Origin of the sequence: Streptococcus mitis (assembly GCF_005844455.1) — a bacterium.
Taxonomy (GTDB): domain Bacteria; phylum Bacillota; class Bacilli; order Lactobacillales; family Streptococcaceae; genus Streptococcus; species Streptococcus mitis_BF.
On record NZ_SPGF01000011.1, the window covers coordinates 1 to 45,313 of the forward strand.

Sequence of the window (45,313 nt, forward strand, 5' to 3'; positions counted from 1 at the left end):
CCAAGAAAGATAAAGGCCCAATCGGTAGTTGATTTCATCTATAGAGTAACATAAATCTCAAAAAATAGGGTGAAAAAACTTTATTTGTCATGCAAAAAAATAGAAGATGTGATAGAGAATCACTTTGATGTTCTCAATCACACCTCCTATTCAAGTAGTTAGATCACTAACTTAATGACATTGTTTCGTACTCGTCTTCTCTTTTATAAACTACTGATTAAAGTGAGTTTACGTCAACTTTGATACCAACACCTTGAGTAGTTGTGATAGTCAAGTTTGTTACATAAGTTCCTTTAGCTGTAGCTGGTTTTGATTTTTGGATTGTTTCGTTGAAAGCTTTGAAGTTTTCAACCAATTTTTCAGCTTCAAATGATACTTTACCGATGATTGCTTGAACGTTACCTGCACGGTCAGCACGGTAAGTGATTTTACCACCTTTAGACTCTTCAACTGCTTTAGCAACATCCATTGTTACAGTACCAGTTTTAGGGTTTGGCATCAAGTTACGTGGTCCAAGGACACGTCCAAGACGTCCAACAAGAGCCATCATGTCAGGTGTAGCGATAACTACGTCGAAGTCCAACCAACCGTCGTTGATTTTCGCAACAAGGTCATCTTCACCAACAAAGTCTGCACCAGCAGCTTTTGCTTCCTCAGCTTTTGCACCACGTGCGAAAACAAGAACGCGTGAAGTTTTACCAGTTCCGTTTGGCAATACCATTGCTCCACGGATTTGTTGGTCAGCTTTTTTTACGTCGATGTTCAAGTTGTAAGCAACTTCTACAGTTGCGTCAAATTTTGCAAAGTTAGTTTCTTTTGCAAGTGCTACAGCTTCTTCTACACTGTATGCTTTTGTGCTGTCGATTTTCTCAAGAGCAGCACGAAGTTGTTTGCTTTTTTTAGCCATTTTCTATTCTCCTTGTAAGTGGTTCAATCGATTTTCATCTCCCACGTCACTCCTCGAAATGATGAAGTCTTGCGGGTTTTCAGTCTATTATTTTCCTTTTCCTACTTCGTTAAGTTCCTTTGCTGTACCTAACCTAAGTACAAGCCTCAGCCACTTGCCTAGTATGAAAAGCAACCAATAGACTGCTGTGAGATTTTCTACTGTGTTATTGATTAGTCAACAACAGTGAATCCCATAGAACGAGCAGTACCTTCGATCATACGCATTGCAGACTCAATGTTTGCTGCGTTCAAATCTGGCATCTTAGTTTCTGCAATTTCTTGTACTTGTGCACGAGTAACTGTAGCAACTTTAGTTTTGTTAGGTGTACCTGATCCTTTTTCAACACCTGCAGCTTTTTTCAAAAGAACAGCAGCTGGTGGTGTTTTAGTGATGAAAGTAAATGATTTATCTTCGTAAACTGAGATAACAACTGGAATGATCATACCAGCTTGGTCAGCTGTACGAGCGTTGAACTCTTTTGTGAATCCCATGATGTTGATACCAGCTTGACCAAGAGCAGGTCCAACCGGTGGAGCTGGTGTAGCTTTACCAGCAGGGATTTGCAATTTTACAAGTTTTTCGACTTTTTTAGCCATTTTTAAATCCTCCTTTGTGGTTTTGGCGGTAATGTAAGATTTTTACCTCCCACAAGTATGCTTTTCACATACCCATCTATTATACACTATTTATCTGAAATTGCAAGAGAAAAGTTTATTTTTTAATCGACGTAATCTCCGCCTTCAAAGCCGTAATACTCTTCCAAACTGAGACCACTTTCAGCTATTTCTTTTGCTTCTTTTCCGACATAACGAAGGTGCCATTCTTCAGCCATATAGCCTGTTTCCTTTTCCTTGCCTTTGAGATAACGGACAACAAAGCCATAATCAGCCGCATGGTTCAAGAGCCATTGGCCGCCTTCTCTTCTGTCACCAAATCACCATTTGTCCCAATCACATCAAAGGCCAAGCCTGTCTGGTGTTCGCTATAGCCAGGACGAGCAGAATAACGGTCGGCAGCTTCTTTCCCATCTTGATTGACATAATCTTGATAGAGCTTTGTCTGGGTTTCATAACTTCTAAAGCCACTGTAATGGTCGCTGATTGGGAAACCTGCCTCTTGCATAGCTTTGATGAGTTTGACCAACTCTGCCTTGGCTGTTGGATTTTCCCCTGGATTATAGTCTTTAGACAATGGATAGTGTTTGTTGGCTACGATGATTTCATCGTATTTCCCTTGGATGCTGTAGTAGTCTCCTTTGTTAGCCACTTCTGCTTTTTTCTGGGCAGCTCCTTGAGATTTACTGCCGGCTGTTCCATCAGCTCTAGCTGTTTGTTCTATTTTAGCTGCGCCATCTTCATTTTTTGATTTTTCCTGTGAACAAGCTGCTAGACTCAAGGCTAGCAAGGCTGTCAAGACAAGGTATCTTTTTTTCATTTTTACTCCTTTATTTCTAATAGTTTATCTAGTTCTGACGATAAACATTTGACTAATCTTTTAATCTCATCCGGTTTTGCTTGGCAATCTTCTGCCGCCATTTCTTCCCAGGGCACCCACCAGACTGGACCACGGCCATTCAATCCACGTCCCCTCATATCACCTGATTGTCTTGGAAAGAGGTGCCAGTGAACGTGGGCATCTCCATTTCCTAGAAGTTCAATGTTCATCTTTTCAGCTTTAAACGCTTTGGCGACTGCTTCTTGAACCAAACTCATTTCCTCTAGAAAACGAAGTTTTTTAGAAGTCTCCATCTGATGGAGTTCTGTGACATGCTCCTTTGCTAGAAATAAGGTATAGCCCTTAAAGTATTGATGGTCTCCAATGACAACATAGCCTGTTTCTAGTTCTTTTACAAAGTAGGGATTCTTCCCTGTCTTGATCTATTCAATTCTTTGACAAATCAAGCACATATCAGTCTACCAATGCACTCTTGAGATAAGCGTCGACCATACGCTCAGTCGCCACGACCGAATCAATGTGTGTTCGTTCGTAAGAGTGACTGGATTCAATACCAGCTCCAAGGAGGGCGTGTTTGACCTCTGCTCCTGCAGACATGGCCGCTGAAGCGTCAGAACCATAAAATGGATAGATATCTAGCTTAAATGGAATATCTTGCTCTTTCGCCAAAGCCACTAAATGTTGACGGAAGTCATAGTGATAGGGACCTGAAGCGTCCTTGACACAGATAGATACTGTGTACTCATCCGTCTGCTGGTCATCTCCCATTGCCCCCATATCGACAGCTAGATATTCAACCACTTGAGTTGGAATATTGGAGTTGGCACCGTGACCCACCTCTTCAAAGACTGAAAAGGCAAAATGAGTTGTTATTGGTAATTCAATCCCCTCTTCCTTATAAACACGAAGAAGATTGAGCAAAATCGCTGCGCTGACTTTGTCATCCAAGTGACGTGACTTGATAAAACCAGTATCTGTCACGACAGTTCGCGGGTCAAAACTGATAAAGTCGCCAACCTCGATGCCCAAGGCGCAGGTTTCTTTTTCATTACTTACTTTTGCATCCAAACGCACTTCCATATTGTCCTGTGTGCGTTCTGCAGTTCCTGCATCCTTGTAGACATGGCAAGAAGTTTGGTGGATGAGGATGGTTCCAGATACCTTTTTACCTGTGCTAGCCACATGAACCGTACAGTTTTCCCCTTCGATCATGTTCCAAGGAAAACCACCGATACGGTCCAATTTGAGACGGCCATCCGGTTTGACTGCACGAACAATAGCACCCAGCGTATCCACATGGGCAGTCACATAGCGGTGTTGTTCATCATTTTGACCTTTAATGGTCACATTGACACCACCCTTGGCTGTACGAACTGGCTGGTAACCAAGCTCTTCTAAAGTATGGACCAAGTAGTCTGAAATCTCACGAGTAAATCCCGTCGGAGATGCAATTGCGGTTAGTTCTTTGATATATTCTACTGTTCGATTCATTTCTTCACCTCTTTTGCTACCTATTATAACACATTTATCATCGGATAAAAAAAGAAAATCACCTCTGTAGACTTAGCTACAAAAGTGATTTTAGTGATTATTCCATTTCAAAAACATCGCTTTCTTGCTTGTTTGGTAAAACCAATGAGAGCAAGATTCCGACAACGGCTGGTACCAACCATGGGAGTGAGGCCTTTGCAAAAGGAAGAACATTGACAAGATTTGCAAGAAACTCAACTTTAAATGAGCTTCCTAGTACGCTTGCAATGGCAATGGCTGTAACGACTGCAATTGTCAACTGCATACCCGGTTTTGAAAGAGCCACAAATTTGTTGACAATGACAATCATGACGATAGCAATCGTGATTGGGTACAAGATAACCAGTACTGGAATTGAATACTTGATAATCGCATCAAGACCCAAATTAGCAATAGCAAATCCAATCAAGGTAAAGGCTGTCGCATAAACCTTGTAGCTGATTTGTGGGAAACGCTCATTAAAGAACTCAGCTGTTGACACAATCAAACCAACTGTTGTTGTGAAGCAGGTTACGGTAACCATAGCTGCAAGGAAGAGTTGAGCTGTTGAACCAAAGATTTCTTGAGTAGCTTGTGACAAGATGTAAACGCCTGGTGTTCCACCCTTCATCGCTTCGGCTGGTACTGGGAAATGATTGCCAAGGAAACCTAAACCAATGTAAAGGGCACTGAAAGCAAGGGCAACAACGATACCAACAACCCAAATAGTTGAAATGTATTCTTTCTTACTTGAAAATCCAAGTTGTTTCAAGGTTTGAACTGCAATTACACTAAAGGCAACTGAGGCAAGGGCATCCAAGGTATTGTAACCTTCTAGGAAACCTGTACCAAAGGCAGAAGCTTGATAAGCAGCTGAAGCAGCTTGAGGACTTGTTCCACCGTATTTGAAAGCTCCTAGAACAACCAAGATGACAATCAAGATTGCAAAGACTGGCGTTAAAATACGGCCGATACGGTCCAAGATTTTGGATGGATTAAGCGAAATCAAATAGGCTGTCGCAAAATACAGAACCGTAAAGACAATCAAACCAAGACCTTTATTTGCATCCGACAAAAGAGGGCTAATCCCTACCTCGTAAGCTGTTGTCGCAGTACGTGGGATAGCAAAGAATGGACCAATTGACAAGTACAGAACTGAGAGGTAAAGAGTCGCAAACCAAGGTGCTATCTTTGTTGAAATCTCATAGATATATCCTTTAGGATTTAGCGTTCCAATAATAAGAGTCAAGACGGCGATACCGACACCTGAAAAGACAAAACCTGCGATGGCAGGAAGAAAATGTTCTCCAGATAGAGCACCTAGAGAAGGCGGAAAAATCAAGTTCCCCGCACCAAAAAATATTCCAAACAGGAGCAAGCCTGTTAGGGCACCTTTTTTAGCCATGAAAATCTCCTTCATATTTATAAAATACTGACTTAGTATATCATGAATACGAGTATGAAAAAAGCTTCACGAAGTAAATATTGAATGTTTTCAAGATTCTAAAAAATGAGAATTATCTAAAAATAGCATTCTCCCACCCAGTCCACACCAAGTAGGAGAAATGCAAAATTTTAAAGTTCTTCAAAGGCTAACATGCCACCCTGAACATTGATAACTTCATAACATTGTTCAGCTAGAAATTGACAAGCACGCGGCGATCTCATTCCAGATTTGCAAATAACATAATACAACTGGTCCTTGTCCAACTGATCAAAGGTATCAGGCAATTGACTAAGCGGTAGGTTGTGGGCACCTTCTAAATGAAGTGTTTCAAACTCATCCACTTCTCGCACGTCCACTAGAGAAAGTTGGTCGTTTTGATAAAGCTGGTAAAATGCGTCAAAGGTAATTTCTTTCATTCTTTTTCTCCTAATACTCTTCGAAAATCTCTTCAAACCACGTCAGCGTCGCCTTACCGTAGGTATATGTAACTGACTTCGTCAGTTCTATCCACAACCTCAAAACAGTGTTTTGAGCTGACTTCGTCAGTTTTATCTGCAACCTCAAAGATGTACTTTAAGCAGACTGCGGCTAGCTTCCTAGTTTGCTCTTTGATTTTCATTGACTATAAAATGGTTTTAATTCTTTTTTTCAAATCTGGCACCACTTTTGCCTCAAACCAAGGATTTTTGGCCATCCAGATTTGATTTCGCGGTGAGGGGTGAACTAGCGGAAAATAGGTTGGCAAATAGTTCTGGTAATGTTTTACCCTCTCTGTCACCTTGCCACTGACTTCCTCCTGTAAATAGTAGGCTTGGGCGTATTGCCCAATCAAGAGGGTTAACTGAATATCTGGTAATTCTTGCAAGAGCTGAGGATGCCATTTTTCTGCAAAACCAGTCCGCGGCGGAAGATCACCCGACTTTCCATGCCCTGGAAAGTAGAAATCCATAGGCAAAACAGCAAAATAACCTGAATTGTAAAAGGTATCTTCATCCACACCTAGCCACTCCCGCAAGCGGTCACCACTCTTATCTTTCCAGTAAAGGCCTGCTTCTTGAGTTTTAAGTCCCGGTGCCTGACCAATGATATTGATGCGAGCAGTTTTTGGCGCCGCAAAGAGAGGTTCAATTCCGCGTTCTGTATAGCTAGCATTCTGCGGATCCACCATAATAGCCTGCTTGATTCTTTCGATTTGAGACATCTGTTTTCCCTCCAAAAAGAAGTCCAAGCATTACATCTCAGACTTCTAAGGCTTTATTTGATCAATTCATAAATAGCTTCGGCATAGATTGCTGCTGCTCGGAAGAGATCGTCCAAGGCGATAAATTCATTGGCTTGGTGCATGGTGTCAATTGAGTCTGGGAACATGGCACCGTAGGCAACCCCACGTTCCAGCAAGCGACCAAAGGTACCACCACCAATGACTTGTTCGTGACCTTGAAGACCAGTTTGTTTTTCATAGACATTCAACAAGGTTTGCACAAGCGGATCTTCCATTGGCACATAGTGAGGCGTGTGGCCGTGTTCAGAAAGGCTAACAGAAGCAACTGGCAAGTTTTCAAGGATTGACTTGATTTGTTCTGGGCTTGTCCCTTTTGGATAGCGGATGTTGAGGGCAATCGTATTGTCAGCACTTGTTTCATCGAAGCGGAAGACACCGGCATTCATAGAAAGGGCACCCATCTTTTCATCCACATGAGCAATCTTGAGATTTTCACCCTCATGGTCGTTCAAGAGAATTTTTCCAGCGATGTCAAGGTAGTCTTTTGCAGGACCTGCAAAATCAAACTGACTAAGGAAGAGGGCGAGATAAGTCGCACCATTAACACCTGAAGCAGGCATAGCACCATGGGCTGATTTACCAATGATGGTCACCTTGTATTGGCCAGCTTCTTCTTGAATTTCTCCTCTGAGTTTGTGCTCTGCAACAAAGGCATCTAGTTTAGCTTGCAAGTCAGCCAAGTCACCTGAAACGACTGCTGTTGCTGATTCAGGTACCATGTTTTCACGCAAACCACCTGTGAAGCTGTGAAGACGGGCAGCACCTGTATTTTCACCTGCAAAGTGGAGGTATTCTGTGATGTTTCCTTTTTCACCATTGATAATTGGGAATTCAGCGTCTGGAGAGAAACCGAAGTCTGGTTTTGCAAGTCCTACGTGCTCGAAGTAGTAGTCCATGTCTGCCCAGCCTGATTCTTCGTCTGTTCCGACGATGAAACGAACCTTCTTAGAAGTTGGAAGGCCCAATTCTTTGATGATTTTCAAACCATAGTAACAAGCTGTTGTAGGCCCCTTGTCGTCCGAAGCTCCACGCGCATAAAGACGACCGTCTTTGATAGTTGGTGTGTAAGGATCTGTGTCCCAACCGCTACCAGCTGGCACCACGTCCATGTGGGCAAAGATTCCGAGAACTTCTTCTCCATCACCAAACTCGAAGTGTCCTGCGTAGTTATCGACATTCTTAGTTGGATAGCCATCGCGGTCTGCGATTTCAAGGAATTTCTCCAAGGCTTTTACTGGCCCAGGTCCAAATGGATGCTCAGCATCAGCCTTGCTATCATCACGTTCTGAGTTAATTTCCAAAAGGCTAAACAAGTCAGCCAAGAGGTCTTCTTTACGTTTTTCTACTTCTGCTGTAAAATCAATTACTGTCATTTTTTTCTTCTTTCTATCTTTTCTCGATGATTTCATCTACTGGCAAGCGGTAGCTTGGTTCCAATTTTTCGTCTGTGTAACCCACTGTAATCAAGAGTTCTGGGCGGAAACGGTCCTCAATATCCAAAACTTCATTGACTTTTGATTTGTCAAAACCAAGGATCAAATTTGATCCAATTCCTTGGTCCGTCAATGCAAGAACCAAATTCATGGCAACTAATCCTGCATTGAGGGCTAGGTAGTCGCTGACCTGTTGTTCATTGTAACGTGCAAATTCAGCTGGCAAATTTTTCATGAAGTATTGAAGTTGCTCTTCAGAAAAGTTATTAGCACCACCAACACGGGCAATCTTACGGGCACATTTAGCAAGGTCTGTGTCTGTAAACAAGGCAATGGTTACAGGCGCTGATGATACCTGTTCAAAGTTCGAACCGTAAGCCAATTTTGCTAGTTCGGCATTTTTCTCACGTACCACCACAAATTTCCAAGGCTGGCTGTTGTGGGCACTTGGTGCCAAGGTTGCAATTTCGATAGCCGTACGCACATCTTTTGGATCAACAGGCTTGTCAGTGAAATGCTTAGTCGCATGACGTTTTTTATTCAATTCAAGAAATTTCATAATCGATTTCCTTTTCTAATTCTATTGCTTCCATTCTACCATAATTTGAAAGAGCTTGCAGATATTTTCTATGATTAAGTTTTTTTATCACAACCATAAAAAATATATATTGGTTCATCAGGACAGTTTCTGATAAACTAGCAGATAACTTATACTCTCCGAAAATCAAATTCAAACCACGTCAGCGTCGCCTTACCGTACTCAAGTACAGCTTGCGGCTAGCTTCCTAGTTTGCTCTTTGATTTTCATTGAGCATTACATCTGAATGGAGACATTATGAAAAAATTTAGCCTATTACTAGCCATCCTACCATTTTTGGTTGCCTGTGGGAATCAAGCCACACCTAAAGAGACTAGTCCTCAAAAGACAATCGTCGTTGCTACAGCTGGTGATGTGCCACCATTTGACTACGAAGACAAGGGCAAGCTGACAGGCTTCGATATCGAAGTTCTAAAGGCAGTGGATGAAAAGCTCAGCGACTACGAGATTCAATTCCAAAGAACTGCATGGGAGAGCATCTTCCCAGGACTTGATTCCGGTCACTATCAGGCTGCAGCCAATAACTTAAGTTACACAAAAGAGCGTGCTGAAAAATACCTCTACTCACTTCCAATTTCAAACAATCCCCTCGTCCTCGTCAGCAACAAGAAAAATCCTTTGACTTCTCTTGACCAAATCGCTGGCAAAACAACACAAGAAGATACTGGAACTTCAAACGCTCAATTCATCAATAACTGGAATCAGAAACACTCTGACAATCCTGCTACTATCGATTTTTCTGGTGAGGATATTGGAAAACGCATCCTTGACCTTGCGAACGGTGAGTTTGATTTCCTAGTTTTTGACAAGGTATCCGTTCAAAAGATTATCAAGGATCGCGGTTTGGACCTTTCTCTTGTTGATTTACCTTCTGCTGATAGCCCCAGCAACTATATCGTTTTCTCAAGCGACCAAAAAGAGTTTAAAGAGCAATTTGATAAAGCACTCAAAGAACTCTATCAAGATGGAACCCTTGAAAAACTCAGCAACACTTATCTAGGTGGCTCTTATCTCCCAGATCAATCTCAGTTACAATAAGATATATAAAAGCGATTGGACTAGCCAATCGTTTTTAGTTTGCATTGGTTATCTTAGGGAACTCTTACAAAAAATCAAAAAATTCTTCACATCCTCTACATACCCATGCTTTTCTATTAAGCTTGCTAATAATTCCAGATTGTGTCCCTGATAGTTATCTTCACGACGTAATTCTTCATACATTTCGATAAAGGGAAGCCCCTTGGACTTGGCCAATTCTAACTCAGCCTCGTAATCATAAGCAACTTTACGAAATTGTATATTGACCAATTCCCCATCTTCAACCTCTATCACGGCATACTGGGCACGGTGATTTTTTAACGCCTCCCAATTAAAATAGGGCATACCAATCGAACCTGGATTGATGATTTGTTGCCCTTGACTGCCATAACGAAGCAACTGCTTGTGAACATGACCATAGACTGCCACGTCCGTTTCCGCATCTAGCAGTTGGTCAAATTTTTCTGTATCATTCCCAACCAACAAGTCACCTCCATAATTTTTGTCAGGTAAATTATGAGAGAGAGAAAAGCGCAGTCCCTCAATTTCTTTCTTTTCCAGCAAAGGCAAGCTTCGTAGCCAGACAATCGTTGCAGGATCCATTCGCTCCATCAAAAACTGGGTCATGCGCATTGACTGGATTTCTTTCGGATGTTCCAAACCATATTCGCCATCCAAGGCCTCAAGGACACGATCATCCCAATTGCCTCGAACACTGGCTGTGATAGGAAGGTCCTTTAGTAGGGCTACCAAGTCATTTGCACCTGGACCAGGAAGAAAAATATCTCCCAGAAGCCAGTATTCACTGACTCCTTGATTTTTAGCATCTGCAATCACTGCTTCTAGCGCCGTCGCATTGCCATGAATATCTGATAAAATTGCGATTTTATGATTCATTGTGGTTTCCTTCCGTTTGATAATCTACTCTTTCTTCCGCCACTTGAGGCAAGACTTCTGCCTCCTGCGGGTTCAACTTCCTCTGCACTGCTTCTGCGACCGCTCTAGGCACTCCAACTTCAACAATATCATCCACACTGGCTTCCTTGATTTTGGTCAGAGACTTGAAATGCTTCATGAGATTTTGCTTGCGTTTAGGTCCCAAACCTTCAATTCCATCCAGTTGTGAAGAAAAGGAGTTTTTCGAGCGCAGTTGGCGGTGAAAGGTGATGGCAAAGCGGTGGACCTCATCTTGGATGCGTTGAAGGAGGAAAAATTCTTGAGAATTGCGAGACAACTCCACCACCTCAAGAGGATCTCCAAAGAGCAATTCATGGGTTTGGTGCTTATCATTCTTTTGCAAACCTGCAATTGGAATATCCAAGCCTAGCTCCTCTTGGATGACTTGCTTAGCAATATTGACCTGACCTTGCCCCCCATCAATGACAATCAAATCTGGAGGAGTCAAACCCTCACGCTGAACTCGACCATAGCGTCTGCGGATAACTTCTCTCATACTGGCATAATCATCTGGACCGACAACCGTTTTTATCTTGTACTTACGATAATCTTTTTTACTTGGTTTGCCATTAACAAAGACCACCATGGCTGAAACAGGACTGGTTCCCATGATATTGGAGTTATCAAAGGATTCGATACGGACTGGAGTCGGGATTTGGAGCAAGCGTCCTAGATTTTCAATAGCTCCTTGTGTCTTTTCGACAGATTTCTCCAGCAGGTTGAATTTCTGCTCTAAGCTGACACGGGCATTTTTTATGGCTAGATTGACCAGCTGTTTTTTCTCTCCACGTTGGGGTTTGAGAATCTTGGTATCCACCAAAGCCTTAACTGCTTCTTCATCAATATCCTGCGGAATCAGTACCTCATTGGGAACCAGGTGAGATTTTTCTTGATAAAATTGTCCCACATAGGTCAAAAAATCCTCATCCGGATCATTATAGTAAGGGAAAAGATTGACATCACGTTCAATCAGTTTCCCCTGACGAACGAAGAAAACCTGAACACACATCCAGCCCTTGTCCACATAGTAGCCAAAGACATCGCGATTTTGGAGATCTTTAGACATGACCAGTTGCTTGGTCCGAAGCGTTCCAATAGCCTGAATCAGGTCACGATATTCCGCCGCACGTTCAAATTCCATAGTCTGAGCTGCTGCAGCCATTTTCACCTTGAGCTCATCGATGATTTTGTCATCCTGTCCCTTTAGGAAATCAGAAACCTCCTGAGCCATAGACTTGAAATAGTCCTCATCCTTCTTACAGATGGTATGGGCCATACATTGACCGATATGGTAGTAAAAACAGACCTTAGAAGGTGGATTGGTACACTTGCGAAAAGGGAAAATCCGATCCAGTAGTCGCTTAATTTCATTGGCTGCCCCCACATCTGGATAAGGGCCAAAATAAAGACCACCGTCCTTTTTGACCTGACGAGTGATAATCAAACGAGGATAGCGCTCATTGGTGATTTTGATGAAGGGATAGGACTTATCATCCTTGAGCATGATATTGTATTTAGGCTTATTTTCCTTGATGAGGTTGATTTCTAGGAGAAGTGCCTCAATATTAGACTCCGTAACAATAAATTCAAAATCTACAATCTCAGACACCAAGGCCTCTGTCTTGGTATCATGACTCCCACGGAAATAGGATCGCACGCGGTTGCGCAGATTTTTTGCCTTTCCTACATAGATAATGGTGCCGTTTTTATCCTTGTGAATGTAACAACCAGGGCTGGTCGGCAAGAGCTCTAGTTTTGATTTAATCAAGTTATTCATAGTTCAATTATAGCAAAAAAGTAGGGAAAGATTGTTCCCTACTCACTAGTCTCATATATTTTTCGGAGGTTTGCGACATCCTCTTCCTGGATACCATAAAAAGAACCTGCCGGTTGCATCACAGACTTCTCATCTGTATGGTCCAAGCCAATAGCATGCCCCAACTCATGTTCTGCCGTATGGACAATGCGCTCATAGGAATAGCCATGTCTGGATTGGACAAATAATAGTGATTCAGACGCACCGTTACAGACAAGAATTGCCCTGTTAAGAGATTGGTCAATGCTTTGTTGACCAATCTTTACCGACCGCTCTGCCTGCTTCAGCGCTCCTTGGAAATCCCCGTTCAGATACCAAAGAAATCCAAAAGCAAGAGTGCATAAAAACAAAACAATCCAAACCAAGCGCCAAAACAAACGCCAAACAAAAGAAAGCCCCTATCAAACGAAAAAGCCAGCGCATGCCTCTCCACCTTTCTAGCAAATAAAGACTATTTTACTAAAATAAGCTGAAAGAAAGCTAAATACTGGCTTTTTCATCTTAACGTCCTAATATTTTTTTGAATAACTGAATAGCTTTGTATTTTAAAGGCGATGGATGATAACGGAAAGTTCCTGCTTTACGTACAATATAGCCATTAAAATTTTGTTTAAAACGCAAAACGCCATCACTACCATCAAAAATCCCTTGAATCCCTAGGAAGTTGTATTGATGGATGTTTCGTTGCATTGTCTGCTTCATCGCATGATATTGAAGTAAAAATGGAGCTGAGAACTTCTGATACTCTGCGTACGACCCTCCAAACAAGTAGGTTGCCTCTGTATTTGTGTAGATTATTAAAGCACAAGCTAGAGCAACATTGCCAGACTCACTATCCAAGCTAGTTAGAAAATCTTTTTTCTTTTGCAAGGCTTGATATTGCTGATGAAATTGTTTCGACTTCTTGTCAAGACTAGCCATCTTCACATTTAAAGCATCTATGGACTGTTGCGGATTGACTTCAGCAATTAGGAAATCCGCCTTATCTCCAAACATATCATACAATTTAAAGTAATAATCTAAATTCTTATCCTCAAAACCTTGTCTTTTACCTGTTTCTTCAATAATTTTTTTGAACGTTGGAATTTCTTCCCGTTCTGCATTTCGAATAAGAAGATTAAAATCAAAGGCTGAATGAATGTTGCGAATACTATTTTTATTAAAGGATTTCAATAAGGAAACAGCATCATAATCTTGCAAATCTTTGATGTAATGCCAGCTGACTTCTCCACCTGGATAACCTGTTGTCAATCCATCAAATTGATAACCTAAATCAGTCAAACCTTGAATAATACTTTTTTTCTCAGTATCTATTGGATTACCTTCACTATCAAAAGTTTGATAAGTTTCATAAGGTTTTACAAGCAACTCTAATACACCATTTTGCTTGGCATATTCTTTTAACTCTTCATAAAAAACTGGAAGAGCATCTTGTTGGGTATAAATCGGCCCCGAATTGATCTCCATATGCAGGCCACCCAGCATGGGCAAGCTATAAACCAGAGCTGCAACTTGAATTTCTCCTTCTTGTTTCAAAGCAAGATAAACAATTCGAGCCCCTCTTTTTTCTAACAAGTCCCCCATTTGGACAGATTGCATAAAGGAACGAGAAGAAACCTGGTCAGAATAAGTACGAAACTCTTCTTTCGTGAGTGTAGTTAGTGCCATATACTTACTTTCTATGTTTTTTTCTTAATGTTTTACGGCAATCAAGAGCCAGCCTTAACAGAGGATAGAGAGGATGGGTAGGCATTGTAAATTCACCCAAATATTCTTCAATCGTTGGATTAAATTTTTCCTTAAAATGATAAAGTCCACCATTGAGAGAGTTTTCAACACCACCTAAATTTTGCCACAACATACCTCGCTCAAAGGCATAGTGAGCCGTTTCATACCAAGTTAAAATCGGTGCATTATAACGTTTAAAAGCATCATCCATACCAGCATATAGATTGACAGAGGTATTACCAAATTCCAAACTCAAAGCAGCTGCTAAGGGAACTCTTGCTTGACCTGCATCCATATATTCCTGCAGGAAAGTCAATTCCTCTAACAAACGTTCTTTTTCCTTCTTCTGCGCTTCTACTTTTGAAGTTCGAGTAGACTCAGTAAAGGTCTCTTCTAAGGCTCTATTTTTCGCTAACTGTTCTTCTAATTCTTGCGAACGTTTAGAGACATCCAAGGTTGCCAACGTGATGTAAGCCTTGTCCTTAAAATTATCTAACAACTTTTTATAATAGGCTTCATTCCTCAGATGAATCTCTTTCCGCTTCTCGGTTTTTTTCATCAAAAAGGAAAAAGGATCTAATAATTCAGTTCCACCAAATTGAATCTCTACTCCCTTATTTCGCGCTGTTCGAATAGCCTGTTTTGTTGACTTAGAAAGTTTATCTTCTTCAAAATTTTCCTTGTATATTTTCGCCTGAATACGAGGTTGAATGGTGTCTCCCATTTCCTCCGTTTTTCCTGACCACCTTACCCCCATTTGTTGCAAACTATCAATAATAACCAGATTTTCAGGAAATTCTGTTTTTTCCTGATTAATTAAACTTTGAGACAGGCAAATACTTGGGTCAAAAGTCACAAAAATAGCTCTCTTGCTACGAGCATAAGACTTAATGGACTGAATGACAAAACTCAAGAGTTCCGTATCCCCATAATCCAATATAGGTCCTCTTGGGATGTAAAACATTTTATAGCCTAGCGGAAGAGTTCTAATCAAAATACTAGCTGTCGCCAGTAATTTTTCTTCCCTGTAGACACCAAACCTCTCATGTTGCCAATCAGACTTAACTTCTTCCCAAGCACTACTTTGTAATACATTAGCTAATTCATGTTCTTTAACAAACTGATCATACTCTAATGTGGGAATGCCAATTTGATAACGGTACATTTCCTACTCTCTTTCTTCCAGTATCTTATTACTATTTTACTACTTTCGTTTGAAAAGTCTAGTGAAAACATATTTTATTTTAGTTCTACCCCCTATGCTGAAGTTCAAACTAAGTCAATCTCTCTTCTAATTTGAAAACAATTGGCAAGGTTGCTAAAAAGCCTTCCAATTGTTTTTCCCAATAGTACCATTCGTGAGTTCCAGCACTATGGCTATAGGTCACATCAAAACCTAATTTTTTGAGATTTTTCACTGCTAGATTATTGGCTTCATACAAGAAATCCTGCTCGCCACACCAAGCCCAAAGCTTGGTCTTTTTATCCGATTTTTTAGCCAGACTTTCAAGAGAATAGGGGCTAGCTGTCCAATCTTTAATCTCCCCAAAAACACCTCTCCAATAAGCCGGTGTTCCCAAATTTTGGCTCTCAGGAGAAAAATCTTGAAAACTAAGGGCGCCTGAAAAACTAGCTGCATGAGAAAAACGATTTGTAGCAAGAGCCAATTTGAAACAGCCATAGCCTCCCATAGAGAGACCAGCGATAAAGGTCTTTTCACGCTTACTAGTCATATTAGAGAAGAAGCGTTTCAAAACCTGTGGCAATTCCTCTGCTAGAGCCGTGTAATAGTCAAAACCATATTGGGTATCGGTGTACCAACCATTGCTAGTATTAGGCATAACAACGATGAGATTGGTTCCTCGAAGCAAGCGTTCTACATTGGTCCGCTTGAGCCAGCTATTATGATTACCAGACATCCCGTGCAAGAGGTACAAGACGGGAATATCTTTACAATCTGGATTTTCCACTCGATTGGCATCAGGGTAGAGGACATTCACCCCCCACTCCATATCCAAAACTTGTGAGTAATACTCAATTTTCATTACTGCCATAATTTTTTCCTTCTATTTTCCGATAAGAAAAAGCCGAAATTCGACTTTCCCTCTGTTTATTTCAACGATTATTTTGCTTCCATGACTACTGGTAAAATAGCTGGGCGACGTTTGGTTTGATCAAAGAGGTACTTGGTCAAATTGTCACGAACCTTCCCTTTGAGATCTGCCCAGTCAAAGTCATCCCCTTGAAGATACTCTTCTACCGTTTGGTTAATCAATTCGGAACTTTCACGGAGAATGTCGCGACTTTTCTTAAGGTAGATAAATCCACGCGTATGAACACGAGCCTTAGCCACAATCTTCTTCTCACGACGGTTAACAGTGATAGCCACGATAAAGATTCCATCCTCTGACAAGACCTTACGGTCGCGAAGAACGACATTCCCAACATCACCAATGGCATTTCCATCAATCATGACATCGCCTGCAGAAACTGCTCCAGCTGGGACGAAGTCTCCATGTTCATAGGACATGATCGTTCCCTTTTTAGGGATGAAAATGCGCTCTGGCAACATTCCAACTGCCATGGCAGCCTTGGCATGCGCATCCAACTCACGATACTCCCCTTGTACAGGGAAAAGATATTTCGGTTGCAAAAGATTGATCATCAACTGCAAATCACGCGCATTTCCGTGCCCTGATACTCGCAAACTCTGGGTAATGAGTTTTACCACACCACCAGCTTGGTAAATCATATTTTCAACGCGAGCCACAACTGCTTCTTTGGCGGTGGATGGAGTTGTTACAATATAAACCAAGTCCCCATCCTTGATTTCTACATAACGGTGGCGCCCAACGGACATCTTGCGAAGTCCATTGATGGGTTCACCCATACGACCAGTCTCTAAGATAATCAACTCATGGTCTTCGAAACGAGACATTTCTTTTGGTTTGATCAAGAGACTTTCATTAGCTAGAGATAATTTTTTGAGACGAATCGCTGTACGGACGATATTTTCAACATCAAATCCAGTCAAAACGACTCGGCGGCCAGTCTCCGCAGCTGCATCAAAAACCTGCTGGATACGAGAAAGGTTGCTGGCAACCGCTGCAACGATGATACGACCGTCCCAGTCAGCGATAGTTTGGGTAATTTCATCCCCAACTTCACTCTCGCTCGCCACCTGGATATTGCTGTCTGCATTTGCAGAATCACTGAGAAGTGCCAAGACACCATCACGGCCGATTTCGGCTAAACGCGCAAAATCCGTCGCATAGGATTCACTAGCCGTCTGGTCAAATTTGAAGTCGCCTGTGTAAACAATGTTCCCTTTTGGTGTTTTTAACACAACTCCCAGACTTTCTGGGATAGAGTGGGTCGTACGGAAGAAGGAAACTACAGTCCCTCCAAAATCAATCTCCGTATTCTCATCAATGACATGGAAATCATTGAATTTCTTAACCGTATCATTTCCTTTGACAAAGAGTTTGGCCAACTCAATGGTCAACTCAGACCCAAATACAGGTACCTTGGCTTCAGCCAAGAGATAAGGAAGAGCACCAATGGCATCCGCATGGCCGTGGGTCAAGAAAACCCCAGCGATACGGTCGCTATTTTCAAAAAGGTAGTCCATATTTGGAATAACGACATCCACCCCTAGTTGTTCATTTTCAGGATATTTCAGACCTGCATCCAAAACGAAAATAGATCCATCGATTTCAGCGATATACATATTTTTCCCATTTTCACGTACACCACCAAGTGTTGTTAAACTGATATTACTCATTTTTCCTCCGAAAGCTTAGTTTATCTTGATTATAGGGTTTCTTACCCTTTTATTCTAAAAGCACTATTACTTTTATACTCTTCGAAAATCAAATTCAAACCACGTCAGCTTCGCCTTGCCGTACTCAAGTACAGCCTGCGGCTAGCTTCCTAGTTTGCTCTCTGATTTTCATTGAGTATTAGCCGAATCTTTTCCTACCATTATACCATTTTTTTGATGATTTTCAAAATGAAGATTTGTTTTCAAAAAAGAGCTGGTTGCCCAACTCTTTCCAATCTGCTATTCTTTTTCCATCAAAAAGTCATAGATTTCTTGCACGGTACCCAGGGCCATCATTTCTTGGTCTTTAACGGTTTGTTTGAGATTTTGGTAAATCTGACTTTCTCCTATTTCTCGCTTTGGTGCCTCTTTATTGACTGTCATAACACCATCTGTGATCGTCACAAAACCTAGTTCTTCAAATACTTGAATCATCTTGACCAGCAAGATTTGTTGGATATTGAGATAAGCCGCTAAATCTTTGAGCTTATAACGAATATCAAACTCTGGAAACTGATAAATGGTCTTGTACAATTTGGCAAACTGCTCTCTAGTTCCATAACCTGTCAGATAATAGGCCTTGTCAATGTCATTTTTGAAATAGACAGCAGAGAAATGCTGTTCCTGAAAAATGGTTTTCAGCAGGGGGATATCCTCAGGAACGGTTTTTACGACAACAGCTTCACTAGTCGCTAAATCTGGCACTTCTCCAGCAAAATCCAAGACTGGAACTCCCTCTGGCAAGGTGGCATTCTTCCCACGAATATTAAAGAGTTGAACACCCTCCACACGCGCATCCACCATCATCAACTGAAGGGCAGTTTGGCCATTCCATTGGTTGACAGACAATTTGACTGCTAACTCTAGATTCTTGGTTTGAGCAAACTCCGTTGCCCATCTGCCTTTTCCAAATGCCACCACTTCAAAACTGGCTTCACCCTTAGAGATTTTCAGCTTGAGATGGGCATTGCCTGCCCCCATAGTACGAGCACTTTCGACCTGAAAATCCTTGATATAAAAGACTGGTTTCTGATTGTCCATTCCAAAGGGAGCTAAACGTTCAAAGTTCTTGACTGTTTCAAGACTCAAAGTCTCCAAATCCAGCTCTTCATCTAGGTTTAACTTATTCTTGCCACCAGCATCTGCACCTTTTTCACGGACATAGTCTTCTAAAACCTGAGATAAATCTGGGAGTTTCTCAATTTCCAGCGTCATTCCTGCTGCGCCAGCATGACCACCAAATGCAATGAAGAGGTCACGATGAGGATCCAAGGCTTCAAAAATATCGACCGCTTCAACACTACGAGCGCTACCCTTGGCACGACCTTCTTCTATATTAAGAACAATGACTGTCTGCCCTAGTTCTTCCAACAAACGACCAGCCACGATACCTAGAACTCCAGGATTCCAGCCTTCCTTGGCCAAAACCTGGACCTTCTTCTCAGGATCCACCATGGTCTTAGCTTCTTCATAGATTGACTGAACGATTTCCTTGCGCTCTTCGTTTTTCTGGTGAATCATGAGGGCAATCTCATGAGCTTCCTCGTCGTCAAATCCAGTCAACAAATCAATGGCCGGATTAGGATCATCCAAGCGTCCCAAGGCATTTAAACGAGGGGCAATCTGGAAACCAACCGTTTCTTCTGTCACTTCATTAGCAGCAATCCCAGCCATATCCAGCATTTCTTGTAGGCCAATACGCTGAGTATGCCCCAGCATTTCCAGACCATATTGAACCAAGATACGGTTTTCATCTGTCAAGCTCACCATATCTGCAATGGTACCAATAGCGACCAAATCAAGTAGTTCCACTTGCACTTCTTCTAAAAGGGCGCAAGCCAGCTTGAAAGCCACTCCACAACCAGCCAAATATTTGAAGGGATAGTCCGCATCCGGATGTTCAGGATGGATGATGGCGTAAGCATCTGGCAGGGTTTCAGGCATGGAATGGTGGTCAGTCACAATGACATCCACTCCCATAGACTGAGCCAGTTCAATGGCCTCGTGACCAGCAACCCCATTATCCACTGTCACAATCAGGGAAATTCCCTTTTGCTCGATAAAGTATTTATAGGCACTGGCATTTGGTCCATAGCCATCGGTAAAACGATTTGGCAGGTAAACACAACACTCGGCACCAAGTTGTTCCAAACTTTCCTTCACAATTGAAGCCGAAGTCATACCATCTGCATCGTAGTCTCCATAAACGAGAATATTTTCCCCCTCTTCAATGGCCTGACGAATCCGCTCCACTGCCTTGTCCATATCATGGAGCAAGTAGGGATCGTGCAAGTCCTCCAAGGAAGATTCTAAAAACTTCTTTAGACTTTCTTCATCCTGAATCCCTCTTTCAAATAATAACCGAGCCACTTCAGGACCTAGCCCAGCCTTCTTGGCTATTTTTATAAAATCCGCATCTTCTACCTGCGGGGCAAACTGCCATTCATAAGTAGGAGTTATCAAAAAAACATCCACTCTTTCTAAGAATTCTATCGTTTCATTATAACATGATTTAGGCATTTTCTCTATCCAGATTGCTTTTTTATAAAATTTTAGTGAATTTTTTCAGATATGATTTGACAAGGCAATTCTTTTGGTGTAAAATCGTGTTATAAAATCTAACACAAAGGAGATTCCTTATGGCTTTAGTAGAATTTGAACACGTCGAAAAATATTACGGAGACTATCACGCACTCCGCGACATCAATCTCCGTTTTGAAAAAGGACAAGTCGTTGTCCTACTCGGACCATCTGGTTCTGGGAAATCCACTCTGATCCGTACCATCAATGGTTTAGAGGCTGTTGACAAGGGAATCCTTCTAGTAAATGGTCACCAAGTTGCTGGTGCCAGCCAGAAAGATTTGGTACCTCTTCGCAAGGAAGTCGGCATGGTTTTCCAACATTTTAATCTCTATCCACACAAAACAGTGTTAGAAAACGTAACACTTGCTCCTATAAAAGTTCTAGGGATTGATAAAAAAGAAGCTGAAAAAACAGCCAAAAAATATCTGGAATTTGTAAATATGTGGGACAAGAAAGATTCTTATCCAGCCATGCTTTCTGGTGGACAAAAACAACGAATCGCCATTGCTCGTGGACTCGCTATGCATCCGGAACTCCTCCTCTTCGATGAACCAACATCTGCCCTTGACCCTGAAACTATCGGTGATGTTCTGGCAGTTATGCAAAAATTGGCCCACGATGGTATGAATATGATTGTCGTTACCCATGAAATGGGCTTCGCCCGTGAAGTTGCCGACCGCATCATCTTTATGGCTGACGGAGAAGTTTTGGTAGATACGACAGATGTTGATGACTTTTTCGACAATCCAAGCGAACCTCGCGCCCAACAATTCCTCAGCAAAATCATCAACCACGAAAGTGACAAAGTAAAATAAGGAGGCGTCTATGAAAAAGAAATTCTTTTTATCAGCATTACTGATTAGCCTTTTCGGCCTTGCTGCTACAAAACCAGTGCAGGCTGATACCAGTGTCGCAGATATTCAAAAAAGAGGCGAGCTAGTTGTCGGTGTCAAACAAGACGTTCCCAATTTCGGTTACAAGGATCCCAAGACAGGGACCTATTCTGGTATCGAAACTGACTTGGCCAGGATGGTAGCTGATGAGCTCAAGGTCAAGGTTCGCTATGTGCCTGTTACCGCACAAACCCGTGGACCCCTTCTAGACAATGAACAGGTCGATATGGATATCGCGACCTTTACCATCACAGACGAACGCAAAAAACTCTACAACTTTACCAGCCCTTACTACACAGATGCTTCTGGCTTTTTGGTCAATAAATCTGCCAAAATCAAAAGTATTGAGGACCTAAACGGCAAAACCATCGGAGTCGCCCAAGGTTCCATCACCCAACGCCTGATTACCGAACTGGGTAAAAAGAAAGGTCTGAAGTTTAAATTCGTCGAACTTGGTTCCTACCCAGAATTGATTACTTCCCTGCACGCTCATCGTATCGATGCCTTTTCCGTTGACCGCTCTATTCTATCTGGCTACACTAGTAAACGGACAGCACTACTAGATGATAGTTTCAAGCCATCTGACTACGGTATTGTTACCAAGAAATCAAATACCGAGCTCAACGACTATCTTGATAACTTGGTCACTAAATGGAGTAAGGATGGTAGTTTACAGAAACTTTATGACCGTTACAAGCTCAAACCATCTAGCCATACCGCAGATTAAGGAGGACACCCTATGACAGATTTATCATCTTGGACAGCCTATTTTCAGGATTTTGGACAATTTTTCAATGGTTTCCTCTTCACCCTTGCCCTAGCAATTGGATCCTTTATCCTCGCTATGGTTTTGGGTATCTTCTTTGGAGCTATGTCAACTAGCAAACGTCCAATTTTACGCATTTTAGCTCGCATCTTTGTCGAATTTTACCAAAACACTCCCCTCTTGGTGCAGTTTGTTATCGTTTTTTATGGCCTACCTCTTATCAGTGACCATATCATCATGATTCCGATTTATTGGACAGCTGTTCTCTGCGTGGGACTCTATCACGGTGCCTACATCGCTGAGGTGATTCGCTCAGGGATTCAATCTATCCCTAGCGGTCAAATGGAGGCCGCCTTGTCGCAAGGTTTTACTTATATCAGTGCTATGCGCTTGATTATCTTGCCTCAGGCCTTTCGTATCATTCTCCCTCCTTTGACCAACCAAATCGTCAACCTCATCAAGAATACCTCTACAGTTGCTATCATCTCTGGAGTAGACTTGATGTTTGTGACCAAGTCTTGGTCAGCCCTCAACGGAAATTACATCCCAGCCTTTTTAGGTGCTGCCCTACTCTACTTTGCCCTTTGCTTCCCTGTTGCCCAGTTTGGTCGCAAGATGGAGCAAGCCAACAAAAAATCCTATTCACTTTAGGAGGTTACTATGGAATCCATTTTAGAAGTTTTAACCCCAGATAACCTAATCTTTATCTTTAAAGGATTTGGCTTGACCCTCTATATTTCTCTGATCGCCATCGTCCTCTCTACACTTATCGGTACAGTTCTAGCAGCCATGAGAAATGGGAAAAATCCTATCTTGCGTATCATCTCCAGCATTTACATCGAATTTGTACGTAATGTTCCCAACCTTCTCTGGATTTTCACCATCTTTTTGGTGTTCAAGATAAAGTCCACACCAGCAGGAATTACAGCCTTTACCCTCTTTACCTCAGCAGCCTTAGCTGAGATTATCCGAGGTGGCCTCAATGCCGTAGACAAGGGCCAGTACGAAGCAGGAATGTCCCAAGGATTTACCTCTATGCAAATCCTCTACCACATCATTCTCCCACAAGCAATCCGTAAAATGCTTCCAGCCATCATTTCTCAGTTTGTAACCGTAATTAAGGATACCAGTCTTCTCTACTCTGTTATCGCCCTACAAGAACTCTTTGGAGCTAGCCAAATTCTCATGGGCCGTTATTTCGAACCAGAGCAAGTCTTTAGCCTTTATATCCTGATTGCCCTCATCTACTTCAGCTTTAACCTAGCAATCTCTAGCCTGTCACACATGCTAGCAAAACGTTGGCAACAAGCAGCAGAATAAACAGCTACTCTCCAGTTCAATTGGAGAGTTTTTTCTACTCAATCTCAAAAAGCACTGCCAGATTTCTCTAGCAGTGCTTTGAGTTTCATTTATCTTAGTAAACTGTTCTTTCAGTTTCTACATCGAAGAAGTGTGCTTTATTCAAGTCAAATCCAAGTTCAACTGTTGCACCTGTTTGCAAGTAGTCACGAACATCAACTTTAGCAACAAATTCATCTTTACCAACTTGGCAGTAAAGGTGAGATTCTGAACCAAGCAATTCTGATACAGAGATAGTAGCTTTGACAACTGATTCTGGGAATGTTTCAAGGAAAGCAGGTTCTGCATTCACGTCTTCTGGACGGATACCGAAGATCAATTCTTTACCTTCGTAGCCTTTTTCACGAAGAACTTTCAATGCTCCTTCTGGCACTTTCAAGCGGAAACCGTCTGAAACAATTTCGCTACCAACCAATTTCACGTTGATGAAGTTCATTGCTGGGCTTCCGATGAATCCTGCAACGAATTTATTAACTGGGTTTTTGTAAACTTCTTGAGGAGTACCAATTTGTTCTACACGTCCGATAGTACCTGTACCAGCAGGGTTCTTAGTTGCTGACATGATAACGATACGGTCCGCAAGTGTCATCGCTTCTGTTTGGTCGTGAGTTACGTAGATAGTTGTAGCTCCGATACGACGGTGGATTTTCGCAATTTCAGCACGCATAGATACACGAAGTTTGGCATCCAAGTTTGACAAAGGCTCGTCCATCAAGAATACTTTTGCATCACGGACAATCGCACGACCCATGGCAACACGTTGACGTTGACCACCTGAAAGGTCAGCTGGTTTACGTTCCAAGAACTCTTTCAATCCAAGGATTTCAGCTGCTTCTTGTACACGTTTGTCGATATCTTCCTTGCCGTATTTACGCAATTTCAAACCGAAAGCCATGTTGTCATAAACAGTCATGTGTGGGTAAAGAGCGTAGTTTTGGAATACCATGGCGATGTCACGGTCTTTTGGAGCCACGTCGTTGACAACCACGCCGTCGATAGATGCAGTACCTTCTGTGATATCTTCAAGACCAGCAATCATACGAAGAGTTGTTGATTTACCACATCCTGAAGGACCTACGAAAACGATAAATTCTTTGTCTTTGATGTCCAAGTTGAAGTCTTCAACTGAATAGTGTTCGCTGTTTGGATATTTCTTGTAAATATTTTTAAGATTCAATTCTACCATGAGGTGAACTCCTTTTGTCTTTTGATAGTTTTATTATAGATGAAAACGCTTTACATTTCTATGGCAAGGTGACCAAAAAAATAAAAAAGTTCTGTGCAACTTGCACAAAACTTTAGAGAATATCTGGTAAAATCAATTGATAACACAGGGTCAGGTCAGTCAATTCCTTCAACTGTAGCCCTGTCAATTCTTCCCATTTATCAATCTTGTATTGGAGAGAATTGCGGTGCAGGTAGAGTTGCTGGGCTGTTTTAGTCAGAACAGCACTATTTTCCCAAAGAGAAAGAATGATTTCCTGAATCTGTTCTTGATCCAAAATCATCTGATGCAGGCATTCTTTAATGACTCTCAGGTCCACAATTCTTTCCCCCATACTCCAAAGATAGAGTTGTGAAAAGGTGTGAACACCTTGATGACCCTGACGCCACCAAGTCTTGAACAAATCCCGCTCCGCTTTGATCAAGTCGGATAGGGCTTGATGACCTGTTTGAGACCAGACCTGGCCTAATATGATTGACAGACGAAGACCAAAGTCATACTCAACCGCTTCAATCGTATCAGATAAGATTGAACGTACAGAGGTGTACTTATCTTGTTGGAGAACAAAAATGTAATCCTGCGCTCCGACCTGAAGCACCGTCTGACAGTTAGGAAAAAGAGTCCGCATCATATCCAGCCAAGAGGCCAGATTTTCCTGTTGAAAATAGGAAAGATGGCAATAAACCAGCTGAATCTTTTTGAAAGCTTGCGGTGCCTGCCCCTTCCCCTCAATCAGATAGGGATACCAAGGATTAAGCGAACTAGCCTGCTCCTGCTGGGTCAAAAGAGCAATCAACTGCTTTTCACGCTCGCTAAGCCCAGCTTCATCCAGCAAAATCCACTGCTGAGAAGATAAAGGGAGAGTTAAGTAACCCTCTTTCTCTACTGGTTGGTCTGAAATCTGAGCTTCAGGAAACCAGTCTTGTAGTTCCTTTGCAATCATGTCCTAGCCCTCCACTTTTTGTATGCACCAAGAAATCAAGCTCTCAAGACGTTCCAGATTTTCAGTCATATGGAGATAGCCCATCACAGCTTCAAAACCTGTGGACATACGATAAGTCACCACATCGGCATTTTTAGCCTTGGTATGACTATTGGTATTACGACCACGTTTATAGATTTCTTCTTCTTTTTCGGTTAAGACTTGCTCCTCCAACATAAGAGAAATCAGGCGAGCCTGAGCCTTGGCTGAGACATACTTGGTCGCCTCTTGGTGGAGTTTATTGGGCTTGGTCATGCCTTTGAGGATAAGATGACGGCGAATATACATGGAATAAACCGCATCCCCTTCAAAGGCTAGCGCAATCCCGTTAATGAGATTGACATCAATCACGTGTCCACCTCACTCCATCCTTGGTGTCGAGGAGCTTAATTCCTTGAGCAGCCAATTGGTCACGGATTTGGTCCGCTGTCGCAAAGTCACGATTGGCACGCGCCTCTTGGCGTTTTTGAATCAAAACTTCAATCTCTGTATCCAAAACTTCCTCAACAAAGACAATTCCAAAGACTTCTAACATATCCGCAAGAGCTTCCTTCACACTTGCATCATAGTTGCCTGAGTTGATCCATTTGGCCATTTCAAAGACAACTGTGATACCGTTGGCAGAGTTGAAATCCTCATCCATAGCAGCTACAAACTTGTCTTTAAAGGCTTGTAACTCTTGGGTATCCACGTTTCCTGTAAATGGTTGTTCGTAAGTGTTCTTCAGATATTTGAGATTAGTCTCGGCGTCTCGCACTGCTTTTTCGGTAAAGTTGATAGGCTTACGGTAATGCTGAGTCGCAAAGAAGAAACGCAACACTTGACCATCGAGGGTTTTGAGGGCATCATGGACGGTGATAAAGTTGCCCAAGGACTTAGACATCTTGACATTATCGATATTGACAAAGCCATTATGCATCCAGTAGTTGGCAAAAGTCTTGCCTGTTTTTGCTTCTGACTGGGCAATTTCGTTGGTATGGTGAGGAAACTCCAAATCAGCTCCACCACCGTGGATATCAATGGTATCTCCCAAAATCTCTGTCGACATGACTGAACATTCGATATGCCAACCCGGACGACCAGGTCCCCAAGGACTGTCCCAAGAAATCTCGCCTGGTTTTGCAGCTTTCCAAAGGGCAAAGTCTACAGGATTTTCCTTGCGAGCCGTTTCTTCATCGGTACGACCTGAAGCACCTAGCTCCAAATCTTCCAAGGTTTTATTGGCCAACTTAGCATAGTTGTGAGATTTTTCCACGCGGAAGTAAACATCTCCTTGACTCTCGTAAGCATAACCTTTTTCAATCAAGACAGCGACAAAACGAATGATGTCCGCCATAAACTCTACTACACGCGGATGACGAGTCGCAGGTTTCACGCCCAAAGCCGTCACATCCTCACGAAAGGCAGCGATGTACTTGTCCGCAACCTCCTGAGGCGTGATACCTTCTTCCTTAGCTCGGTTGATAATCTTATCATCCACATCCGTGAAATTGGAAATATAGGCAACCTCGTAACCACGGTATTCGAAATAACGACGAATGGTATCAAAAGCCACCGTTGAACGGGCATTCCCCACGTGGATATAGTTATACACGGTTGGCCCACAAACATACATCTTGACTTTGCCGTCCTCAATCGGGACAAATTCTCGCAAATCACGAGACATGGTGTCATAGATTTTAATCACTCACTGTCTCCTTTCTGTTTCTTGTTTATCGTAAAGAGTCATTTCAATCCAACTCTCTAGCAATTACTAATGCTATCTCAAAGAAAGTCATAGCATCTGCTTTTCTTTCTTCATGTCTTGCATCCCACTCATGATTGTGATGGTCAACATAATCAGCCGTATAAAAAAATTGATAAACTTTTGCTTGTCGAAATTGTGCCCAAGCCATGATTGCTGAGGCTTCCATATCCACAACAGTCGCACCTGCTGCTAATCTGCGTTTGACCTTATCGGCTGTTTCACGATAGAAAGCATCTGTGGTCCAAGCCTTTGTTCGAATGTGCTCAATGCAAGATTTATTCAAAGCTTCTTCCATGGTTAAAAGCAAAGTTTCGTCATAAGCTATCTCATCACTTGCAGGAGCGTAATGATAACTTGTACCTTCATCACGTAGAGCTGAACTTGGTAGAATAATCTTATCTGCCTGAATAGACTGATCTAGAACTCCGCAAGAACCCAAAACAATAAAGTTCTTAAATCCTCTTGCTTTGAGTTCTTCTAAGAGTCCAACAAACATCGGGGCTCCAATCGTAGCTACAGCAACGGCTACCTTACTCCCATCTTTTTCATAGATATACCATGGAAGTCTGCCATTTAGATTGGTTAGATAGCCACCTTCATAAACATCTTCAAACTTCTTTACTCGTTCAACGATTTCTCCATTAAAAGATAAAATAATCGTGTCACAGATTTCTCCACCACCACGAATACTTCGATCAGTTGGTTCGATAACAGCAGGTACATTTTCGAATTCTTCTAATAGCATTTTTCTACTCTTTCTCATTCAAATAAACTACCTGTGTCTGTTTGACAAAGCCGATTTTTTCATACAAGCGTTTGGCACCTACGTTGCAGTCCTCTACTGCAATCTGAAATTCCTTATCATTTTGCTCGATCAGTTGGTTGACAAGGGATTTAGCTAAGTAGCTTCCATAGCCTTTTCCACGTTCAAGTTCCGATATTGCTAAACCGTAGAAATAATTCGTATCAGTCGATAAATCTACCGTGCAAGTTCCAATAACCTGACCGTCTTTTAATAAAATATATAGGCGACTTTCTGGATTCTTCAGAGCTTCAGCGACATATCTATCCACAACTTCTCTCGATTCATGTTCCTCTGAAAATGCCTGAAATTTTAACTGGCTAATTTGCTCCTGATACGAACTATCTGCTAACAAAACTTCAAGATTGGAAAGTTTTGCTAACGGATAAGGTCTTCTATCCTTACCTAACCAGGTTTCTGTCTCTTCTTCCTCGACCAATCCCCAGTTGCTGACAAAATCAGGATGACGCTCTAGAAAAATACGTTCTGTCTGAAAAGTCACTGAACGAATAGGGAAAGGAGCCGTTTCTTTCTCAAAACTCGTAAACAAAGCACGCGCAATTCCCTGACGGCGATGATTTGGATGAACCAGTATCGTCACTTCCACATCTTGGTCATCAGCATAGACAGTTAATAGACCAACAAGTTCGCCTTTTTCATAATAAAGGAAAAAGGCGGGCATGTTGGGGTCAAAATTAAGCATATTAGAGAGATAAGGATCACGATAAGTTCCATCATAGGCTTGACAACAGTCAATTAATTTTTTCGCCTCAGATAACTCTTCTTGGCTCAACTTATTTCTTGCTTGAATCATATAGGTATCCTCTACAGCCCAGACGATCTGTGACTGGCTTCTTTAGCCTGCTCGAGTTTATTGACGTAATACTCTCGTTTTTCTTCGACTTCGTGAATGACTGGCTCATCTTTCTTTCCATGAACTCGGACGATCTTAGCCGGAATACCGACAACTGTCACATCACTAGGTACATCTGCTACGACAACTGCTGCAGCACCGACCTTGGCATTTGCACCAATTTCTACAGGACCAATAACTTGGGCATGGGCTGATATGAGAGCTCCCTTTCGAACGGTCGGATGGCGTTTGCCAACATCCTTACCAGTTCCACCAAGAGTCACCCCGTGATAAAGAAGAACACCTTTTTCAACGACCGCTGTTTCCCCAATCACCAGACCAGAACCATGGTCGATAAAGACACCTGAATCAATCTGGGCACCTGGATGAATCTCAATCTGAGTCCAAAAGCGCCAAAACTGACTGTGCATACGAGCCAAGAGTTTGAAGCCATGCTTCCAGAGAAAATGCGAAAGACGGTGGGCCGCCAAGGCCTTGACACCTGGATAAGTCAGCAAAACCTCCAAAGTGGTGCGGGCCGCTGGATCATTTTCTTTTACGATATCAATGGTTTCGCGCCACCATCCCATACATTTCTCCTTTTCTTATTCTGAATCTTTTGGTGTTTCTGTAAATTCTTTCTTAGGTTTGTGGTCCTTGTGATGACGTGGGCGGTGAGGACGCTCAGACTTTTCACCTTTTTCATCACGTTCAGGTTTTGGAGGACGAGGAAGAAGGGCTTTCATAGAAGCATCCACACGTCCTTTTTCATCAATCTTGATAACCTTAACATCAACTTCATCACCGATTGCTACCAAGTCTTCGACATTATTGGTACGCGTCCAAGCCATCTCAGAGATATGAACAAGGGCATCTGTCTTATCAAAGAGGTTAACAAAGGCACCAAATTTCTCGATACGAACAACCTTAGCATGGTAAACTTCATCCACTTTTGCTTCACGAACCAAACCAGCAATGATTTCTTTGGTACGGTTAATGGCATCTTGGTCGCTAGAGTAGATGGACACATTACCTTCTTCGTCGATATCAATCTTAACGCCTGTCTCAGCAATAATCTTGTCGATAGTTTCTCCACCCTTACCGATGACAATCTTGATCTTGTCGACATCAATCTTGATGGTATCAATTTTCGGAGCAGTTGGAGCCAATTCTGGACGCACTTCTGGGATGGTTGCTTCAATCACATCAAGGATTTCAAAACGCGCTTTCTTGGCTTGAGCAAGGGCCTCAGTCAAGATTTCTGCAGTGATCCCTTGAATCTTGATATCCATTTGAAGGGCTGTAATCCCCTCACGAGTACCGGCAACCTTAAAGTCCATGTCTCCAAAGTGATCTTCCAAACCTTGGATATCTGTCAATACTGTGTAGTTATTTCCATCTGAGATGAGACCCATAGCAATCCCTGCTACTGGCGCCTTGATTGGCACACCACCAGCCATAAGGGCAAGAGTTCCCGCACAGATAGAGGCTTGAGAAGATGAACCGTTTGATTCTAATACTTCAGCTACCAAGCGGATCGCGTATGGAAATTCTTCCAAACTAGGCAAGACTTGAGCAAGGGCACGCTCACCGAGAGCACCGTGACCAATTTCACGACGACCAGGCGCACCGTAACGACCAGTTTCCCCTACAGAGTATTGTGGGAAGTTATAGTGGTGCATAAAGCGTTTCTTGTACTCCGAATCCAAACCATCGATGATTTGAGTTTCTCCCATCGGAGCCAAAGTCAAAACTGAAAGAGCTTGAGTTTGTCCACGAGTGAAAAGACCGGAACCATGTACACGAGGAAGATAGTCAACCTGCGCATCTAAAGGGCGGATTTCATCAACCTTACGACCGTCAGGACGCACCTTGTCTTCTGTAATCAAACGGCGCACTTCAGCATGTTCCATTTGTTCCAAGATTTCAGCCACATCACGCATGATGCGTTCAAATTCTTCATGGTCTGCATATTTTTCTTCGTAAACTGCTGTTACTTGGTCTTTAACTGCTTGAGTTGCAGCTTCACGAGCCAATTTTTCTTCCACTTGAACTGCTTTTTGGAGGTCGCTGTTGTAGGCTGCGATGATTTCAGCCTGTAATTCAGTGTCCACATGAAGCAATTCTACTTCTGCTTTTTCCTTACCGACAGCAGCAACGATTTCTTCTTGGAAGGCAATCAATTCTTTGACTGCTTCATGCCCTTTGAGAAGAGCTTCCAACATGATTTCTTCTGACAATTCTTTGGCACCAGACTCAACCATGTTGATAGCATGCTTGGTCCCAGCTACTGTCAATTCAAGAAGCGATTGCTCTGCCTGTTCTTGAGTCGGGTTGATAATGATTTGGCCATCAACATAACCCACTTGTACCCCAGCGATTGGTCCGTCAAACGGAATGTCTGAGATAGAAAGTGCCAATGATGATCCAAACATAGCCGCCATTGGAGCAGAGGCATTTTCATCATAAGAAAGAACCGTATTGATGACTTGCACTTCGTTACGGAAACCTTCCGCAAACATTGGACGGATTGGACGGTCAATCAAACGCGCTGTCAAAGTCGCATCTGTTGAAGGACGTCCTTCACGTTTCATAAAGCCGCCAGGAAATTTCCCAGCCGCATACATTTTTTCTTCATAGTTGACTTGAAGAGGGAAGAAATCCCCAGTCGCCATTTTCTTAGACATAACGGCAGCAGTCAAGACCGTTGACTCACCGTAACGTACGACAACTGCGCCATTTGCTTGCTTAGCAACCTGACCAGTCTCTACAATCAACTCACGACCCGCAAAAGTCGTTTGAAACACTTGTTTTGTCATTTTAATCCCCTTTGGATTGATGAAATTATACGCCTTGCCTACAAAAATCAGGATACAAAGGGCGTAAAGAATCCCGTATGAAAATAGAAGATTGACGCAGTGTGCGATGCACACCTGGAAATCTATCTTTTTCACTAGGGATTTAGCCCGTGTTCAACTACCTAAATACCTTGAAAAGTTTAAAAATATTATTCTTTAGCATTTGTATCTTTTATAGCATAGCAGATTTGAATAGCTAAGAATCTGTTTATACCCTCATCTTTGTATCAAGTACGTACAGAGTCTATTTTATCATACTTTTCTTAAAAAGTGCGGTCTTTACTATTAAAAAGGAACCATTCCCCTCACCTGAGAAGAATGGTTTGCTTTTTATTATCCTAGAGACTGATGATTAAACAAGGCATGGGTTGCTTGGTGGATGTATTTTGCTGTTTCAGCATTGTTCATGGTGTAGAGATGCACACCAGCAACATCCTGAGTCACCAAGTCCACGATTTGGTCCACTGCGTAGGCAAGTCCTGCTGCTCTGAGCGACTCAGGGTCATGCTCATACTTGTCTAAGATGGCTTTAAATTTGCGTGGAAGATGAATATTCTCACAAGTCTTCAAGAGGCGGAGAGCCTGATTTCGATTCAGAATTGGCATAATCCCTGCATGAATAGGAACATCAATCCCAGCCAAGATGCACTTGTCTTGGAAATCATAGAAGCGCTCATTGTCAAAGAAAAGCTGAGTTACGAGACTAGAACAACCTGCATCCACTTTCTTCTTGAGATTTTGGATATCTGAAATCTGATTTGGTGAATCTGGGTGTCCTTCTGGATAACAAGCACCAACAATATCAAAGTGAGGGGCTTGTTCCTTGATGAACTCGATCAAGTCAGTTGCGTAGCGGAAATCCTTTTGTGGTTCCACATCTGGAATAATATCCCCACGAAGAGCCAAGATTTTCTGCACTCCAACCTTGTCCAAGTCAGCAATGGTTTCAGCAACCTTGTCCTTAGTCAAATAGATAGCTGGCAAGTGAGCAATAGTCGGAATCGCCAAGTCATTTTGGATAAAGTCAGCCAAACGAACCGTCGTTTCCTTGATATTAAATTTATTATTGCTGGCAGTTACACTGATAAAGTGCGGTGTCAGCTCCCGCATATCCTGCAAGGCTGAGATAATTTTATCATTACCCACAGCTGGGGTTGGAGGGAACACTTCAAATGAAAGTGACGGCGTTTGGCGTGACATAGTCATTATCCCTTTCTTTTTGATTTCATGATCGCTGAGCCAGCTAAGGCCAAGCAGTTCCTTGATCAGTCAGTGTCAAGAGAGAAATCTTATCTTACAATTTCTCACGCGCAGCTTTTGCTGCTTCAACAAGGCGGATCAAGCTTTCTTTTGTTTCTGGAATACCACGTGTTTTCAAACCACAGTCAGGGTTGATCCAAACTTTCTTGCTTGGCACTTTGGCAAGGATGGCTTCGATTGTGTTGTCGATTTCGCCTTCATTTGGCACACGAGGTGAGTGGATATCGTAAACCCCAGGTCCCACTTCTGTTTGGAAGTTTTTCGCTTTGAGTTCGTCCAAGATTTCAAGGTTTGAACGGCTTGCTTCAAAGGAAATAACGTCCGCATCCATGTTGTCGATAGCTGGGATGATATCTGTAAATTCTGAGTAACACATGTGAGTGTGGATTTGAGTATCTGGCGCTACTGTTGAGTGTACCAAGCGGAAGGCTGGAATAGCCCAGTCAAGGTAGTCTTCATACCAGTCGCTACGACGGAGTGGCAATTTCTCACGAAGAGCAGCCTCGTCGATTTGGATGATTTTCACACCTGCAGCTTCAAGGTCAAGAACTTCATCCTTGATGGCAAGAGCGATTTGAAGAGTTGAGTCCTTGATAGAAATGTCTTCACGTGGGAATGACCAGTTAAGGATGGTAACAGGTCCAGTCAACATACCTTTGACAGGTTTGTCTGTACGGCTTTGTGCGTAGCTAGACCATTTGACAGTGATTGGGTTGAGACGAGTGACATCACCCCAGATGATTGGTGGTTTCACCCCACGCATACCGTAAGATTGTACCCAACCATTTTTAGAGAAGAGGTATCCTGACAAGTTTTGGCCGAAGTACTCAACCATGTCGTTACGCTCGAACTCACCGTGTACAAGCACGTCAAATCCAACTTCTTCTTGCCATTTGATCCATTCGTCGATAGTTTCAGCAAGGAAGGCGTCGTATTCTTCTTGTGACAATTCACCCTTACGGTAAGCCAAACGTTTGGCACGGACTTCCTTAGTTTGAGGAAATGAACCGATGGTTGTTGTTGGAAGAGCTGGAAGTTTAAAGGCTTCTTCTTGGATGGCTTCACGTTCTGCAAAGGCTGGCAAACGAGTGTAGTCAGCGTCTGTCAATCCAGCGATACGCGCACGAAGTTCTGCATTTTCACCCACACGCTCAGTCGCAAAGAGTTCTTTGTTAGCTGCAAGAGCTTCTGCACCTTGACCATTGCGGATAGCATCCAAGTCACGAAGTTCTTCCAATTTTTCTACTGCAAAGGCAAAGTGGTTCAAGATTGCTGGTTCAAATTCTTCATTAGCAGTTGTAAATGGCACATGAAGAAGTGAGCATGAGCTTGTCAAAACAATGTTTTCAGCTGGGATTTGCTCAAGAACAGCCAAGCTCTTTTCGTAGTTGTTACGCCAGATGTTTTTGCCATTGACAATCCCTGCATAGAGTGTCTTATCAGCTGGGAAACCACCTTTAACGAGGTCAAGAGTTTTCTTACCTTCAACGAAGTCAAGACCGATGGCATCTACTGGCAAGTTCACAAGGTCAGCGTAAACGTCACGGACATCTCCGAAGTAAGTTTGAAGCAAGACTTCAAGACCTTTTTTGTCAGCCAAGAGTTTGTTGCAGAGGTTCAAGAAAAGAGCTTTTTCTTCAGCTGTCAAATCTTTGACAAGAGCCGCTTCGTCCAGTTGAATACGAGTCGCACCAAGTTCAGCCAATTTTGCAAAAACTTCTTGGTAAGCAGCCACTAAGCTGTCTACGAAGTCTTCTGCTTTCACGCCTTCTTCAAAGTCTGACAATTGAAGGAAAGTGAATGGTCCTACAAGGACTGGACGAGTGTTCAATCCAAGTTCTTTGGCTTCTTGGAACTCATCAAAGATCTTGTGACCAGCAAGTTTGACTTGAGTGTCTTTTTCAAACTTAGGAACGATGTAGTGGTAGTTGGTGTTGAACCATTTCTTCATTGGAAGGGCGCGAACATCCCCTTTTTCTCCTTGGTAACCACGCGCCAAAGCAAAGTAGCGCTCAAGCTCAGACAAGTCCAAGTTTTGAACGGATGCAGGCACCACGTTGAAAAGGAAAGCTGCATCTAGAAAGTTGTCATAGTGAGAAAAGTCATTTGATGGAATTTCAGTGATACCTTTTTCTTTGACAATGTTCCAGTGTTTAGCACGCAACTCTTTTGCTGCGGCAAGGAGTTCTTCTTCTGAGATTTCTTTTCTAAAGTATTTTTCAGTTGTAAATTTTAATTCGCGGAATTCGCCCAAACGAGGGAAACCGATGATCGTAGTTGACATGATGTGTCCTCCAAAATTTGTTGTTGAAACTATCTTAACAGAAAAGAAACTGTCTGTATAATTGTAAATAATTAGGCTTTGATATAGTTTGAAACTATATCACTCTTTTGGGTAACAAAAAAAGACTTGAGACCAGTGTCCCAAATCCTTTGTATGGCTTGCTTTGTGTTGTCTTTTAGTTAAAATGCTCAAACGAGCTATTGACGATTCTCATCAGTGACTATGGCTTGCTATTAGAAAAGACTATAGGTTAGGTTTCTTTTGTAATTCTGATATTTCCCTGAAAAAGTTCGGACGGGAGGTAAAATTATCCAGTGGATGATTTTAGCCAACCAAGTAATTTCATCCCTATCAACTCTTTCTCTGTTCGAGTGGGACAACTGCTAGTGTCTTTCCTAGACTTGCTAAGACTTTTAAGACTGTGTCCAACTGAGGGCTTGTCTTGCCTGTTTCCATCCTAGCTATGACAGGCTGGCTTACTCCACTAAGTTCTTCTAGCTTTTTCTGACTGATTCACTTGAAAAATATAGAACCTACCACCTTCCAAGTATATTTTGAGATTCGCAAAAATGATAAAAACAATTTCCTAAAAGCAGAAAATACAGTAGATTGAAATAAGATGTGAACAAATTGATTGGGAAATTCAAATTAATGTATAGAAATATAGTAGATTGAATCTAGAATAATAAAAAAGTAGCTATTAAGTGCATTTGATAGCTACTTTTTTATTGTTTAGGCAGAATTATTTCGTTACTCAATCAAATAATTCTTAAATATCTCCACCAATTCCCTTGAATTTTTCAACAAAACGACTGATCTTTTGAAAAACGGTTTGTTTTTTTGTACGATATTGTGGATTTAGTGGGCTCATTTTCGGCAGAGCTTCATTCAAATCATTCCCATTTTCACTAGCATACTCACGCTTCAACGAAGCTTGTATGTAGCGCTTAGCACTTTGTTCATTTAATCCCTCAATCCGTATCAACTCATCCGCTTCCCTTTTCTGCTCACCTTGCGCAAAAATAAAGAACTGTTCAATGATATCTGATTTATCATCAAAACTATCTAAATCAAAGTCATGGATGAAAGCGACTATCAAATCTTCCTTAGCTCGATTGCCAAGACTTGCTCGAATCGTCCGAGTAATTTCTGTAACAAGTTCATCCTTATCTGAAACCTTTTTATTAGTCTCAAAAATTAGCTCTAAGATATAGTCTAGATTGATTTCTTGAGATTTTAGTAATTCAACTTCAAAAACAATCGAATCCCAATCAACTTTAGATTCGTTATCTTCCCGATTACGGCGTTCATTCTCATACCATGACTTAATGTCATTATAGGTTGAACGGTAGTCTTGAATTTCCCTAGTACTTGGGATGTCTAACCTAGATAACTCCTCTAAAGTTTCATCGTCCACATGGAAACGTTCCTTGAAAGCCTCTACAGCCTTATCATCTGAGATATCAAGTTCTTGTAAAGCTCGTAGGCTCATGAAATCATCGTAGTTTTGTAAGATATTATCTAAACGAAGAAATTGACCAAACAACGAGACAAATTCTTTCTTATCACGCTCTTTAATGATAGCTTGCGGGTCCGGAAACTTTTCTTGTAACTCTTGAACAACGTCCATATAACCCTTTTGCTCTTCACCGGCCTCCATAAAGCCTGTCATATACTCTTGATAAGAACGTTCGAGCAAGACTTCTGCTGTCTCAGTCTTTCCAAATAGCTTAATAGCATCAGTTGTAGCCTTCTCTAAATCCCGGAAGGTTACAATATTCCCAAATGACTTGGTAGCATCATAAATTCGATTGGTGCGTGAAAAAGCTTGGATTAAACCATGATATCTCAGATTTTTATCCACAAATAAAGTGTTTAAAGTCGGTGCATCAAAGCCAGTCAAGAACATCCCAACTACAATTAAGAGATCCACTTCCCGATTTTTGACGCGTTTAGCCAAATCACGATAGTAATTCTGGAAATCATTACCGTTAATCGTAAAATTAGTGCCAAATAACTGATTATAATCAGCTATACAGCTACTCAAAAATTCTTTACTACTAATATCCGCTAAATCTGTCGGTGAAAAGCTCTCATCATCAATTTCACCAATAGCCACCTGAGACTCATTCGCAGCATAGGAAAAGATAGTCGCAATCTTCAATGGTTTTTCAGAATCTTTTTGCTGATTTTGCAACTCTTGATAGTAGGCTTTTGCTGCATCAACACTTGAAACAGCAAACATAGCATTGAAACCTTTACCAGTTAATCGATGCGTTTTTTGATCAAAATGATCTAAGACATACCTAGATATTTCATCGATTCGAGTCGGATGAAGCAGCACTTTTTTATTTTCAGCTGCAGACAACTTGGCCAAGTCCTGCTCGCTTTCAATTGACTTAAACTTCGGACGAACATCATTATAATCCACCATGAACTTCAAGACTTTTTGATCTCGAATCGCATCAGTTAATACATAAGCATGTAATTCACGCCCGAAAACAGATGCCGTTGTCTCGGAACCAAGCGCATTCTCTACCTTAATTGGTGTACCCGTAAAACCAAACTGGCAATATTTCTTAAATTTCTGTCTGAGACGCTTTTGCGCTTCACCAAACTGTGATCGATGGCATTCATCAAAAATGAAAACCACTTGCTTTTGATAAATTTCATGATGACTCTCACTGCTCATAAAGTTGTTAAGCTTCTGAATGGTCGTCACGACAATTTTATTATCATCCTTCTCGATATTGCGTTTGAGTCCTGCAGTGCTATTTGAACCGTTGACTGAGTCAGGTGAAAATCGCTGGTACTCCTTCATTGTCTGATAATCCAAGTCCTTGCGGTCCACCACAAAGAAAACCTTATCCACTTCTTCCATCTCAGTAGCAAGTCTAGCAGCTTTAAAACTTGTCAGGGTCTTCCCTGAACCGGTAGTATGCCAAATATAGCCACCTGTATCAGGACCGCTTTTGATTTTTGAAGCAATAGCTGAACGTATCTTCCAGATGATTCGTTCAGTTGCCGCAATCTGATAAGGACGCATGATGAGAAGAGTGTCATTAGTATCAAAGACAGAATAATTTATCAAAACATTTAACAAGGTCTGTTGACTTAAGAAAGTTGCTGTAAAGTCCTTCAAGTCCTTAATAGGATTATTATTTTTCAAAGCCCAGTTCATGGTGAACTCATAAGAATTCTTATCTCGCTTGGTCGTATTAGCAAAATACCGAGTATCCGTTCCGTTTGAGATGATAAAAATCTGAAGGTACTTAAAGAGAGAATTCTCCTCATTGAAACTCTCTTTACTATATCTGTGCACCTGATTAAAGGCCTCTCGAACCGCGACTCCGCGTTTTTTGAGCTCAATTTGTACCAGAGGCAATCCATTTACCAGCAAGGTCACATCATAACGATTGCTACTGGTGCCAACTTGCTTCATTTGATTAATGACTTGCAGTTTGTTTCGACTAATATTTTTCTTATCCCATAAATATATATTCTGGATATGCCCATCATCAAAGATAAAATCATAAATATAGTTGTCATGAAGTTTTCTGGTACGATCAATCAAACTGTCACTGGGTTTATTGAGGTACTCATCCAAGAAGCGCAACCACTCAGCATCTGTAAAAACCACATTATTCAGAACTTCCATCTGGGTCTTGAGATTAGCCAAAAGCGCCTCTGGGGTCGTCAAATAAGTAAGATACTCGTATCCTTGCTGGCGCAAGTCAGCAATCAGCTCCTTCTCCAAGTCTGCCTCTGTCTGATACTGACTAGGCTGTTCTAGCTTGGTATACTTTTCTAAAATGATAAAATTATCTGACTCAACAATAGCTGTAGTGAATGTACTTTCAGACATAATTACTCCTTATAATTGCAAGTGCTCTCTAAATGCTGTAACAGGTTTTTTAAAAGCGCAGTTTCTGGGAGGGTTACTAGTTCATCTTCCTCGGTTGATACTTTAGAATGACTAGAAATATTTAATATCCTTGACTCATAGTTACTAAAACTTCCTTCATTATCACGTGGCAATAAATCCTGCCAATTTTGATACCCTAGGAAAGTTGCTGTTTTCTCGTAAAGATTTCTTAAAAAATTAAAATGATATTTATAAACCAAATTGTCTTCTATAGCTTTATGTAATGACTTTCTTAAAAAATTATGATAAGCAAAAGGAGAGTCATCTGGTTGTTTTATCAGCTCGTATGACCCAACTCCTAATTTTTCAAATCTAAATCTACTACTATCAGGAACCTTTCGGGTGTCAATATAGGTTCTATTCTCTCCAGTTTCTTCGTCAATAGCTCGCTTACTATATCTCTCATTCCTTTTAATATTTTTTAACTCATTATATAAGACGTTATAGAATAAAGGATTGTGAGTTGTTATTATAAATTTAAGATCAGACTTACTCGTTCTAATTAATTTACCTAAATTTGATGCAACCTCTATCAAGTGGTTTTCATCTAATGATGAAACCGGGTCATCAATAAATACATACTCTAAATCATCAAACTCTCTAGTACTACGTTCATCAGGTTCTAGTATATCAAGCTCACTAATAACTAGCTCTAGCAATGTATAAAAAATAGACCAAATAAAATTGCTCTCTTCACCTTTGGATAACTTAATTTGTTCGTTTAGTCTATCCTCACCATCACCACTTTAAATAGTGAAAAGAATATGACCATCTGACAAAAGAAATGAAGGTGTCATTTTATCATTTGTATAATGCTGAAAATGCGAAATAATATTCTAATCCTGTCCCTGCTCTTGAATAATCCAAGATATAAAAGAATTTGGCTGAATTTTCAGTTTAAAATCCCGATTGCCGTCAAGATCATTATCCCAATAGAACAAGTCCTCAGTAAAAGCATTATAATAAAGAATCTTATCTCTCGTAAGACCACCTTCTTCAGCTTGAAACAACTTAGCAAACTCTTTAGAGAGTCTGGTCTTTCCTGTCCCATTAAAGGCGTAGATCAGCTGAACTTTCTGTTTCGAATCTTTTAACTCTTGTGCAATATCACTTAGCGCTTTTGCCATATCCCTTTCCTATTCTTTTCTATAAATCAAAATTTAGCAATTGTTCCCGCCAGTATTCATACTGTTTCTGCCTCTGTTCTACCTCTTTAGGAAGACCTTCTGAAAGAGAGTTGGTTAAGGTATCAAGCTTATCCAAAATAGACACTATCTGTGACTGTACAGATAAAGGCGGTAAAATAATAATTAATTGTCGAACAATATCTGCATTTAAATTTTGAACTGTTCCATTAGATGCATTCTTCCTCATCATATATTGCATAGTATTTGTTAATAGATAATGATACAGATAATCAGGTAAACATACATCATCAAAACCATTCATTGATAGCCAACCATCATGAATACAACCGTCAATATTTAAAATATAAGGGCGACCAAAACTCATCGAATTTGACATTATAAAATCACCTTTATGTACCAAACGAGATTTCTCCCTTCCAGCTTGAGTAATTCTTTCTTTTGTTTTTGAAACATATTTTGAGTCTTTTTCAACATCACCAATCTTTATCCAAGGTACACCTTTCTCAGATTCAGTAATAAATTTTGAAATCGGCCTTGGAGAAGCACCACGAACAATCTTAGCCATAGCTCCCAACTCCACTCGAATTGGTCCAAATACCCAGTTCAAGAGCCTAATGAGGTCTTGTCTGTACTGTACTGTTAGTGTACACGCCTTCGGCGACGAATGTCAAGAGTTTTTCTCTAAAATATTCATACTGTTTTTGACGAAGTTCAATCTCCTTGGGAAGTCCGATGTTGAGGTCATGACAAACAGTATCAAAGTTATCTAGAACTTGAACAATACGAGATTGGATTTCGAGGGAGGGGACTGGGATTTTGAATTTTTCAGTATCATTACTAGAAATTTGTGGCATCTGCATATTATTAGCGATGTTTTGAAAATGTTCTTTATTATGAACTAAGTAATGATAGATATATCTTAAGTTGATATTTTCATTGCCTGAACTGTATGACCAAAATTCATTTTTAAAACTAAATGGTTCTGTACAGTATTCAAAATCAATAATTCCACGAGATTTTACAACAATTGCCTCTTCTGTATGAATATCTTTATCGGGAATATCTCCATAGTTCACATCAGCGTAAGTCTTTCCTCCTGCAAAGATACGGATTGGCGCACCTTCTTTGTGAAGTAATTTCATCTGACTAGCTGTAATTTTAGTTCCTTTCCCTTTTTTAAGAAACTCATTTAACGTCTTCCACTCAACCTGATAAACTTCCTCCTCAAAAGATAACAATTTATCTCGATAATAAGAATATTGCTTTTTACGTGAGGTCAATTCTGAGGTCAATTCTGAGGTCAATTCTGTAACATAATCGGTAAATTTGTCAAGTATTTGCACGATTTTTTCTTGAATTTCTAGTGGAGGAATTGGGATTTTAATTTTTGATAGATTTTTAGGATAAAGCTCTATAACTTTAGTGCCAATGACTTGCTTTTCTTTCTGTTTTTGAAAGAAAATAGATTGCATATAATAGTTTATATATTTTGGATTTTCTTTCGTTCTCATTATACAAGAATGGCCTCCAATGCATACATCACCATCTCCCAACCAAACAATAGATTTTCCCACATCTTCTATATTTTCACTAGTTGTCGCTACAATAATATCGCCAGTTTGTGCTTTTTTCAACTTTTCAGATAAAGAAAAAGAGATAAATGATTTCGTTTTATATACATAACTACTGTAATATGTATATATTTGTCCATAATGAATACAAGGCACGCCTTCATCTACAAAATCTTTTTTCTGTAACCCATTTCCTCTGACAATTTCACACACTTTCCCCAACTCTTTCCATTCAACAGGACAGTTTTGTATTTCTTCTAGGATGTTCATCACTTACCTCCTTCCTTGGCTAGATTTTCAATGCTTTTAATTTCCTTGAGGTAATCTTTTTCAACTTGACTAAGGGTCTTGGCTTGGTAGCTCTTATATTCCTTATCCACCTTCTGCTTCATCTGTTCACGAGAGATCGAACCACTATTATCCAGCAAGTCTTCCCCCGTAGCCTGAAGAATACGATCTACGTGAGCCACCCAGTCCGCCATGGTCATGACTTCCTCTCGCTCTGCCTGTCTCTCAGCAAAGTCCAGATATCCTGATACAAGCTGGTTAAGCCCACGGAGTTCCTTTTCTGTCAGATAGTTCTTGGCAACTTTTGCTTCAGATAGAGTCGGGAAGTCTCCCTTAAAAGTGGTCAAGCCCATAAATTCCTTTTCGCTATCGACACGGTTATAAATGAGTTCACTCGCAGTATTGTGGTGAATGGCATAATGCATCTTGTTTTGAACCGTCGCAAAGAATTTCTTTGCCTCTGGTGCATTTGCATTGTAGTCACTTGATGTCGCAAAAAGATCTAAAACCTGACGGTAAAAGACTTTCTCACTTGAGCGAATGTCTCGGATTCTTTCCAGGAGTTCTTTAAAGTAAGAGCCTCCACCCAAGTTTTTCAAGCGCTCATCATCCATAGCAAAGCCCTTGATCAGATACTCTTTCAAAACTGTCGAAGCATAGTGTCTGAACTGGATTCCACGAGGAGATCGAACTCGATAACCAATCGCCAAAATCATATCGAGATTATAGTAGGCAACATTTCGCTGAACACTTCTATTCCCCTCATTTTGAACTGTCAACTTATAGTTGACAGTTGCCTCTTCCGATAATTCACCATCATCAAAGATAGCCTTGATATGTTTACTAATATTTTGCTTGGAAGTCTGAAAGAGTTCAGCTAGTTCTTGTTGGGTCAGCCAGACTGTTCCATTATCTAAGTGAAGCTCAATAGCGGACTCTCCGTCATCTGTTCTATAGAGAATCACATCATTTGCCATGGCTAAGCTCCTCTACAATCTTATCTATCTCTGCACGAAAGTGGTCAATCTTTGTCACGGTCTCAGCGATTTCTTTATTGAGCACATCAATATCAATCTTCTCACGTGTATCTTCTTTTTCTACATAAGTGGACACTGAAAGATTATAATCTGCTTCTGCTACTTTTTCTTGTGCCACCATAGAAGAAAAGTAATCTTCATTTTCTTTCTTTTCAACACTCGCTAAGATTTTTTCGATATTCTCTTCTGTTAAGACGTTATTATTAGTTTCTTTCTTGAACTGCTTACTTGCATCAATAAAGAGGATATCTGTCGTTGGCTTATTCTTTGCCAAAATCAGAATACAGGTCGCAATGGAGGTCCCAAAAAAGAGATTGTCTGGTAGCTGAATAACCGCTTCAACAAAGTTATTGTCTACTAGATATTGACGGATCTTTTGCTCAGCACCTCCACGATAGAAAATACCTGGGAAAGTTACGATTGCAGCTCGCCCCTTATTAGACAAGTATGACAAGCTATGCATAATAAAAGCAAAATCAGCCTTAGATTTAGGCGCCAATACACTCGCAGGTGCAAAGCGATCATCATTGATGAGCGTCGGATCATCGCTTCCTATCCATTTGATAGAGTATGGTGGATTTGACACAATAGCATCAAAAGGCTTATCGTTTACATGCTTAGGATCAAGTAAGGTATTGCCACGCTCAATGCTAAACTTATCATAATTGATATTGTGTAAAAACATATTCATCCGAGCTAGATTATAGGTGGTCATATTAATTTCCTGACCATAAAATCCATCTTCAATTATGTGCTCATTAAACTGCTTTTTAGCTTGCAGAAGCAACGAACCCGAACCACAGGCAGGATCGTAAATTTTATTGATTTTATTTTTTTCATTCTTACCCAGCATAACAATCCGCGCCAAGAGTCTCGATACACTTTGCGGTGTAAAAAATTCTCCACCAGATTTCCCAGCGTTAGAAGCATAATTAGAGATTAGATACTCATAAGCATCCCCAAAGAGATCAATATGGTTATCTTCAAAGTTTCCAAAATCAAGACTTGCGATTCCTTCAAGAATCAGAGTCAAGCGCTGATTCCTCTCCGGAACCGTACTACCCAGTTTGTTACTTCTGGTATCTACATCATCAAAAAGACCCTTAATGTCATGTTCACTCGCATAACCAATCGCACTAGACTCAATATCATCAAAGATATCTTTTAAATCTGTATTTAAGTGCTCATTTTGACGAGCAGTTTTGACAACATTGGAAAACAACTGCGAAGGCATAATAAAATAACCCTTGGTTTTAATGGCATCATCTCGAACTTCAGGCGTAATTAAATCTTCAGAAATCTCTTCATAGTTAATTGATTCATCGCCACCTTCAATATAGGTTTTGAAATTTTCACTAATAAAGCGATAAAATAGAATTCCCAAAATATACTGCTTGAAGTCCCAACCATCTACTGCACCACGAACATCGTCCGCAATCGCCCAAATTTTACGATGCAGCTCCTTGCGTTCTGCATTTTCTTTACTTGCCATTTTTACTTCCCTTATTTAATGTATTATCTCTTCTATTTTATCATATTTTCACTACTAAAAAATTCTCTAGCATTCAATAAATGAATATTATTATTTTTTGCTAACTTCTCAAAGTAACTTCCACTTGCCTGGTCAAAGTGGAAATTAGTCTAAAACGGATTTTTATGGTGGAATTAAGTGTGAGACGTTTAAGTTAGAAATGAGG

General features: G+C 41.2%; 36 protein-coding genes and 4 pseudogenes. 5 read left to right on the forward strand and 35 right to left on the reverse strand.

Annotated elements, in window-relative coordinates:
• Nucleotides 1–217 precede the first annotated feature (217 nt).
• The 10 genes and pseudogenes from rplA to FGQ53_RS03530 all read right to left on the reverse strand — a co-directional run bounded on the left by rplA (nt 218) and on the right by FGQ53_RS03530 (nt 8,634).
• Nucleotides 218–907, reverse strand: a complete 690-nt coding sequence (rplA, locus tag FGQ53_RS03475; protein WP_001085676.1) for a 50S ribosomal protein L1 — start codon at nt 905–907, stop codon at nt 218–220.
• A 212-nt stretch (nt 908–1,119) separates the two neighbouring features.
• Complete coding sequence (rplK, locus tag FGQ53_RS03485) at nt 1,120–1,545, reverse strand: 50S ribosomal protein L11 (protein ID WP_001085806.1); 426 nt, start codon at nt 1,543–1,545, stop codon at nt 1,120–1,122.
• 122 nt (nt 1,546–1,667) lie between these two features.
• Nucleotides 1,668–2,383, reverse strand: a pseudogene (gene ldcB / locus FGQ53_RS12120) (LD-carboxypeptidase LdcB/DacB).
• 2 nt (nt 2,384–2,385) lie between these two features.
• Nucleotides 2,386–2,826: an HIT family protein gene (locus FGQ53_RS03495; RefSeq protein WP_249339643.1), complete on the reverse strand. Its 441-nt coding sequence runs from the start codon at nt 2,824–2,826 to the stop codon at nt 2,386–2,388.
• Between the two features lie 31 nt (nt 2,827–2,857).
• Nucleotides 2,858–3,895, reverse strand: coding sequence for a M42 family metallopeptidase (locus FGQ53_RS03500; protein WP_138335803.1), 1,038 nt, complete (start codon nt 3,893–3,895; stop codon nt 2,858–2,860).
• A gap of 97 nt (nt 3,896–3,992) precedes the next feature.
• The gene (gene brnQ / locus FGQ53_RS03505) at nt 3,993–5,318 is read right to left on the reverse strand and encodes a branched-chain amino acid transport system II carrier protein (RefSeq protein ID WP_171019069.1); all 1,326 of its coding nucleotides are present in this window, start codon (nt 5,316–5,318) and stop codon (nt 3,993–3,995) included.
• Between the two features lie 170 nt (nt 5,319–5,488).
• Entirely contained in the window at nt 5,489–5,776 is a 288-nt protein-coding gene (locus FGQ53_RS03510) for a rhodanese-like domain-containing protein (RefSeq protein ID WP_138335807.1), read from the reverse strand.
• A gap of 206 nt (nt 5,777–5,982) precedes the next feature.
• Nucleotides 5,983–6,561 carry a uracil-DNA glycosylase family protein gene (locus tag FGQ53_RS03520; protein WP_138335809.1) on the reverse strand — a complete coding sequence of 193 codons (579 nt, stop codon included), beginning with the start codon at nt 6,559–6,561 and terminating at the stop codon, nt 5,983–5,985.
• A gap of 53 nt (nt 6,562–6,614) precedes the next feature.
• On the reverse strand, nt 6,615–8,015 hold the full coding sequence (gene pepV / locus FGQ53_RS03525) for a dipeptidase PepV (RefSeq protein ID WP_138335811.1): 1,401 nt from the start codon (nt 8,013–8,015) through the stop codon (nt 6,615–6,617).
• A gap of 13 nt (nt 8,016–8,028) precedes the next feature.
• Nucleotides 8,029–8,634 carry a nitroreductase family protein gene (locus FGQ53_RS03530; protein ID WP_138335813.1) on the reverse strand — a complete coding sequence of 202 codons (606 nt, stop codon included), beginning with the start codon at nt 8,632–8,634 and terminating at the stop codon, nt 8,029–8,031.
• 276 nt (nt 8,635–8,910) lie between these two features.
• Here FGQ53_RS03530 and FGQ53_RS03545 point away from each other — a divergent pair, with 276 nt between their 5' ends.
• Nucleotides 8,911–9,711: an amino acid ABC transporter substrate-binding protein gene (locus FGQ53_RS03545; protein WP_138335817.1), complete on the forward strand. Its 801-nt coding sequence runs from the start codon at nt 8,911–8,913 to the stop codon at nt 9,709–9,711.
• A gap of 48 nt (nt 9,712–9,759) precedes the next feature.
• Here FGQ53_RS03545 and FGQ53_RS03550 read toward each other — a convergent pair whose 3' ends face one another.
• The 8 genes and pseudogenes from FGQ53_RS03550 to recJ all read right to left on the reverse strand — a co-directional run bounded on the left by FGQ53_RS03550 (nt 9,760) and on the right by recJ (nt 20,498).
• The gene (locus FGQ53_RS03550; protein WP_138335819.1) at nt 9,760–10,608 is read right to left on the reverse strand and encodes a metallophosphoesterase family protein; all 849 of its coding nucleotides are present in this window, start codon (nt 10,606–10,608) and stop codon (nt 9,760–9,762) included.
• On the reverse strand, nt 10,598–12,445 hold the full coding sequence (gene uvrC / locus FGQ53_RS03555; RefSeq protein WP_138335821.1) for an excinuclease ABC subunit UvrC: 1,848 nt from the start codon (nt 12,443–12,445) through the stop codon (nt 10,598–10,600). The genes FGQ53_RS03550 and uvrC overlap by 11 nt, the downstream gene beginning before the upstream one ends.
• 38 nt (nt 12,446–12,483) lie before the next feature.
• Nucleotides 12,484–12,907 (reverse strand): annotated as a pseudogene (locus FGQ53_RS03560) (matrixin family metalloprotease).
• Nucleotides 12,908–12,985: 78 nt separating this feature from the next.
• Nucleotides 12,986–14,152 carry an aminoacyltransferase gene (locus FGQ53_RS03565; protein WP_138335823.1) on the reverse strand — a complete coding sequence of 389 codons (1,167 nt, stop codon included), beginning with the start codon at nt 14,150–14,152 and terminating at the stop codon, nt 12,986–12,988.
• 4 nt (nt 14,153–14,156) lie between these two features.
• Entirely contained in the window at nt 14,157–15,377 is a 1,221-nt protein-coding gene (gene murM, locus FGQ53_RS03570; RefSeq protein WP_138335825.1) for a peptidoglycan bridge formation alanyltransferase MurM, read from the reverse strand.
• A gap of 109 nt (nt 15,378–15,486) precedes the next feature.
• The gene (locus tag FGQ53_RS03575) at nt 15,487–16,266 is read right to left on the reverse strand and encodes an alpha/beta hydrolase (protein ID WP_138335827.1); all 780 of its coding nucleotides are present in this window, start codon (nt 16,264–16,266) and stop codon (nt 15,487–15,489) included.
• Between the two features lie 68 nt (nt 16,267–16,334).
• A complete protein-coding gene (locus tag FGQ53_RS03580; protein ID WP_138335829.1) occupies nt 16,335–17,996 on the reverse strand; it encodes a ribonuclease J in 1,662 nt (553 codons plus the stop codon).
• Between the two features lie 279 nt (nt 17,997–18,275).
• A complete protein-coding gene (recJ, locus tag FGQ53_RS03590) occupies nt 18,276–20,498 on the reverse strand; it encodes a single-stranded-DNA-specific exonuclease RecJ (protein ID WP_171019070.1) in 2,223 nt (740 codons plus the stop codon).
• 176 nt (nt 20,499–20,674) lie between these two features.
• On the opposite strand from recJ, the gene FGQ53_RS03595 reads away from it, so the two are divergent.
• From FGQ53_RS03595 to FGQ53_RS03610, 4 genes are read left to right on the forward strand one after another with little or no spacing between them, the layout of a single operon-like run.
• Nucleotides 20,675–21,433: an amino acid ABC transporter ATP-binding protein gene (locus FGQ53_RS03595; RefSeq protein WP_138335830.1), complete on the forward strand. Its 759-nt coding sequence runs from the start codon at nt 20,675–20,677 to the stop codon at nt 21,431–21,433.
• Nucleotides 21,434–21,443: 10 nt separating this feature from the next.
• A complete protein-coding gene (locus FGQ53_RS03600; protein ID WP_138335832.1) occupies nt 21,444–22,238 on the forward strand; it encodes a transporter substrate-binding domain-containing protein in 795 nt (264 codons plus the stop codon).
• 12 nt (nt 22,239–22,250) lie between these two features.
• Nucleotides 22,251–22,928 carry an amino acid ABC transporter permease gene (locus FGQ53_RS03605; protein WP_024478130.1) on the forward strand — a complete coding sequence of 226 codons (678 nt, stop codon included), beginning with the start codon at nt 22,251–22,253 and terminating at the stop codon, nt 22,926–22,928.
• A 9-nt stretch (nt 22,929–22,937) separates the two neighbouring features.
• Nucleotides 22,938–23,597 (forward strand): amino acid ABC transporter permease, encoded by a 660-nt coding sequence (locus FGQ53_RS03610; RefSeq protein ID WP_138335834.1) that lies wholly within the window; start codon nt 22,938–22,940, stop codon nt 23,595–23,597.
• Between the two features lie 94 nt (nt 23,598–23,691).
• Here FGQ53_RS03610 and FGQ53_RS03615 read toward each other — a convergent pair whose 3' ends face one another.
• The 17 genes and pseudogenes from FGQ53_RS03615 to FGQ53_RS03695 all read right to left on the reverse strand — a co-directional run bounded on the left by FGQ53_RS03615 (nt 23,692) and on the right by FGQ53_RS03695 (nt 45,108).
• Nucleotides 23,692–24,822 carry an ABC transporter ATP-binding protein gene (locus tag FGQ53_RS03615; RefSeq protein WP_138335836.1) on the reverse strand — a complete coding sequence of 377 codons (1,131 nt, stop codon included), beginning with the start codon at nt 24,820–24,822 and terminating at the stop codon, nt 23,692–23,694.
• A gap of 112 nt (nt 24,823–24,934) precedes the next feature.
• Nucleotides 24,935–25,804, reverse strand: a complete 870-nt coding sequence (locus tag FGQ53_RS03620) for a helix-turn-helix domain-containing protein (protein WP_138335838.1) — start codon at nt 25,802–25,804, stop codon at nt 24,935–24,937.
• Nucleotides 25,805–25,807: 3 nt separating this feature from the next.
• Entirely contained in the window at nt 25,808–26,194 is a 387-nt protein-coding gene (locus FGQ53_RS03625) for a Mini-ribonuclease 3 (protein WP_000567927.1), read from the reverse strand.
• A complete protein-coding gene (gene cysS, locus FGQ53_RS03630; RefSeq protein WP_138335840.1) occupies nt 26,187–27,530 on the reverse strand; it encodes a cysteine--tRNA ligase in 1,344 nt (447 codons plus the stop codon). Before cysS ends, FGQ53_RS03625 begins: the two co-directional genes overlap by 8 nt.
• A 43-nt stretch (nt 27,531–27,573) precedes the next feature.
• Nucleotides 27,574–28,335: a nucleoside phosphorylase gene (locus FGQ53_RS03635; RefSeq protein ID WP_138335842.1), complete on the reverse strand. Its 762-nt coding sequence runs from the start codon at nt 28,333–28,335 to the stop codon at nt 27,574–27,576.
• Between the two features lie 4 nt (nt 28,336–28,339).
• Nucleotides 28,340–29,206: a GNAT family N-acetyltransferase gene (locus tag FGQ53_RS03640; protein ID WP_138335844.1), complete on the reverse strand. Its 867-nt coding sequence runs from the start codon at nt 29,204–29,206 to the stop codon at nt 28,340–28,342.
• Nucleotides 29,207–29,217: 11 nt separating this feature from the next.
• A complete protein-coding gene (gene cysE, locus FGQ53_RS03645; protein ID WP_138335845.1) occupies nt 29,218–29,835 on the reverse strand; it encodes a serine O-acetyltransferase in 618 nt (205 codons plus the stop codon).
• Between the two features lie 15 nt (nt 29,836–29,850).
• Nucleotides 29,851–32,064, reverse strand: coding sequence for a polyribonucleotide nucleotidyltransferase (gene pnp / locus FGQ53_RS03650; RefSeq protein WP_138335847.1), 2,214 nt, complete (start codon nt 32,062–32,064; stop codon nt 29,851–29,853).
• 372 nt (nt 32,065–32,436) lie between these two features.
• Nucleotides 32,437–33,303, reverse strand: a complete 867-nt coding sequence (gene metF / locus FGQ53_RS03655) for a methylenetetrahydrofolate reductase [NAD(P)H] (RefSeq protein ID WP_138335864.1) — start codon at nt 33,301–33,303, stop codon at nt 32,437–32,439.
• 94 nt (nt 33,304–33,397) lie between these two features.
• Nucleotides 33,398–35,647: a 5-methyltetrahydropteroyltriglutamate--homocysteine S-methyltransferase gene (gene metE / locus FGQ53_RS03660; protein WP_138335849.1), complete on the reverse strand. Its 2,250-nt coding sequence runs from the start codon at nt 35,645–35,647 to the stop codon at nt 33,398–33,400.
• Between the two features lie 351 nt (nt 35,648–35,998).
• Nucleotides 35,999–36,160: pseudogene (locus FGQ53_RS12270) on the reverse strand (helix-turn-helix domain-containing protein); the annotation flags it as partial.
• A gap of 256 nt (nt 36,161–36,416) precedes the next feature.
• Complete coding sequence (locus FGQ53_RS03670) at nt 36,417–39,512, reverse strand: type I restriction endonuclease subunit R (RefSeq protein WP_138335851.1); 3,096 nt, start codon at nt 39,510–39,512, stop codon at nt 36,417–36,419.
• Nucleotides 39,513–39,514: 2 nt separating this feature from the next.
• A pseudogene (locus FGQ53_RS03675) lies at nt 39,515–40,699 on the reverse strand (AAA family ATPase).
• 19 nt (nt 40,700–40,718) lie between these two features.
• On the reverse strand, nt 40,719–41,285 hold the full coding sequence (locus FGQ53_RS03680) for a restriction endonuclease subunit S (RefSeq protein WP_229090296.1): 567 nt from the start codon (nt 41,283–41,285) through the stop codon (nt 40,719–40,721).
• Nucleotides 41,286–41,331: 46 nt separating this feature from the next.
• Nucleotides 41,332–42,561 carry a restriction endonuclease subunit S gene (locus tag FGQ53_RS03685; RefSeq protein ID WP_138335856.1) on the reverse strand — a complete coding sequence of 410 codons (1,230 nt, stop codon included), beginning with the start codon at nt 42,559–42,561 and terminating at the stop codon, nt 41,332–41,334.
• Nucleotides 42,561–43,556: a virulence RhuM family protein gene (locus FGQ53_RS03690; RefSeq protein WP_138335858.1), complete on the reverse strand. Its 996-nt coding sequence runs from the start codon at nt 43,554–43,556 to the stop codon at nt 42,561–42,563. Before FGQ53_RS03690 ends, FGQ53_RS03685 begins: the two co-directional genes overlap by 1 nt.
• Nucleotides 43,546–45,108 (reverse strand): type I restriction-modification system subunit M, encoded by a 1,563-nt coding sequence (locus FGQ53_RS03695; RefSeq protein WP_138335860.1) that lies wholly within the window; start codon nt 45,106–45,108, stop codon nt 43,546–43,548. The genes FGQ53_RS03690 and FGQ53_RS03695 overlap by 11 nt, the downstream gene beginning before the upstream one ends.
• Between the last annotated feature and the right edge of the window lie 205 nt (nt 45,109–45,313).

Coding starts and splice junctions, on each gene's coding strand:
- pepV (WP_138335811.1), bottom strand. CDS start 8,015: ATGACAGTAATTGATTTTACAGCAGAAGTAGAAAAACGTAAAGAAGAC.
- FGQ53_RS03670 (WP_138335851.1), bottom strand. CDS start 39,512: ATGTCTGAAAGTACATTCACTACAGCTATTGTTGAGTCAGATAATTTT.
- FGQ53_RS03520 (WP_138335809.1), bottom strand. CDS start 6,561: ATGTCTCAAATCGAAAGAATCAAGCAGGCTATTATGGTGGATCCGCAG.
- FGQ53_RS03595 (WP_138335830.1), top strand. CDS start 20,675: ATGGCTTTAGTAGAATTTGAACACGTCGAAAAATATTACGGAGACTAT.
- FGQ53_RS03550 (WP_138335819.1), bottom strand. CDS start 10,608: ATGAATCATAAAATCGCAATTTTATCAGATATTCATGGCAATGCGACG.
- FGQ53_RS03640 (WP_138335844.1), bottom strand. CDS start 29,206: ATGATTCAAGCAAGAAATAAGTTGAGCCAAGAAGAGTTATCTGAGGCG.
- FGQ53_RS03695 (WP_138335860.1), bottom strand. CDS start 45,108: ATGGCAAGTAAAGAAAATGCAGAACGCAAGGAGCTGCATCGTAAAATT.
- FGQ53_RS03580 (WP_138335829.1), bottom strand. CDS start 17,996: ATGAGTAATATCAGTTTAACAACACTTGGTGGTGTACGTGAAAATGGG.
- FGQ53_RS03610 (WP_138335834.1), top strand. CDS start 22,938: ATGGAATCCATTTTAGAAGTTTTAACCCCAGATAACCTAATCTTTATC.
- cysE (WP_138335845.1), bottom strand. CDS start 29,835: ATGGGATGGTGGCGCGAAACCATTGATATCGTAAAAGAAAATGATCCA.
- FGQ53_RS03605 (WP_024478130.1), top strand. CDS start 22,251: ATGACAGATTTATCATCTTGGACAGCCTATTTTCAGGATTTTGGACAA.
- rplK (WP_001085806.1), bottom strand. CDS start 1,545: ATGGCTAAAAAAGTCGAAAAACTTGTAAAATTGCAAATCCCTGCTGGT.
- murM (WP_138335825.1), bottom strand. CDS start 15,377: ATGTACCGTTATCAAATTGGCATTCCCACATTAGAGTATGATCAGTTT.
- FGQ53_RS03575 (WP_138335827.1), bottom strand. CDS start 16,266: ATGGCAGTAATGAAAATTGAGTATTACTCACAAGTTTTGGATATGGAG.
- rplA (WP_001085676.1), bottom strand. CDS start 907: ATGGCTAAAAAAAGCAAACAACTTCGTGCTGCTCTTGAGAAAATCGAC.
- pnp (WP_138335847.1), bottom strand. CDS start 32,064: ATGACAAAACAAGTGTTTCAAACGACTTTTGCGGGTCGTGAGTTGATT.
- FGQ53_RS03565 (WP_138335823.1), bottom strand. CDS start 14,152: ATGGCACTAACTACACTCACGAAAGAAGAGTTTCGTACTTATTCTGAC.
- FGQ53_RS03685 (WP_138335856.1), bottom strand. CDS start 42,561: ATGAACATCCTAGAAGAAATACAAAACTGTCCTGTTGAATGGAAAGAG.
- brnQ (WP_171019069.1), bottom strand. CDS start 5,318: ATGGCTAAAAAAGGTGCCCTAACAGGCTTGCTCCTGTTTGGAATATTT.
- uvrC (WP_138335821.1), bottom strand. CDS start 12,445: ATGAATAACTTGATTAAATCAAAACTAGAGCTCTTGCCGACCAGCCCT.
- metF (WP_138335864.1), bottom strand. CDS start 33,303: ATGTCACGCCAAACGCCGTCACTTTCATTTGAAGTGTTCCCTCCAACC.
- FGQ53_RS03615 (WP_138335836.1), bottom strand. CDS start 24,822: ATGGTAGAATTGAATCTTAAAAATATTTACAAGAAATATCCAAACAGC.
- FGQ53_RS03680 (WP_229090296.1), bottom strand. CDS start 41,285: ATGGCTAAGATTGTTCGTGGTGCTTCTCCAAGGCCGATTTCAAAATTT.
- FGQ53_RS03600 (WP_138335832.1), top strand. CDS start 21,444: ATGAAAAAGAAATTCTTTTTATCAGCATTACTGATTAGCCTTTTCGGC.
- FGQ53_RS03545 (WP_138335817.1), top strand. CDS start 8,911: ATGAAAAAATTTAGCCTATTACTAGCCATCCTACCATTTTTGGTTGCC.
- FGQ53_RS03530 (WP_138335813.1), bottom strand. CDS start 8,634: ATGAAATTTCTTGAATTGAATAAAAAACGTCATGCGACTAAGCATTTC.
- FGQ53_RS03690 (WP_138335858.1), bottom strand. CDS start 43,556: ATGGCAAATGATGTGATTCTCTATAGAACAGATGACGGAGAGTCCGCT.
- metE (WP_138335849.1), bottom strand. CDS start 35,647: ATGTCAACTACGATCATCGGTTTCCCTCGTTTGGGCGAATTCCGCGAA.
- FGQ53_RS03620 (WP_138335838.1), bottom strand. CDS start 25,804: ATGATTGCAAAGGAACTACAAGACTGGTTTCCTGAAGCTCAGATTTCA.
- FGQ53_RS03510 (WP_138335807.1), bottom strand. CDS start 5,776: ATGAAAGAAATTACCTTTGACGCATTTTACCAGCTTTATCAAAACGAC.
- FGQ53_RS03635 (WP_138335842.1), bottom strand. CDS start 28,335: ATGCTATTAGAAGAATTCGAAAATGTACCTGCTGTTATCGAACCAACT.
- FGQ53_RS03500 (WP_138335803.1), bottom strand. CDS start 3,895: ATGAATCGAACAGTAGAATATATCAAAGAACTAACCGCAATTGCATCT.